Source organism: Endozoicomonas sp. GU-1, assembly GCF_027366395.1.
Classification (GTDB): Bacteria; Pseudomonadota; Gammaproteobacteria; order Pseudomonadales; family Endozoicomonadaceae; genus Endozoicomonas.
This window is the reverse complement of record NZ_CP114771.1, coordinates 5,303,878-5,361,548: the sequence shown is the minus strand read 5'-3', so window position 1 is coordinate 5,361,548 and position 57,671 is coordinate 5,303,878. Positions and strand designations below refer to the sequence as shown.

Annotated in this window: 44 protein-coding genes and 3 pseudogenes (2 of these 47 only partly in view); 16 read left to right on the top strand and 31 right to left on the bottom strand. The window is 50.0% G+C overall.

Annotation, left to right across the window (positions count from 1 at the left end; all coding sequences use genetic code 11):
• From frdA to O3276_RS22350, 14 genes and pseudogenes are all read right to left on the bottom strand, one after another.
• Window positions 1–83: the beginning of a fumarate reductase (quinol) flavoprotein subunit gene (gene frdA, locus O3276_RS22415; protein ID WP_269673290.1), read on the bottom strand. It extends 1,693 nt beyond the left edge of the window; only the first 83 of its 1,776 coding nucleotides appear in the window; it begins with the start codon at window positions 81–83; its stop codon lies beyond the left edge, outside the window.
• A gap of 302 nt (window positions 84–385) precedes the next feature.
• Window positions 386–1,582, bottom strand: a complete 1,197-nt coding sequence (locus tag O3276_RS22410) for an amino acid permease (RefSeq protein WP_269673289.1) — start codon at window positions 1,580–1,582, stop codon at window positions 386–388.
• Between the two features lie 181 nt (window positions 1,583–1,763).
• Window positions 1,764–2,423 carry an HrpE/YscL family type III secretion apparatus protein gene (locus O3276_RS22405; RefSeq protein WP_269673288.1) on the bottom strand — a complete coding sequence of 220 codons (660 nt, stop codon included), beginning with the start codon at window positions 2,421–2,423 and terminating at the stop codon, window positions 1,764–1,766.
• Window positions 2,402–3,094, bottom strand: coding sequence for a SctK family type III secretion system sorting platform protein (locus tag O3276_RS22400; protein ID WP_269673287.1), 693 nt, complete (start codon window positions 3,092–3,094; stop codon window positions 2,402–2,404). The genes O3276_RS22405 and O3276_RS22400 overlap by 22 nt, the downstream gene beginning before the upstream one ends.
• 97 nt (window positions 3,095–3,191) lie before the next feature.
• Window positions 3,192–3,983 carry a type III secretion system inner membrane ring lipoprotein SctJ gene (sctJ, locus tag O3276_RS22395; RefSeq protein ID WP_101745963.1) on the bottom strand — a complete coding sequence of 264 codons (792 nt, stop codon included), beginning with the start codon at window positions 3,981–3,983 and terminating at the stop codon, window positions 3,192–3,194.
• Between the two features lie 164 nt (window positions 3,984–4,147).
• Window positions 4,148–4,570, bottom strand: a complete 423-nt coding sequence (locus O3276_RS22390; RefSeq protein WP_101745964.1) for an EscF/YscF/HrpA family type III secretion system needle major subunit — start codon at window positions 4,568–4,570, stop codon at window positions 4,148–4,150.
• A gap of 85 nt (window positions 4,571–4,655) precedes the next feature.
• A complete protein-coding gene (locus tag O3276_RS22385; RefSeq protein ID WP_101745965.1) occupies window positions 4,656–5,024 on the bottom strand; it encodes a type III secretion system chaperone family protein in 369 nt (122 codons plus the stop codon).
• A gap of 9 nt (window positions 5,025–5,033) precedes the next feature.
• Window positions 5,034–7,613 carry a TyeA family type III secretion system gatekeeper subunit gene (locus tag O3276_RS22380; protein ID WP_269673286.1) on the bottom strand — a complete coding sequence of 860 codons (2,580 nt, stop codon included), beginning with the start codon at window positions 7,611–7,613 and terminating at the stop codon, window positions 5,034–5,036.
• Between the two features lie 101 nt (window positions 7,614–7,714).
• Window positions 7,715–9,247, bottom strand: coding sequence for a hypothetical protein (locus O3276_RS22375; RefSeq protein ID WP_269673285.1), 1,533 nt, complete (start codon window positions 9,245–9,247; stop codon window positions 7,715–7,717).
• 47 nt (window positions 9,248–9,294) lie between these two features.
• Entirely contained in the window at window positions 9,295–9,786 is a 492-nt protein-coding gene (sctE, locus tag O3276_RS22370; RefSeq protein WP_269676043.1) for a type III secretion system translocon subunit SseC family protein, read from the bottom strand.
• Window positions 9,741–10,178 (bottom strand): annotated as a pseudogene (gene sctE, locus O3276_RS22365) (type III secretion system translocon subunit SctE); the annotation flags it as partial. The gene sctE (O3276_RS22370) and the pseudogene sctE (O3276_RS22365), both read right to left, overlap by 46 nt.
• A gap of 781 nt (window positions 10,179–10,959) precedes the next feature.
• Window positions 10,960–11,433, bottom strand: coding sequence for a SycD/LcrH family type III secretion system chaperone (locus O3276_RS22360; RefSeq protein ID WP_269673284.1), 474 nt, complete (start codon window positions 11,431–11,433; stop codon window positions 10,960–10,962).
• Window positions 11,434–11,451: 18 nt separating this feature from the next.
• Window positions 11,452–12,294, bottom strand: coding sequence for a hypothetical protein (locus O3276_RS22355; protein WP_269673283.1), 843 nt, complete (start codon window positions 12,292–12,294; stop codon window positions 11,452–11,454).
• 197 nt (window positions 12,295–12,491) lie between these two features.
• A complete protein-coding gene (locus O3276_RS22350) occupies window positions 12,492–14,336 on the bottom strand; it encodes a hypothetical protein (RefSeq protein ID WP_269673282.1) in 1,845 nt (614 codons plus the stop codon).
• A 659-nt stretch (window positions 14,337–14,995) separates the two neighbouring features.
• Here O3276_RS22350 and ppa point away from each other — a divergent pair.
• The 7 genes from ppa (at window position 14,996) to O3276_RS22315 (ending at window position 22,368) form a co-directional block, all read left to right on the top strand.
• Window positions 14,996–15,523, top strand: a complete 528-nt coding sequence (ppa, locus tag O3276_RS22345; RefSeq protein WP_269673281.1) for an inorganic diphosphatase — start codon at window positions 14,996–14,998, stop codon at window positions 15,521–15,523.
• Window positions 15,524–15,664: 141 nt separating this feature from the next.
• Window positions 15,665–17,503: a protein-disulfide reductase DsbD gene (gene dsbD / locus O3276_RS22340; protein WP_269673280.1), complete on the top strand. Its 1,839-nt coding sequence runs from the start codon at window positions 15,665–15,667 to the stop codon at window positions 17,501–17,503.
• Between the two features lie 227 nt (window positions 17,504–17,730).
• Complete coding sequence (gene aroQ / locus O3276_RS22335) at window positions 17,731–18,183, top strand: type II 3-dehydroquinate dehydratase (protein ID WP_269673279.1); 453 nt, start codon at window positions 17,731–17,733, stop codon at window positions 18,181–18,183.
• A 219-nt stretch (window positions 18,184–18,402) separates the two neighbouring features.
• Entirely contained in the window at window positions 18,403–18,867 is a 465-nt protein-coding gene (gene accB, locus O3276_RS22330; RefSeq protein WP_269673278.1) for an acetyl-CoA carboxylase biotin carboxyl carrier protein, read from the top strand.
• 21 nt (window positions 18,868–18,888) lie between these two features.
• Complete coding sequence (gene accC, locus O3276_RS22325) at window positions 18,889–20,229, top strand: acetyl-CoA carboxylase biotin carboxylase subunit (RefSeq protein ID WP_269673277.1); 1,341 nt, start codon at window positions 18,889–18,891, stop codon at window positions 20,227–20,229.
• A gap of 188 nt (window positions 20,230–20,417) precedes the next feature.
• Window positions 20,418–21,305 (top strand): 50S ribosomal protein L11 methyltransferase, encoded by an 888-nt coding sequence (prmA, locus tag O3276_RS22320; RefSeq protein ID WP_269673276.1) that lies wholly within the window; start codon window positions 20,418–20,420, stop codon window positions 21,303–21,305.
• 151 nt (window positions 21,306–21,456) lie between these two features.
• Complete coding sequence (locus O3276_RS22315) at window positions 21,457–22,368, top strand: DUF3426 domain-containing protein (protein WP_269673275.1); 912 nt, start codon at window positions 21,457–21,459, stop codon at window positions 22,366–22,368.
• 236 nt (window positions 22,369–22,604) lie between these two features.
• Here the strand turns inward: O3276_RS22315 and O3276_RS22310 are convergent, their stop codons facing one another.
• Window positions 22,605–22,883: a hypothetical protein gene (locus O3276_RS22310; protein ID WP_269673274.1), complete on the bottom strand. Its 279-nt coding sequence runs from the start codon at window positions 22,881–22,883 to the stop codon at window positions 22,605–22,607.
• Window positions 22,884–23,165: 282 nt separating this feature from the next.
• Here O3276_RS22310 and O3276_RS22305 point away from each other — a divergent pair, with 282 nt between their 5' ends.
• From O3276_RS22305 to O3276_RS22280, 6 genes are all read left to right on the top strand, one after another.
• Complete coding sequence (locus O3276_RS22305; protein ID WP_332328296.1) at window positions 23,166–23,654, top strand: ATP-dependent zinc protease family protein; 489 nt, start codon at window positions 23,166–23,168, stop codon at window positions 23,652–23,654.
• A 405-nt stretch (window positions 23,655–24,059) separates the two neighbouring features.
• Window positions 24,060–25,130: a tRNA dihydrouridine synthase DusB gene (gene dusB, locus O3276_RS22300; RefSeq protein ID WP_269673273.1), complete on the top strand. Its 1,071-nt coding sequence runs from the start codon at window positions 24,060–24,062 to the stop codon at window positions 25,128–25,130.
• Window positions 25,127–25,441: a DNA-binding transcriptional regulator Fis gene (gene fis / locus O3276_RS22295; protein ID WP_209199972.1), complete on the top strand. Its 315-nt coding sequence runs from the start codon at window positions 25,127–25,129 to the stop codon at window positions 25,439–25,441. Before dusB ends, fis begins: the two co-directional genes overlap by 4 nt.
• A gap of 164 nt (window positions 25,442–25,605) precedes the next feature.
• On the top strand, window positions 25,606–27,189 hold the full coding sequence (gene purH, locus O3276_RS22290) for a bifunctional phosphoribosylaminoimidazolecarboxamide formyltransferase/IMP cyclohydrolase (protein ID WP_269673272.1): 1,584 nt from the start codon (window positions 25,606–25,608) through the stop codon (window positions 27,187–27,189).
• 128 nt (window positions 27,190–27,317) lie between these two features.
• On the top strand, window positions 27,318–28,598 hold the full coding sequence (gene purD, locus O3276_RS22285; RefSeq protein ID WP_269673271.1) for a phosphoribosylamine--glycine ligase: 1,281 nt from the start codon (window positions 27,318–27,320) through the stop codon (window positions 28,596–28,598).
• A gap of 249 nt (window positions 28,599–28,847) precedes the next feature.
• The gene (locus O3276_RS22280; RefSeq protein ID WP_269673270.1) at window positions 28,848–31,211 is read left to right on the top strand and encodes a response regulator; all 2,364 of its coding nucleotides are present in this window, start codon (window positions 28,848–28,850) and stop codon (window positions 31,209–31,211) included.
• Here O3276_RS22280 and hemE read toward each other — a convergent pair.
• From hemE to O3276_RS22230, 10 genes and pseudogenes are all read right to left on the bottom strand, one after another.
• A pseudogene (hemE, locus tag O3276_RS22275) lies at window positions 31,196–32,265 on the bottom strand (uroporphyrinogen decarboxylase). The gene O3276_RS22280 and the pseudogene hemE sit on opposite strands and share 16 nt — an antisense overlap.
• Window positions 32,266–32,378: 113 nt before the next feature.
• On the bottom strand, window positions 32,379–33,839 hold the full coding sequence (locus O3276_RS22270; protein ID WP_269673269.1) for a glutamate synthase small subunit GltD family protein: 1,461 nt from the start codon (window positions 33,837–33,839) through the stop codon (window positions 32,379–32,381).
• Window positions 33,840–33,908: 69 nt separating this feature from the next.
• Entirely contained in the window at window positions 33,909–38,366 is a 4,458-nt protein-coding gene (gltB, locus tag O3276_RS22265; RefSeq protein ID WP_269673268.1) for a glutamate synthase large subunit, read from the bottom strand.
• A gap of 511 nt (window positions 38,367–38,877) precedes the next feature.
• Window positions 38,878–39,959 (bottom strand): annotated as a pseudogene (aroB, locus tag O3276_RS22260) (3-dehydroquinate synthase).
• Between the two features lie 14 nt (window positions 39,960–39,973).
• Window positions 39,974–40,495, bottom strand: a complete 522-nt coding sequence (gene aroK / locus O3276_RS22255; RefSeq protein WP_101745020.1) for a shikimate kinase AroK — start codon at window positions 40,493–40,495, stop codon at window positions 39,974–39,976.
• A 290-nt stretch (window positions 40,496–40,785) separates the two neighbouring features.
• Window positions 40,786–42,828, bottom strand: a complete 2,043-nt coding sequence (locus O3276_RS22250; RefSeq protein ID WP_269673267.1) for a type IV pilus secretin PilQ — start codon at window positions 42,826–42,828, stop codon at window positions 40,786–40,788.
• A 254-nt stretch (window positions 42,829–43,082) separates the two neighbouring features.
• Window positions 43,083–43,619 (bottom strand): pilus assembly protein PilP, encoded by a 537-nt coding sequence (locus O3276_RS22245; protein WP_269673266.1) that lies wholly within the window; start codon window positions 43,617–43,619, stop codon window positions 43,083–43,085.
• The gene (locus O3276_RS22240) at window positions 43,616–44,227 is read right to left on the bottom strand and encodes a type IV pilus inner membrane component PilO (RefSeq protein ID WP_269673265.1); all 612 of its coding nucleotides are present in this window, start codon (window positions 44,225–44,227) and stop codon (window positions 43,616–43,618) included. Before O3276_RS22240 ends, O3276_RS22245 begins: the two co-directional genes overlap by 4 nt.
• The gene (locus O3276_RS22235; protein WP_269673264.1) at window positions 44,224–44,787 is read right to left on the bottom strand and encodes a PilN domain-containing protein; all 564 of its coding nucleotides are present in this window, start codon (window positions 44,785–44,787) and stop codon (window positions 44,224–44,226) included. The genes O3276_RS22240 and O3276_RS22235 overlap by 4 nt, the downstream gene beginning before the upstream one ends.
• The gene (locus O3276_RS22230; RefSeq protein ID WP_101745016.1) at window positions 44,787–45,851 is read right to left on the bottom strand and encodes a pilus assembly protein PilM; all 1,065 of its coding nucleotides are present in this window, start codon (window positions 45,849–45,851) and stop codon (window positions 44,787–44,789) included. The genes O3276_RS22235 and O3276_RS22230 overlap by 1 nt, the downstream gene beginning before the upstream one ends.
• Window positions 45,852–46,149: 298 nt before the next feature.
• Between O3276_RS22230 and O3276_RS22225 the strand changes: the two genes are divergently transcribed.
• Window positions 46,150–48,621, top strand: coding sequence for a penicillin-binding protein 1A (locus O3276_RS22225; protein WP_269673263.1), 2,472 nt, complete (start codon window positions 46,150–46,152; stop codon window positions 48,619–48,621).
• 6 nt (window positions 48,622–48,627) lie between these two features.
• On the opposite strand, the gene O3276_RS22220 is transcribed toward O3276_RS22225, so the two are convergent.
• Both O3276_RS22220 and rpmE read right to left on the bottom strand, forming a co-directional pair.
• Window positions 48,628–49,884 (bottom strand): malic enzyme-like NAD(P)-binding protein, encoded by a 1,257-nt coding sequence (locus O3276_RS22220; RefSeq protein WP_269673262.1) that lies wholly within the window; start codon window positions 49,882–49,884, stop codon window positions 48,628–48,630.
• 162 nt (window positions 49,885–50,046) lie between these two features.
• Entirely contained in the window at window positions 50,047–50,262 is a 216-nt protein-coding gene (rpmE, locus tag O3276_RS22215; protein ID WP_101745013.1) for a 50S ribosomal protein L31, read from the bottom strand.
• A 443-nt stretch (window positions 50,263–50,705) separates the two neighbouring features.
• Between rpmE and O3276_RS22210 the strand changes: the two genes are divergently transcribed.
• Together O3276_RS22210 and O3276_RS22205 are read left to right on the top strand one after the other, a co-directional pair.
• Entirely contained in the window at window positions 50,706–52,115 is a 1,410-nt protein-coding gene (locus tag O3276_RS22210; protein WP_269673261.1) for an ankyrin repeat and SOCS box protein, read from the top strand.
• Window positions 52,116–52,234: 119 nt separating this feature from the next.
• A complete protein-coding gene (locus O3276_RS22205) occupies window positions 52,235–54,532 on the top strand; it encodes a primosomal protein N' (protein WP_269673260.1) in 2,298 nt (765 codons plus the stop codon).
• Here O3276_RS22205 and O3276_RS22200 read toward each other — a convergent pair.
• From O3276_RS22200 to O3276_RS22185, 4 genes are all read right to left on the bottom strand, one after another.
• Complete coding sequence (locus O3276_RS22200; protein WP_269673259.1) at window positions 54,529–55,206, bottom strand: DUF2059 domain-containing protein; 678 nt, start codon at window positions 55,204–55,206, stop codon at window positions 54,529–54,531. The two genes, O3276_RS22205 and O3276_RS22200, sit on opposite strands and share 4 nt — an antisense overlap.
• Window positions 55,207–55,424: 218 nt before the next feature.
• Window positions 55,425–56,135: a 16S rRNA (uracil(1498)-N(3))-methyltransferase gene (locus O3276_RS22195; RefSeq protein WP_269673258.1), complete on the bottom strand. Its 711-nt coding sequence runs from the start codon at window positions 56,133–56,135 to the stop codon at window positions 55,425–55,427.
• Window positions 56,136–56,217: 82 nt separating this feature from the next.
• A complete protein-coding gene (locus O3276_RS22190) occupies window positions 56,218–56,511 on the bottom strand; it encodes a hypothetical protein (protein WP_269673257.1) in 294 nt (97 codons plus the stop codon).
• 237 nt (window positions 56,512–56,748) lie between these two features.
• Window positions 56,749–57,671: the 3' portion of an ankyrin repeat domain-containing protein gene (locus tag O3276_RS22185; RefSeq protein WP_269673256.1), read on the bottom strand. The gene runs 358 nt beyond the window's last position; 923 of the gene's 1,281 nt are visible here — the last part of the coding sequence; its start codon lies beyond the right edge, outside the window; its stop codon occupies window positions 56,749–56,751.

The window sequence follows — 57,671 nt, the reverse complement described above, 5'->3', positions numbered from 1 at the left end:
TTTTTTTCGGCAACGGCAATCGCAGCCCGAAGACCGGCACCTCCGGCACCGACAATGGCTACATCAGCCTTTATGACCTGCATACGCAAACCTCTACCGCCGTTCACCACCATCTCCGGGAAGAGTCCCAAACAGAGACAGCCAGCGAACTGGCCAAAATGAATAATGAGAGAAGGGTTAAAAATCTAGAACTGAAGTTTATATAAACCTGAAATTAAAGCCATTGATATAAAACAAAAATAAATCAATATTTCGGAAAACCCGTAATTTCAAGATAAACCAATAGGATCAAACCACTATAAACAACCGCTTAAATTTTAAGGCATGCAGATTTATTGTTTAATTAACAAAGGTTCACTTTTAATTATCAACTTACGCAAAAAACCTATAGCCTCGAAATAAATTGAGACACAATGATGACACAGCCAAATACAAAACAGATTGACATCAAAACCGTTCCCCCGGGCGCCCGAAACGGGTTTTCATAGGCCGGTTGCTTTCTTAGTACATAGACCATTGCCGTAGGCAGAAGGATAGCCAGAATGGCCAGAGCAACCGCCGCATAACCCAGTGCGGCGACAAAACCATCCGGAAACATAATGGCAATAATAACCGGTGGGATAAAGGTCACCAGGGCGGTCTGCAGCCGATGGATGCGGGTATCGGCCCTTTGTAATAAGTTGGCAAGATAATCAAACAGCCCAAGGGCAACGCCCAACACGGATGTCAATAACGCTAGATCAGAAAACAGGTACAGAATAGTGTGTACATTTTTATCACTGCTTAATGCTGAAATTAAATGAGCCGTTGCCCCGGTTGACTGACTGATTTGCAGTAATAAGCCTTCGGGCAATACCCCCATCACCGCCACCAGCCACAAGATATAAACCACCAGCGGGATCAGGGTCGCTATCAGAAAAATAAGGGGAATATGCTGCAGCTGCTTCTTTTGATAAATGATAATGCTGGGAATGCCACCATGATAACCGAACGAAGTAAATATCACCGGCAGTGCCGCCAGAACCGATAGATACTCTACCCTCGCCCTATGTATCATGCTCTCATAACGCACTGAAGGTGCCAGTGACATCAGGGCAAGCATAAAAGTAACGATCATCAGGGTGAAAAAGATACGGTTAACAAGATCCACTGCCCGGGTGCTGTAATAAACAAAGGCTCCGGCAATCAGGGCAAAGAATATCACGCACAGTTGAGCGGAAGCTCCGGGAACCACTGCTTGAGCGTACTGCGCCAGTAACGATCCGCCCCCGGCAAAGTAGGCGGACATCAATGCGTAAAAAAGCCCGAGAGGGGCAATGGCAGAGAGCATCTTTCCCATCCGCCCTAATGTTCTGCTTGCCATGGTATACAAATTACAGCCAGGCTTGATGGCGACATTGGCCTCAAAGGCATAAAGGGCAGAGATAACCGCAAAGAATGCCGTCACCGCAAAAATAATCATAACCGGCATCAACCCGGTACTGGCCGATACCAGCGGCAAAGCAAGCATGCCCGCACCGATGGCCGTTCCTGACAAAATTAACGCACTGCCAATTACGGTGGAACGACTGGATTCAGACATAAGCAAGTACCTTTACTGAATATAAATTTCAGTGGTAAAGATAGGGGAATTTAATGGAGATACCTGCCTGATTATGTCTTGCTGGACAAGGTAAGCCTCAAACGGCGGTAAATACTGCTTATCTCAGTGGCTTCTGCCAACAACAGCTGCCAGAGTACTCTGACAATCTGCAGAGCACTCGCTATTCAGCCTTGTCAGCAATGTCGGCCTCACGACTGCGCGCAGCTAATGATTGGAGACTGTCAAACCGCTTCTGTAATGCCCGTAACTGGACATCAACACTGGCATCAACAACGCCGATTTCACTCTCCATAATACAATCACCGGATGAGAGTCGGGGATCAGCTACAAGATCAATAAAACCAACGCCTTTATACTCCGCCAGAATGGTATTCAGGCGCGCCTGAACAGCACTGTACTGAGCGGATGGCACACGGATGGTGACATGTTTCTCATTTCTGACATGTTGCAGGGCATTTTTAACCAGGCTTATGGCCAGTTCTTCCTGGTCGAATTCACCGATGATTTTTTTCACCCCGGAAAGCAGGATATTCGCAAGGGTATTTTCAATATCTGAAAGATAATTGATCGTCCTGCTGACCACTTTCAACATGTGATCTGTCTGTTCAGCCTTACTTTCCGCCAAACCTTCCTGATACCCACGTTTTTTTTCCTGCTCAAAGGCCTGGCGGGCTTCCTCAGTAATACCGGCAGCCTGCTCCCGGGCTGCCTTAATAATTTCCTGGGCTTCAAGATAAACAACATAGTCGTCTGCCTTGAGCACTTTGCAGGTTGGATCCAGCTCCAGCTGGACATTGTTTAGGATAACAGGTGCCGCCACTGTCGATTCACCTCTTTATGAGTTTTTACCAGTAACTTCACACACTGGGCTTTGTCCAGTCCCCCGGCACCTGGTGAACTCAAGGTCTTTTTCCAGCTGCTGGGCATTTTTAATATCAACCGTTGCCGAAAGGCTCCGGGCAAATCAGAAAACGCTGTGGCAATAACCTGTCGGCCATTGAGTTCCAGAAATGCTTTAAATCGATCCAGGTGTTTCCAGTCAATGAGTACACCGGGACCATTTTTTTCTGAAGCACGGCTGATAAACTGCGCTTTTTTCACGGTAAAACGGTAGGCCTCTTCGCCCAGGCATTTCTCCAGCGCCTTGCGCTCATCACGACGAATCACTGACCGGACAGTGGCTTCGTTGAGAATCAGCCCGATGTACAAAGCCAACTGTTCAATTTCTTCGGCACTGGCAAATACTATCCTTTTATCCGGGCGATCAAAGTCATAATCAAACTGCTTGGCGATGCCAAACTTGCTCAGCAGGTAGTTTGACAGACTAAATTGTGCAGGCTCACTGGTCTGAAGCGATTTCAGTAACTTGAAATGTTTATCCGATTTAAGCCAGCTTGCATGCACATAACGAACAGGAAAGAAGTTAAACTCAACCACATGATTGAACAGGCTTGTGCCATTATGTTCCTGAAAAACATTGTTACTGTTCATTGGTCATTTCACTCCAACCCCATACACTCCAATGAGTCTCCATTGAGCGGTGCATGCACTGTCCCACAAATAATTGTGGTCTTGAGCAAATCATCCGCTATTTGCGATCACCCTTTTTTTTCTTCGACTTTTTCTTCTGTTCCATCATCCAGAAGAAATAGCCACCGGCTCCCAGGGCCAATAACAGCAAGAGAATCAAAGCATAGACAACAATGCGAATAACCCCCGCAGAACCGGGAGTAACATCGACAAACAGCACCGTCTCTGTTGATGGGCTGTCAAAGTTGCCAGAGTTCAGGCGGGTTGCCGGGAACAGGGAAACAGCGATCTTCTCCAGGGAAAGCCCCTCAATACTGTTTGCCACCAGAGTTTTTACTTTCGGCACCAGACCCGCCAGTTCCAGCTCAGGGGTATACTTGATAAACACTGAAGCTGATGAGGGGTAGTTGACATCCGTCAGGCTATCCTGCTCCTGGGGCAATACCACATGAACACGAGCAGTCACGACACCATCAATCATCGACAGTGTTGACGAAAGCTCCTGTGACATGGAATAGGTATAACGGGCCCGCTCTTCTGTCGGGGAAGAAATCAAACCATCTTTAGGAAAAATATCACCGATCGATGAGTATTTTTCTTTCGGAAAACCAAGACTGCTCAAAATCTTGATAGATCTTGCAACATTACCGCTTTCCACCATGATGGTGACAATTTTGTCTTTATCCACCAGCTTCTCAGTGGGAATGTCATTATCAAGAAGGATGGCAAGCATTTCATTACCTTCTTTTTCATCAAGCCCGGAATAAAGCTCGACTTTACACCCCAGCAATAAAACACCGATGAGACACAGTAATGTAACCTTAAAGCTCTGGACAAACCCCTGTTTCATGACGAGCCAACCTTATGCACGTTAAAATATAATTACTCATACATTTAACGGCCAGTTGCGAAGAAAAATTATGATTTACCGAGTATAGTTTTAAAAGAGAGGGGCAATGATGATAGCTGAAGAAAAATCACCTTATTTTCCTTCAGCTTACAGATAAGAAAAAATTACTGATTACGTAACAGCGTATCGAATGTCTGAGTACTTTTACTGACAATCTTCCCAATATAGTCTTCAGTAATCATCAGATTGGTCATAGCCATTTGAGTTTTGAACATATCCTTCATCCCCATCGCCTCACCGGGTGCCAGGTGCTGCTTGACCAGGTCAGCCCTGCCTTCCACATGATTCCTGAGACCCTGCATTCCCTGAAGCACCTTGTCTCCCAGCGTCAGGGCCGGGGCATCCGGATTAGCTGCCACGTCAATAGGTTTAACGTTCGCCGCCTGAGAGGCTCCATCTGGCGAAACCAGCTGGGCGAAACGGCCTGCCGCCCCATCTTCTGGTTGATTCGGATTGGCAAAGCCTTCCTGGGTTTTTTCCAGCGCTTTATCCGCCAGATTACCTGTCTTGATAATATTGTCCGCCATGATAGTAACCTCTATTCATTATTGATTGGTTGAGGTACTTAAAATCCTCTTATCTGTTTAAAAACAGCTTTTTAATATTTTTATCTTACAATTTTAGCTCATCTGCCTTGTTCATCAAAAACTGCATAGCGCGCTCCACACTAGGGCGGTTGAAATCAGAATCATCCACAAACAAACAGATAACCAGTTGATTTTCTTGAAGGCCTACCTGTAAAGGATAAGGAAAGCTCTTTTTGTAATGGCACTCTGCCAGTGCACTTTCTAACACGGGCAGACTATTAAAGGGGTCTATCTCCCGGGCCAGATACATCAAAACGCCCTCTTCCTTTTGTTCCATATAAAAGGATCCGGCACCCTCAATTTCAAAGCATGCTACGCCGGTATCACCGAAATCGAACCCCTTGATGCCCATGGCCTCAGCAAATTCAGAGACTACGCTATTACGCCAATCCATTCGTCCTCCTTAACTTTTCACTTCACCCGCTGGTGGTTCATATCCTCCCGGATTCATCCGCGGAGCCCCCTGAAGATCAACCAGTGACTGGATGTACGTCTCGATCTTTGTTTCATTACCACCCAGTAGAGGTATTTCAATTTGCGATTCTTTTGCCTGCTCCATATAACCAAGTAACTGTTCTAACTGAGCCTTGTCCCCAGCCATTGACTGGATATCTTTAAGGACATCACCGATATCACCATATGATTCCCCTTCTACTTGCCCTTGAACCTTAGCGGCAATAAACGCTGCGGTTCCCCTGGCAGGAGTTGACGGAACTGAAGCATTGTCAGTCTCAAATGTTGCTTCAACCGTCATTCCATCATCTACCTCCTGATTTCCCGTTGCATCCAGGGTTGCCTCGACCTGCATACCCTCCGCGGCATCCTGACCGTCAGACTCATCCCAGCTTGACTCAACAGACAGGCTTTTCTCCTCAGCCCTGATGCTGAACGTGTGGGAGTATTCCATCCGGTCAAAGATATCAGTACCCAGCGGACGTGTTTTCGGCTCACTAATTGGGTCAAACGGATGCTTAAAGAACGACTTCAAACGAGCACTGAAGGGACCTTCTTTGAGGTGAGGAGACACACTGTCTCTAAAGGATTTAGATGGCCTTTTCTTTATTTTCGAATCTATTTCAGCAATGGTTGATTTAAGGCTGGCAAGATTGTTTTCTAACTGCTCAAGATCTAAATCCGGACCACGATCCTCTTTCAATACTTCCATTGCCGTACGAACCAGATCATTCACACTTTGACCAGGATGAGTTTTCACCCACTCTCCCAGCGCTTTGGTATCTGGCGGAATAAGCTGCAGTTCTTTGCCCTCCCCTTCGGGGGTAATAGCCACTTTAAGATCTTTGGCAAAGGCTTTACCCCGTTGGCTGGCGACATCTTTCAGCGCATCAATAATATCAACACCATTCTCTTCTGCATGCTGCAATGCAGTTAATGAGCAGTCAAAAACAAAGTTGGTATCCTTGCGTTGATGCAAACCCCGGGCCTTATCCAGTAACTCATCCTGTTTCTGTATGAGCTCTTGATCGGAAAGCCCATCAAAGCTGCCCTTTGCCGTCACCTCGGATGCCCCATTGGCACCTCCTTTGGCAGTCACCTCAGGAGAGGTGGCTGTTGCCGGGTCAACGGTGGCTTTAGTTGCTGTCGTTGACGTTTCACCCTGTGCCGCAGGCTCAGGCTGCATCGTTCCAGCTCCAAGAGTGGGAACACCAGTGGATGCCATAAACGGATTATCTGGTTCCTGAGCCCCTTTGAATTCACGACCCAAATCATCAATAATACTGTTTGAACCAAGAAAACCTTTTAACGCATCTTCCGAGACTTCAGTTTCTCCACCCTTGCCATAATTTTCATCCGTCTTCACAGAACCTTCTTCTTCCAAAACCAGATTATCCTGTACTTCCAGGATTGCTTGACTCAGGCTTTCTTTAATTTGTTCATTGGCAAAAATTTCTTCCGGAATCTCACGAATCAAGGTCGCAGTCTTATTCATGAAGGCCGTTCTGACTTCAACGGGCTGCTCACTCAGCCCCATTTTCTTAATTAAACTGGTAAAGTCACTTCCTGAAACAAACTGTTGATCCAACAAATCCAGAACATTGGTCATATATTTCTGACCATCAAATTGCCCAATACTAACCGGTGGCCTTCTCATCTCCCCTTGTGTTTCCATACAGCAATCATGGATACCCACCAGCCTTTTCAAGGTCGTCATATCATTAATCACTGAGCGCAGGTGGGTGTCTTCTGTTTTGGAGGTCATGGAATTCAACTCGCCACTCAAAACCCTGAGTCTTCTATCGACTGAGTTCTCAAAACCAGTCGCCACCTGGTTATTGTCCGGATCTGCATCCACCCCACCCTGGTTATTAGTCAGGTCTTTAAATGCTGCGCCGAGGGATTTATGATCCTTGACATGACCATATAGCTGCGAACGAACTTCATCCGGGGTTTTACCGGGATGGTAGTCCTCGGCCAGTTTACCAGCAGCGTTTGAGATCTCTCTGCCAATCTCAATATATTGAGGATGCTCATTTTCAAGCGCTTCAATGGCTTTAAAAATTTCATCTTTAGGCAGGGCGTCAGGATCGGCTTTAAAATCAACAGCGATCTCATAAAGCGCAAGATACTGGTGGTAAGGGTCCTTGAACTCCTCTTTTGCCCCTTTAAGATAGTCTTCTTGTCGATAATCCTCTTTTGATTCTTTAGGAAATCGTCTTTTGAAATCCTGTGTTTCAGGAACTTCTTCAACATTCTTGATTTTTTCAATTAATTCAAGCTGCCGCGCACTTGCCGATTTACCCTTATCTGCTTTAAAGTCTTTTGGATTCTTGAACTTAGCCAACAAACTGGTGAGTTCTTCCGCAGCATCGGCAGTGGAAAGCATCGATGATTTATTGGAGGCTTCTACCCCCTGCCCGGTTGACAGTTTCCCAGCCTTGCCAGCTGCGCTCTCGCCAGCCGCACCGGGAGCCTGCATCTGCTGCACCGCTGCTGAGGCTTGTATTCCTCCAAGTGGATTACCCATGCTTTCCCTCTGTGCAAGAAAAAGCCAACCCGCAGGGTTGGCTACATCTTATAAACCACGTCCTTTGATTGTGTCGTCAAGATCAAGCGATTGACCTGTAATCAGGCTCTTGTTGTCGATTTGAGTGTTTCAAACCATGAGCGGATGATCTCATCCATCTTGCTGATCACCGTTTTCACCATATCCTGATGGAGGTTCATAAACTCGCTATCAGACTGTGCAGCAGAATCATGCATTCTCTGGCTTGCCTCGTGTAATTTTCCCTGGGCCTGATGCATGCCTGCCTGGTAGTCTGTACCAGCCTTGATCATATCACCGCTTGCAGCGGTCATCTGGGAAAGACCATTACCAATCGCTACCTGCCGTTGCATATTCCCCTGGTCCAGTCCGCCAGCTTTGGCTGACATACCGACCTGGATACCACCGGAAATGATCTTGGTACCAGCACTGACCCAGCCACCAATGGCAGTCATCAGGGCTGCATTCTTCATTTCTTCTGCCTGGTTCAGAATCTCAGTTTTTGCCGCCTGCTGCTCAATGGAACGAGACTCCCTTGAGGCAGCACGCTGGTTGGCACTCATCTTGAACAGAAGCTCCATCACGGCAAAGATATCCACCATCTGCTCAAGCATTTTCATATCCGCAAAGGATTCGCCAGCAGCAAGCAGGTTCATTCCCTTGCTGCTGTTCATTAGAAATTGTGAAAGTCCCTGGGGAGCATTACGCATCAGGGCAGACTGGTTCTTTAATGACGTTGGATTGCTGGCTTGCAGAATAACCTGTATTTCCTCCTGGCCAAAGCCCATTTTGGCCAGCAGCTGCTTTTGCTCTGCACTGCCAAGCTGACCAAGTTTGCCGTTCAATAGTGCTGCCAGCCCTTTGGCCGTATCGGCACCAAACCCCAGCGCCTGCAGAACGGCCTTGGTATCAGAGCCTGCTGAGCGCATCATATCCAGACGACTACCGTCAGTATCCGGCGGCGCAAGAGAGATCATCGTTTTGATCTGGCTGTCTGAAAAACCCAGAGATCTCAGGATGGCCGTTTTCTGGTCCAGACCTTTTGCTCCTCCATGCTGATCGGCAAGAAACGTCTGGATATCTTTAGAGGTTGACAGCTTTTCCAGGTTATCCAGCTGAGTCTTCTGAAAGCCGCCCATACCGGCCAGCACCTGCCGCTTTCCTTCAGAGGTTTCCACACCTTTGCCGGAAAGCATCTGCATGTGCGAGGCTGCATCATCAAGAAGCGCCGCCTGTGATTTCAGCTTTGCGGTTTCACCTTTGGTCACCGTGCCATTCTGGATATTAGTGAACAGCTGTTTGGTTGACTCCATGGCCTCGTCGGTTGACTTGGACAAAGTAGCCAGGGTTTTACTGGCATTGGTCATTTGATTCGGTGACAGATCATCGGGCGAGGCCAGGGAGGGCTTGGCCTGTTGACCTGCCTTGTTAAGCTCGTTCAAAACCTCAGATTTAGCGTGTTTGGTTGAGGCGAGACGCACGCTCTCTTGCTGAAAGTCAATATCGCCTTTTTTGATTGCCGCTTTCTTTGCGTCAGCTGCTGCTGGTTTTTCAAGGAGCATCTGCATATTTGCATTGTGTGCCGCCCGGTCTGCACTAGAAATTCCCTCGGCCATGAGTTACCTCCATGTATCATTGTTAAGGGTAAAGCAACTTTTATTTATTATCCTTTGAGAGAGCTATTGAGCTTGGTCATCGTATCGTGGTTGTCTTTCATCATGCTGGTCATGACTTGCCATACCTGCTGCATATCCTCGATAACCTTTTGTATATCCTCAGTTATGTTATCGATGGCATGCTGATTGGCCAGCATCCAGGCATACAGCTCTTTCGCCTCGGCTCTTAACATATCTGCGTCATAATTCAGGTTGGTAATGTGGACATTGACCGAACCATCAGCAATCATGGCAGCCCCACCAGTAAGTCTGGCAGCCTGGGTACAGCGAGTGGTGATCGCTGCCATCTTGGCTGTCTTGGCTGTCGCTGTTGCCGCCGTCGTTGTTGCCGAGGCTGTGACTGTCGCGGCACTGGATGCACCACCCGCCGCCGCAGCGGTACCCTGGGAAGTCGCACTCGCTGCTGTAGCCGCAGCACTGGCCCCCCCCCCCCGGCAAACGCGCCACCAAGACTCATTACCAGAATCAAGGCCGACCAGAACACCATCGCGCCAATCATGGCCTGGTCTTCATTCGCACCAAATGCCTCGAAGATCGCGGCAACTCCCTTGTTCATCCAGTCACCGGTTTCGGAAGAAACAGTCATCATCACGGTCAGAGCCAGACATGCGGCCATGAGCCCCATGGCTAATGGCGAACCAACACCCGTAGCAAACATAACAACCATAACAACAGCCATGAGAGCTACGGCTATATAACCGAATATTTTAGCGATCGCCCCCGACTCTTTGGCTTCTTCCGCTTTTTCAATAGATTCAGCAATCTTTGCCAACCGTTTTTCTGAAACCTGCTGTCGCTGTTGCTCATTAATTTTGATATTTTCCTGGTTGAATACCAGACGGCTGTCCTGCAACTTGGTCTGAATTTGCATCAGCATTTGAGTAGCAGTATCCACATCAAGCGTTTTATTTGGATTCAGGAATGTTGAAGTAAAGGCCTTCAGTTCAGCTTGCAATTCTTTTTGAAGGTCTGTGGGTCCCCCTTTCAGGTTGGCAACTTTGTTGAAAGTATCGGCAAAAAGATCACCCAGCTGTCCAAGCGAGTCATCACCGGCAAGTTTGCCACCCACCTGGGCAGAGAACGAATGCATGGTCCTCAGGGAGTTATCCGGATCTTTCGGGTCAGCCAATTTCAGCATTCCATCAACCAGCTCATTACTGTAACCCATGGACAACAGATGGTCCTTGTTGCTCTGCATAGAACTGATATGACCCGCCAGTGGATTCGGCCGCCCGCCTGGCCCTTCGGCAAAGGCTTTCAGATCACCAGTAACCAGAGCCAAATAATCCTTGCCACCTTGTTCAATCACTGCCTCAGAAGCCAGACCAAGCTTTACCGCTTCAGGGTTCGTTTTACTCAGCTTCTGGATTTCGGAAAAAACAGAGATCTCCTTGAGGACTTTTTCAGAAGGAGAATCTGAGCCTTTCGCAGGAACATCCAGACTGTGCTTCGGCTTAAGGGGAGGAGAAATATTCTCCTGAACCTGATTCGTCGATACCGTGTTTTGCTCCGGATAACCACGACTGACTGTTTCTTTTTGCTCAACCTGGTCGGTCTGTTGTTGCCGGAGTGATGGGTCTATACCCGCCTGTTGTGGTATCTGCCCCGCCGAATACCCCTGTTGGATACCATCCATTCTGCTTACTCCCTGGCTATTTTAGATTTTCCAGCATATTTTTGGCACGTTCCAGATCCTTGGCATATTCCGAGCTATCACCGGCCCAATCAATGCAAGTCTCATAAGAAGTCTGAGCCTTTTCCCTGTCGCCTTTCGCTAAATGACAATCGCCGATATACATCATTGGTCGGGGATCATCAGAATCCAGAAGAGTAGCAAATGAGAAGATCTCGATGGCGCTGTCGTATTGTTTCTGCATTTGTTGACAGGCACCTAATCCAAGAAAGTATTTACGATTGAAATGGTCGTAAAAACACAAGAATTGAAAAACTTTCGTTGCTTCTTCGTACTTTCCACCCTGATAAAGATTGTAGGCAACTGAGTATATTGCTTCCATGGCATCATCACTCAAGTTTTTCAAATCTTTGAAGGTTCCCCCCTCACCGAAGAAATTCATGAGCTTGTCTTCAAGTTCTGCACCTTCATAATTCAGATCTTCACTATTCACGTGTGACTCCTCCATGAGTTAACGCATATTTTGAATAATAGTACTTATGGACTGGAAGTACTTGTTGATAAAATTAGAGAGCATTTCAAACGTCTGGTTGTATTTATTGATAGTCTGTTGAAGCTTGGTGGTTTGCAGTTGTGATTGACTGGTCAGCGATTCAATTTTTGATTTCAAATGCTCAATATTGGCATCCCACTCGGCAGAATTATGACTATCATCATTACCGCTTCGGTCAGTCTGAGCGCCCATCTGTTTCCAGAAATCCACCATATCCTTTGTCATCATGGAAGTGCCTGACGTGCCAGCCGCTGCCTTTTTCTCCTTGGCTTTGGCCAAATACATATTGGCCTCTTCCAGCAAATCATTTTTCTGATTGATGGACTCTATCTGGTCTTCCAGTTGTGTCTGGAGAATATCTGCCCGGGCTGTCAGCACGCCCATAATCAAGGCATCCAGGCTGGGCTTGGTGAAATCCACTGGTTCGCCCATCAGATACGCGTTGATTTGTGACGCTCCGGGACCTATGTAGTTATCACCATTCCAGTTCGCCGGATTACTGACCTCCTGAACCATGGCGACAGGTGCCTGTAAATAGACCAGTTTCTGTGACGCTTCATCAAGCTGTCCCGTATATCTAAGCGAGTTCAGTGTCTGCTTATTAACCGAGTAAAAGTGGGTGGGGGTTAGCGAGTTGCCCTGATCATCCGGGTCAGCCATTGATAACAATGCTTCAATCTGGGCATCGGTATAGCCGGCAGCCCGGAGTGAATTAATCCTGCCATCATTCAAGGTAACGGTTTTGGGGTTTTCTCCAGATTCGCTACTGGAAGAATCCACACCGCCAATGGAGGTACTCATTAGTGACTCCCTGTCATTTTGAATATCCGTTAAGTCGCTTCTTTAACTTTAGGTTATGAAACAACGTTTTTGCCAATTACACATTGGTCGATTTCTTTTTATAAAAAGAAATTCAAAAAATCATTTATTTATAAAATCACGACAATGACTTTTAGCTCGGTTTTTTTTCACCACTTTTATTTATGCCGTTTATCCGTTTATTCTGGTAACTCATCATCCAAACCACCTTTTGGAGCGGACATCGGAGTTTGTACAGATAAAGGGGCTGGCTCAGCAACAGGCCTGACTTTACCCCCATTCCCCATTCTATCTTTTCTATAAGCCTTTGCCGCCCGGACAAACTCAACCAACAGATCAAAAAACTCGATCCCCTGCATAGCCTTATCACCAAAACTCTCCAGTCGTCTGCGCGTATCACCGATGCTCAGTGGTTCAGCATTTGGGTCAGGACACAGCCTATCGTCAGGGAATTGCTTGTAAACTTTATTCGTCAATATTTCAATAAACGCATCTGTAGGCTCTATTAAATCCATCAGCTGATTCGTTTGCTTTTCAACCTCAGATATTCTGGCATTCTGAAAAGTATCAGAACCATGGTTATCTCTATGGTCCGTAACATGGCGAAACTGGTCATAAAGGCCTACCGCAGCGTCCGTTACCTTTTTTAAGGTCATTTCATCAATCTCTCTGACCGGTTTCTGAGAGTTCCTACTCCATTGTTCTGGAGCATGAGCCCCATTTGAAAATTGGACGAAGTTTTTAATGATCAGTTGCTGGAATTTATAAAGATTGTCAGCGAGTTCATCGTCACTCGCTCCCTCCTCCGTTTGCGTTGCCGCATTGGAGGCCCTGCCTCCTGTGACGGTTGGCTCACTTCTACCATTACTGGCAGAGGAGGGTCGCCGTGATTCTGTTATCGTCGGCCTGTCATCCCTGCCACCGGGACCTGGGTGTGGGCTTGAGCCAGATTCAGTTCTGGTGGTTGATGTCTCTGAGTGAGTCTGTGTTCTGTCTTCCGGAGAATTCTGTGAACTCTGTTGATTCTGTGGATTTTGTGGACTCTGTGGATTTTGTGGATTCTGGTTCTGACCACTATTACCCTGTGATGCATTCTGCGGTTTACTAATATTAAACGCTGTTACCCCCAAAGCCACGCCCAGAAAAGCCAGGGCACAAATTGCAAAAAACATCGCTGCATAAGGTTGTCCTACCATGAGAGTGATAAGAAAAATGGCGCTACAAATCACAAATCCAGCCCATAGCGGGTTATTTTTGACCACATTCAACAATTTGTTAATTGCACCCAATACTCGCTGAAATAGCTTTTTACTGGTTTTATCCCCCCCTCCTTCAATAGTGACTGAACCACCACTCCTAACGGCTGGATCATCATCAAGACCACCGCCTTCAATCGAAACACTTGCAACGTCCGATTCATCATCCATCGATGACGTTTTACTATGGGCCGCAGGCGGGTTAATACGAGACGGAAGCTTACTTTCAGAATGCTCAGGATCTCTGTTTTCTCTGACAATCTGTCCCACTGCGGTGCCAAAGTCAGGCCCAAACAACCTGCTGGTATCATGCCTGGGCGACATTTCATGTGTCCTGACATTACCAGGCTCTGCGGCAAGCTCAGTGGTTACCGACATAATTTCATCTTCGTCAACCGGTGATAAGATTGTTTCATGGTGTTCAGGTTCTAATGGATCACCATACAAACCCTTTTCAACACGGGAATCATGAGTCGATGGAAATGAACGAGACTCTTCATTGTTGGGCAGTGTATTATCAGCAGATGCTCTTTCAGGCAAATCAGGTGCCGATAATCTCGCTTCAGTAGAATCAAGGTTTGGCCCCGGACCATCTTCAGCCTTATCAGGAACTGGATTTAAAGATGGCAATGAGTCCTGTTGAGGTTTAACCGTTCTCTCCCCCGGAGGGTGAACTACAGAATCATGCGCTTTTTCACCTCGAACAGAAGGATCTCCTTTGCCCACTTTGGAGGCCGTCACTTTACGAGAGCCATAAGGAGTAACCATAGTCCCCTCTTTTCCTGACTCAGGCTCTGAGGATGAACCATTAAGTGGTGATGACGGATGACGGCCCGTAGGAGGAGAAATTGTGCTGCCCATGCAAATTCCTTTTCAAAAATATCCAATCTATAAAGAAAAAGTCTAGCTGATGAATGAAAAGCAAAATTAATAAACAAAGAGAATTAAAAAAATTTCTTAATTAAAAATATAAATTAAAGTAATAACTCTGAAAGCAGGTATTTCATGAAATGCATCAAGATACCGAAAAAATCGACCGGGTTGGCAAGTCAATTATGCAGAATCCACCGGGCGTTCATAAAATTCGAGAACTGCAGACATCAAATCTTTGGGACTGAGTATGCCCACCAGATTTCCATCTGCAACAACTTTGGGGTCTTGCAATCGTCAAAAGTGATCGATCTCACAATCATCTCTCTTGGCTTATGAAGCCAGCTCACGCCAGCGACTGACAACGAAATATTTTTATTTCTAATCAAACAGCTAGCTGAGCATAAGCAGCCGAAAACAGGCAATACCAGCAGGCCAGCCCCGGGTGTACTCACGGGTTCCCGGGCGGAATACCCCTTACAAGTGGAAAAGAGCGTAACAAACTCTATATAATACGCGGCAATTTCAAACTGACCTCACACAGAGATTGACTGTCAATGAGCTACTCATCTGTTCCTGCTGGTAAAAGTCTGCCAGAAGACATCTACGTCATTATCGAAATCCCTGCCAATGCTTCGCCAATCAAGTACGAAGTTGACAAGGATATGGATGCCATCCTGGTTGACCGCTTTATGGCAACCCCAATGTTCTACCCAGCCAACTACGGTTACATCAACCAGACCCTGGCTGACGATGGCGACCCTCTTGACGTTCTGGTAGTAACACCTTACCCGGTTATCCCGGGCTCAGTTATTCGCTGCCGTACTGTCGGCATGCTGAACATGTCTGACGAAAGTGGCCGTGACGAGAAGCTGATTGCCGTTCCTCACGACAAACTCTCCACGCTCTACAAAAACGTTAAAGAATACACAGATCTGCCAGCCCTGCTGCTCCAGCAGATTGAACACTTCTTTGAAAACTATAAAGATCTTGAGCCTGGCAAGTGGGTCAAGATTGATGGCTGGGAAGGTTCCGAAGCGGCCCTGGAAGTCATCAAGAAGTCTGCCGCCAACTATAAAGGCTGATATTCCTTATGGCTCAGGTTTCGACCTGAGCTTTTTCACTTATTTCTGCTGTTTTCTTCTCTCTGCAAGCCCGCTCCTACTTGCATCTCTGGTATATCACTGCACAATACATAGTATTCACCATTATAAACAGCAGCTTATATGCCAAAATGCCAACTCCGCCTGATCTGGCCCCTTTTTCTGGGTCTGTTAATCTCAATATCTGCCCAGGCCAACCTGAGCCAGTTATTCGGGGCAGAACCCAGCGAAAACCAGGGTTTTCTTCCGGTCGAAGAAGCCTTTCAATTCACCGGGCGAATTGAGCGAGGTTCGGCGATCATTAATGTTGCTGTAAAACCAGAGCACTACCTTTATAAGCACCGTTTCACCTTCACGCCGATAACCGATATCTCAACACTGGGTGCAGCTGACTATCCTGCCGGTGAAGCGATTTTTGACCCTTATTACAATAAAGAACTGGAAGTATTCAGTGAAAACCTGGTAATCAAAGTTCCTGCCAACCACTCAGGCAACCTGCCGGAACTGGAAATCGGCTTCCAGGGCTGTGCCATGGCCGGATTGTGTTATCCACCCCATAAAGTTGTTATTCCATTGGTGATTACCCAAGTCAGTGATTCGCCCGTTTCAGCCAGTGTTACCCTTACGGCCTCATCAGACTCCGGGAACGCCTTTCAGCAGCAGCTGGAACAGAACAGCCTGCCGATAGCGCTACTCCTTTTTGTCCTCGCGGGTATTGGCCTTAGCCTGACGCCCTGTGTCCTGCCCATGTTCCCGATACTGTCCAGCCTGATCCTGGGAACCAGGGCACAGAGCAAAACCCGTACCATAGCTTTGACGATGACCTATATACTCACCATGTCAGCCACCTTTGCCATTGCCGGTACATTAATGGGGCTGTTTGGTGCCAGCCTGAACCTTCAGGCAAAACTCCAATCCCCATGGCTGCTGATCCCTATGGCAATACTCTTTGTGCTGCTGGCCCTGAGTATGTTTGGCCTTTACGAGTTACAGCTGCCCGCCCGGGTTCGGGACAAACTCAGTGGCAGCCAGCAAAATTCAGGCAGCCTGTCGGGGGCTGCCGTGATGGGCTTGTTGTCTGCGCTGGTGGTTTCCCCTTGTGTCTCAGCCCCCCTGGCCGGTGCACTGATCTATATCAGCTCAACCGGTGATGCCCTGTTTGGTGGGCTGACTCTGTTTGCCCTGGGTCTGGGCATGGGTATTCCCTTATTTGTCCTGGCGTTAGGCGGAAGACACTGGTTGCCAAAGTCCGGGGCATGGATGAATGGTGTTCGCTCATTCTTTGGCGTATTACTTCTGGGCGTCGCCATTTGGATGCTGGAACGGGTTATCGCTCCATCAGTCACGCTCTTCCTGTGGGGTGCTTTGCTAATTGGCAGTGCCGTGTTCCTGGACGCTCTTCGCACCAACCCGAAAGAAGCGCACCAGAAGCTCCGACAGACCGTCGGCATACTCTGTCTGATCTATGGAACCTGCCTGATTATTGGTGCCGCCATGGGCAATAGTGACCCATTGAATCCGTTATTGGGTAAAAGCAGCCCTGCAATAGAAAGCGCCACTGAACAGACAGAGAGTGCCCGCTTCAAGACGGTAACGACGGTGAATGAACTGAATAACCTGCTGGCAGACGCAGCCCTGAACAACCAGCCCGCCCTGGTGGATCTCTATGCTGACTGGTGCATATCCTGCAAAATCATTGAGCGGACCGTGTTCCCAGACCCGCTGGTCACTGATCAGTTGGCCAGAATAGCCCTGATCAAGCTGGATATCACCGATAACACGCAGGAACACCAAAAGTTCCTCAACCAGCATCAACTGTTTGGACCACCCGCCCTGCTGTTTTTTAATGCCAGTGGGAGTGAGTTGCCTGCACTAAAATCCCAGGGTGAAATCACCGCCTTGCAGCTGCATCAAAAGCTGACGAAACTGCTGACAGCCTCCGGAACAACTACAGATGTCTGAACTTGTCTGAAACTGGCATGAAATGCTTCGTAACTGTCGTTAACCTCCTGTAACACGCACAAACTGGACGCACTCTTGACAATGGGGCAAAATGCCAGATCAATAACGATTGCGATGTATTTCAAAGGTTAACGGCGTAGCCAGGTTAACCAAAGCAGGCTGACTACTGAAGCTCTCCCATTGGTCAGGGTCGCAACGGTGACCATTGGGGTCTTAAGAGGATAAACATGGCTGACATTCTTGTGCTCAATGGTCCAAACCTGAATTTGCTTGGCACTCGAGAGCCCGGTGTTTACGGTGCAACCACGCTTGAACAGATCTGCCAGAACCTTGTCCAGCTGGCTACTGATGCAGGCCTTCAGCTGGAAAGCTTTCAAAGCAATGCGGAACATCTACTGATAGATCGTATTCATCAGGCAGGCAAAGATGGCGTCCGCTTTATTATCATCAACCCGGCCGCTTTCACTCACACCAGTGTGGCACTGCGGGACGCACTGCTTGGGGTTGCTATTCCATTTATTGAAGTACACCTTTCGAACATCCATTGCAGGGAGCCTTTCCGTCATCACTCTTATTTCAGTGACGTTGCTGAAGGGGTTATTGCCGGACTGGGACCTAAAGGCTACGAAATGGCACTGTCTGCCGCAGTTGACAGGCTTGCCAGACAGCCGGAGCCATAAGAACGCGAGCTTTTTTTCAGAACGCGACTCCAACACAGGACAACGTTCTGATTTATGTTAATCACAGTGCAACTGCCTTAACCCCTCTTAAACAGTGGCACTGTCAGGCAAAAACTGACCAACGGGGATCCTGCACTCGCCAAGTAGAGTGTTCGATTTTTCGCAAAATCAACCAGACTGGCCAGCCAGAGCTGCCAGTACACGCATTTGAGACTGACAATGGATATCAGAAAAGTAAAAAAGCTCATTGAGCTGCTGGAAGAATCAGGTATTGATGAGCTCGAAATCCATGAGGGTGAAGAGTCCGTTCGTATCAGCCGTTACTCGAAAAATGCACCTGTAGCCGCCGCCCCCATTGCCTATCCGGCTGCTGCACCAGCCCCGGCTCCGGCTGCTGCCCCCGCTGCCACTGAAGCAGCTGCACCTGCTATTGCTGAGCCTGTCGTTTCGGGCCATCAGGTCAAGTCTCCCATGGTTGGTACTTTCTACGGTGCTCCGTCACCGGATGCGCCTGACTTCGCCAAAGTCGGCCAGCAGGTTAAGGAAGGTGATGTACTCTGCATTGTTGAAGCCATGAAGATGATGAATCAGATCAAGGCGGACAAATCCGGCACTATTGATGCCGTTCTGGTAGAGAATGGTCAGCCTGTTGAGTTCGACCAGCCCCTGTTCACTATTGTCTGATAATCGCCTGAGAATCGCGTTATGCTCGATAAAGTCGTAATAGCCAACCGGGGCGAAATTGCTCTCAGAATATTAAGGGCCTGCAAAGAGCTGGGCATCAAGACCGTTGCGGTTCACTCCAAGGCCGATGCTGACCTTATGCATCTGCACCTGGCGGATGAGTCCGTCTGTATCGGTCCAAACAACCCGGCAGACAGCTATCTCAATATTCCTGCCATCATCAGTGCCGCCGAGGTGACTCACGCCACCGCGATTCACCCGGGTTACGGCTTCCTGTCAGAAAATGCAGATTTTGCTGAACAGGTAGAACGCAGTGGCTTTACCTTTATCGGGCCTTCTGCCGACGTTATCCGCCTGATGGGGGACAAAGTCTCAGCGATCAAAGCCATGCAGAAAGCCGGTGTTCCCACGGTTCCTGGCTCTAATGGCTCTCTCACTGACGATCACAGCCGCACCATGGCTATTGCCCGGGATATTGGTTATCCGGTGATCATCAAGGCTGCCGGCGGTGGCGGTGGCCGCGGTATGCGCGTGGTCTACAACGAAGAAGACCTGATCAGCTCCGTCGCCCTGACCAAATCAGAAGCCGGTGCGGCATTCAACAATGATACGGTTTACCTGGAGAAATTCCTGCAAAACCCACGTCATGTGGAGTTCCAGGTGCTGGCCGATGGCCAGGGTAACGCCATTCATCTGGGTGACCGCGACTGCTCTTTGCAACGTCGTCATCAGAAGGTTATTGAAGAAGCACCTGCGCCCGGCATTCCGGAAGAGAAGCGTCAGGAAGTGGCCAGTGCCTGTACCCGTGCCTGCATTGAGCTGGGCTACAAAGGCGCTGGAACCTTTGAATTCCTGTATGAAAACGGTGAGTTCTATTTCATTGAAATGAACACCCGGGTTCAGGTTGAGCACCCGGTGACCGAACTGATCAGCGGCATTGATATTGTCAAAGAGCAGCTGAGAATTGCCAGCGGCCTGCCTCTGAGCGTTGAACAGGACGATATCGAACTCAAAGGCCACGCCTTCGAATGTCGTATCAACGCCGAAGATCCAAAAACCTTTATGCCATCACCAGGCAAGGTTTTGCAGTTCCATGCACCGGGTGGTAACGGTGTTCGCGTGGATAGCCATCTGTACAACGGCTACAGCGTTCCCCCTTACTATGACTCCCTGATCGCCAAGATCATCAGTTATGGTCCGGATCGTGAAACGGCTCTTATCCGGATGAAGAACGCACTGGATGAAACCGTTATTGAAGGGATTAAAACCAATATTCCTCTTCATCAGACGTTGGTGACTGATCCTCACTTCAAAGAAGGCGGTGTCAGTATTCACTATCTGGAAAAGAAACTGGCTGAGTGATTTCCCGTTTTTTTGCTCTTTGGCAAGGCCCTCTCCCACAGGAGATGGCCTTTCTTTTTATTGGGCGATCAACCAGCAAATGTTTATGAAATACCGGTGCTCAGCTACAATAAGTCGCCTATGTTCCATGAATTTCTTTCCTGAAGAACAGGTCTGAATTCTTATTGCTTTTCATTCTGGGTAACACAATGTCTTGGATTCAAGTCAGACTGGACACAACTTCTGACCATGCTGAAATTCTGGAAGACCTGCTTCTGGAAGCCGGTGCCTGTGCGGTCACCCTGCAGGATGCAAAAGATCAACCGGTCTATGAACCAGAGCTGGGTACCACACCGCTGTGGACCAACACCGTTGTTGTTGGCTTGTTTGATGCCCAGACCCGCATCGATGATATCATACCCTTTCTCAAAGAACATGCCGGACTGAACCCTTTCCCTGATAACAAGGTCGAACTGGTGGAAGATAAAGACTGGGAAAGAGAGTGGATGACCCACTTCCACCCCATGCAGTTTGGTGATCGCCTGTGGGTTTGCCCCAGCTGGAAAGACGTTCCCGATCCTGAGGCAGTTAACCTGATGCTGGACCCGGGCCTGGCCTTTGGCACCGGGACGCACCCCACCACAGCACTCTGCCTGCGTTGGCTGGATCAGCAGAATAACCTGACTGGCAAAACAGTTATCGACTATGGTTGTGGTTCTGGCATCCTTGCTATTGCAGCACTCCTTCTGGGCGCACAATCCGCGGTCGGTGTTGACCTGGATCCGCAGGCACTGGAAGCCTCTATCGAGAATGCTAAACGGAATAACATTCCGGTGGATAAACTGGAAGTTTTTCTGCCCGATGACGAACCAGCAGATCAAGCTGATGTAGTACTGGCCAACATTCTTGCTGGCCCTTTGACTCAACTGGCTCCCAAACTGGCCAGTCTGACCAGGGAAGGCGGTTCCATTGCTCTATCCGGTGTTCTGGCTGAGCAGGCGGATGAAATAATTCAAACCTATGAACAGTGGTTTGCCATGGATACAGCAGTCACCTTTGATGGCTGGGCCATGCTTTCTGGTAAGCGACGTTCATAAGCTGGCATTGATGTGATGCAGGTATGACAGAACTTGTTACTCCCCGGGTTTCAATAAAACAAAATTACCTGCATTATCAATTAGACTGGATTCAGTACGGGGGCTCTGGTCTAATAAAAAATGCTGCTTCAAGATCAGGTAAACAGTCAACATGACGCCGTCAAGTGTCACTTGCCCCCACTGCCAGACCATATTCCGCATTACCCATGCCCAGCTTAAGGCTGCCAGGGGTTCGGTGCGTTGCGGTTCATGCCTTCAGGTTTTTAATGCGATAGACCAGCTACCGCTCCTGAAAGAACAAGAAAAGAAGGCATTAAACACCCCCACTGAAAGCGTTGAAACATCACCCTCTAACCACCGGGAAGAACCCCGGACACCCACTCAAACCCAAAAAAAGCTGCGGGAAACACTGGTCGTCCAACAGCAAAAACCGGTCAAAAAACCGGATTCAACACCACCGGAAACATCCAGAAGCAAAGACCTTGACCCTTCCATAAAAGCAAAGGTTGCCACTGCGCCCATCCAATATGATGGCTACCACCAGCAAAGCATCGAAACCCTGATTCACGAACTGGACCAGCGGGAAACCGAAGAAACCATTAACGAACAACAGCTCCGCAGGAAAAGAACCTACTGGGGGGTTGCGGCCTGTAGCCTGCTGGTGTTGCTGACACTGCAATTTGCCTGGTTCAACCGCAATACACTGTCACTGAACCCTGCCTTGCGACCGGCTTATACCATGACCTGCAATCTGCTTTCCTGCACACTTCCCCCCATGGTTAACCTCACTGCCATTAGAAGCGTTGATCTTGTGATACGCAGCCACCCTGATCAAGACAACGCCCTGCAGGTAGATGCTGTCATCATTAATGAAGCCAGGCACTCACAGCCGTTTCCAGACTTAAAGCTGACCTTTACCGATATCAACGGCCGCCTGGTGGCTAACCGCACCTTTACCCCATCGGAATACCTTGGCGGTGAGCTGGCCGGCTCGGATGAAATGCCTAAAGCACAACCTATCCGCCTGGGGCTGGAAATTATCGACCGGGTGAACAGGCAGTGAACTATCAGCTGACTTTCAGTGAAAACTGAATAACACACTGCATGCTAGAACAGGACACCAGGATGAAGAGAGTTTCATAGGGCATCACCAAAAAGGCACTGCGTTAACTTATTCGGATTACCCGTTGTCAGCAATGAACACAAACCACTGCTAACCCATTGGTTCAATGGCTATCAGCCCCATTGTCAATACCGCAAATCCTATGGTTACTGATATCAGCCATGCAGCCTTATAAATCAGTAAGTCGCTGACATCCTCAGCTTCTGTACAGCAGCCAACGCACCATCAAAGTCAATATCCACGCAGGAACCAGCAGCAATACCCCAGTCAAAAGCAGTACAACTGGCACAGGAACATGAAAATATGTAAACACAAATGCTCCTGACCACCGCATCCAAAACACTTAAGCTGAACGGCGCATTATCAGGCCCGGAAAAGGCATTTATCAACAGAATTTCCACGACCAGAATCACCATAATCAGGGGAATATCCCAACGTGGCACCCACTTTTTCATGAGAACCGCACCCTCAGATTACCCGCCAGAAGTAACAGAATCCCGGCAATCCACTGGTACACCTGCCAATAACCGGGATCACCCGCCGCAAAACTGTCAATAAATGCTAACAGCTCACATTAAACAGACTCAAACTACCGTCAACAGCTACAAATATAAAGAGAAGGATTTAGCAATGCAGTACCTTCATGGAGGAAGTAATGTTGTTTTCCACCCGTTATTCATGCCTTAACATTTGTGCCATTCTGGCACTGGTAATCATACCCAGTACACTGGTAACCGCTGCCCCCCCCAAAAAATCAACATGAGTGTCAAACCGGTGACCGTTACCTTTTTGGTCTGCAAGAAAGGGTTGATCAGATCGATGAATTTCCCTCTCAGATCAATGCATTGGTTGACTCCGGCTCGACCCTGTCCTCCATGGATGCCAGAGACATCAAGATCAGAAAAAACACCAATGGCACCCTGTGGGTTCACTTTACAGTCCCTACCACCAGAGACAAACGTAAACTGGTAAAAATGGCCAAGCCCCTTAAACGCTTCGCCCGGGTACAGACCCATCATGGCATCCCACAGAAACGCCCAGTAATTGAAGCAAAGATACGTCTTGGCCCAATAGAAACCCGAACCGACTTCAGCCTGACTTCCCGTTCAAGATTTAGAAACCCGATTCTGCTCGGTACCAACACCCTGAAGAACCTGGCAATCATTGACATATCAAGGGAATTTCTTCTGAAAAACAACTGCCTGCAGGTCAGCCGTTCTCCTTGAAGCCCGCTAACCTGTAAATTTCGGGAGGCGGATTTCTGCCAAGAACACCCAGCGCCTTCAGGGCAACAAAAATGACCTTGTGCCCTTTGTGCTTCAAAACAATACTTCCACGACTAAAAAACGCCCATTTTCATGCTGCCTGACAACAATTTGAACAAATTCAGTGCTTATCCCTGCATTGAACCGGTTTCTTGCTGACCTATATCAAAAAATGCACAACCCATTGGCTCTATTATTGATCTGCGCCAGAAGGTCTGAGGTGAAGTGAGTAATGGTTTTTTGCATTAGCAAATCCACCACTTTCAGCTGAACAAATATTGATCAATTTCACTTTATCGTGAAATATGTAGAGAGTATGATGACCCGTTGGTTTCATCATCATCCATCAGATCGAGGCTTTCTTTTTTGTCAGGTCAACTCTTGTCAGAACACACAGCGCCAGCACCGTTGAAGATTGGTCCTTACTCCATCGTTAACCCGGTGGTACTGGCACCCATGGCGGGCGTTACCGACAGTCCGTTTCGCAAGCTCTGCCTGAAAATGGGGGCAGGCATGGCGGTGTCGGAGATGGTGACCAGCAATCCGAAGCTCTGGAATACCCGTAAGTCCAGGCTGCGTATGGATCACAGCTGCGAGTCCGAACCGCGGTCTGTGCAAATTGCCGGAGGCGATCCGGAGCAGATGGCCGAGGCGGCCAGGCTGAACCAGGCGTTTGGTGCCCAGATCATAGACATCAACATGGGCTGCCCTGCCAAGAAGGTGTGCAATAAGGCGGCCGGTTCTGCCCTCCTGCGGGACATTGATCTGGTGGAGTCCATCCTGAAAGCGGTAACGGCGGCGGTGGATATTCCGGTGACCCTGAAGATTCGTACCGGCTGGGACCCGGACAACCGCAACGGTGTTGTGGTCGCCAAACTGGCCGAACAGTGTGGCATTGCCGCCCTGGCGGTTCATGGCCGCACCCGGGCCTGCATGTATAACGGTGAAGCGGAATACGAAACCATCGCCCGTATTGTTGAGGCGGTGACTATCCCGGTGATTGCCAATGGCGACATCACCTCACCGGAGAAAGCACGGCATGTGCTGGACGTTACCGGTGCCAGTGCATTAATGATTGGCCGTGCCGCCCAGGGCCGTCCCTGGATATTCCGGGAGATCAACCACTACCTGCAACACGGGGAACGGTTGTCAGCCCCGGATCAGAATGAGGTTCAGGCAATCCTTTTGGGGCATCTGGAAGCCCTCCATCAGTTTTACGGCGCTTTTTATCAGGAGCTCCAGGCTGTGCGGATTGCCAGAAAACATGTGGGCTGGTACATGCAGGACCAGCCATCCGGCCTGGAGTTTCGCCGGCATTTTAATAAGCTGGAATCTTCGGAAGAACAGCACACCTGCATACGGGAGTATTTTCAGCGTTTTTCAGAGTCGACTTTTGCGAAGAAGTCAGAAGGTAACGGAGAGGACATAGCGGCATGACGGCAACACAAGTAATCGTAGAAGAAGGTCGTCCAGTAAATGGCCATGGGGGAAGCCTTGCCACAGCGTCGAGAATACCAGAGTCCCAGACTCTGCGCGACAGCGTGGAAAAATCCATGAATAACTACTTTGCCCACCTGGACGGGCAGGACGTCACCGATGTCTATCAGATGGTGCTGTCTGAAGTAGAAGCGCCTCTGCTGGAAACGGTCATGGCTTACGTCAAGGGCAACCAGACCCGCGCGGCCACATTACTGGGCCTGAACCGGGGAACCCTGCGCAAGAAGCTGAAGCAGTACGGCCTGCTTTAATTGATTCACTACTCTTTTCAATCTAATCAGTAGTTTCTGGACCAAGGACACTACTGATTTCCCCTTTATTCCCTCTCCCCCTGCCAATAGCCACCATTTCCAGCTAAAATCTGCCAGAATTTTTATTCCAACTATCTATTCCAACAAGCGGTGAGTAAGAAACAATGGCAGTCACGACACGCCCGATTCGCCGGGCTCTGATTAGCGTTTCCGACAAAACAGGAATTGTTGAGTTCGCCCGGACACTGCAACAGCATTCGGTTGAAATTCTGTCCACAGGCGGAACTTATGCACTGCTGGCTGATAACGATATTCCTGCCATTGAGATCTCCGACTATACCGGCTTCCCGGAAATGATGGACGGCCGGGTAAAAACGCTCCACCCCAAAGTTCATGGTGGTATTCTGGGCCGCAGAGGTCAGGACGAATCTGTCATGGACCAGCATGGTATCCAGCCTATCGACCTGGTTGTGGTCAACCTCTACCCCTTCGAGCAAACCATTGCCCGCCCTGACTGCGATCTGGCCACCGCCATTGAGAACATCGATATTGGCGGCCCGACCATGGTTCGGGCCGCTGCCAAAAACTACCGCGATACCACCATTGTGGTGAACGCCAGTGATTACCAGTGCGTACTGGACAGCCTGGCTGACAATAATGGCCTGATTGACCTGGCCACCCGCTTTGATCTGGCCGTGAAGGCATTTGAGCATACAGCCGGCTACGATGGAGCTATTGCCAACTACCTGGGCACCGCCATTAACAGCGATGACGATGAGCCGGAAGCTTTTCCCCGCACCTTCAACAGCCAGTTTATTAAAGTGGAAGATCTGCGCTACGGTGAAAACCCGCACCAGAAAGCCGCCTTCTACACCGAAAAGAACCCACCTGAAGGCACGGTTTCCAGCGCCAGACAACTGCAAGGCAAAGCGCTTTCCTATAACAATATTGCCGATACCGATGCGGCCCTGGAATGCGTTAAAGCGTTTGATCTGCCAGCCTGTGTGATCGTCAAACACGCCAACCCCTGCGGTGTGGCAACCGGCACAGATATTCTTGAAGCCTACAACCGCGCTTACGAAACTGACCCAACCTCTGCCTTCGGTGGCATTATCGCCGTTAATCGCAAGCTGGATATGGCCACAGCCCGTACTATTATTGAGCGCCAGTTTGTGGAAGTCATTATCGCTCCCGAAGTGGACACTGAAGCAGCCGCCATTCTTCAGAATAAGCAGAACATACGGGTATTAAACGCTGGCCAACTGGCAGCTGAGCCAACTCCGTTCCCGGATTTCAAGCGTGTTAATGGCGGCCTGCTGGTTCAGGATTCCGATATCCGTATTGTTGATCCTTCTGAGCTGAAAGTGGTGACGGATCGCGCCCCGACCGAGCAGGAAATGGCCGACCTTCAGTTCGCCTGGAAGGTGGCGAAATTTGTGAAGTCCAATGCCATTGTCTATGCCAGACACTCACAGACCATCGGTATCGGCGCAGGCCAGATGAGCCGTGTCTACAGTGCCCGCATTGCCGGCATCAAGGCAGCGGATGAAGGGCTGGAAGTTCGCGGTTCCGTGATGGCATCCGATGCCTTCTTCCCATTCCGGGACGGTATTGACGCCGCAGCCAGCGCAGGTATTACTGCGGTCATCCAGCCCGGCGGCTCCATGCGAGACCAGGAAGTGATTGACGCCGCCAACCAGGCAGGCATAGCCATGGTGTTTACCGGTGTTCGGCATTTTCGCCATTGATGGTTCAAAACAAAAAAGGCTGAAGAACAGGTTCAGCCTCCACGAAAAAATTTTCCCAAGCAGAAATCACAAAAAGAAAACCTTTGTGCACTCCGTGGTCTCTGTGGTTCAAACAAAGGACACCCTTTATGAAAGTACTGATCATCGGCAATGGCGGGCGGGAGCACGCCCTGGCATGGAAAGCGGCTCAAGACGACAATGTTACACAGGTGTTTGTCGCCCCCGGTAATGCTGGCACCGCCTCTGAAAACAAAGTATCCAACATTGCTATCGATGTGCTGGATATCGCCAGACTGGTTGAATTTGCCCAGTCAGAAAACATTGACCTGACCATTGTCGGGCCGGAAGCACCACTGGTGGCGGGCGTAGTTGACCGGTTTGAACAAGCCGGTCTGGCGATATTTGGTCCGTCACAGGCAGCGGCCCAGCTGGAAGGCTCCAAGGCATTCACCAAAGATTTTCTTGCCCGCCATAATATCCCCACCGCCGCCTACCAGAACTTCACAGAAATTGAACCCGCCAAAGCCTACGTCAAACAACAGGGTACACCTATTGTGGTGAAAGCTGATGGACTTGCTGCCGGTAAAGGCGTGATTCTCGCCCAGACTGAGCAGGAAGCTTTTGCTGCCATTGACGACATGCTGGCTGGCAATGCTTTTGGTGAAGCCGGCCACCGTGTGGTGATTGAAGAGTTTCTGACCGGGGAAGAAGCCAGTTTTATCGTCATGGTGGATGGCAAAAACATTCTGCCACTGGCCACCAGCCAGGATCACAAGGCCCGTGATAATGGCGATACAGGCCCGAATACCGGCGGTATGGGTGCCTATTCCCCTGCGCCTGTGGTGACGCCCACAATTCATGACCGTGCCATGAAAGAAGTCATCGTCCCAACGGTACAGGGCATGGCCAGCGAAGGCATGCCATACCGGGGCTTCCTCTACGCCGGATTGATGATTGGTGCTGATGGCACACCCAAGGTACTGGAATACAACTGTCGTTTTGGTGACCCGGAAACCCAACCCATCCTGATGCGCCTGAAGTCCAGCCTGGTAGGACTGTGCCTGGCCGGTACCCGTGGTGAGCTGGATCAGGTTGACATTAAGTGGGACAGCCGCACTGCCCTTGGCGTGGTCATGGCAGCCGGTGGTTACCCGGAAGCCTACCGAAAGGGTGATGAAATCACGGGCATCGACAACATCAGCAATGCCAAAGTCTTCCAGGCCGGAACCCGTATTGAAGAGGGCAAAACCCTGACCAATGGCGGCCGGGTACTCTGTGTGACCGCCCTGGGCGAGACCGTGAAGGAAGCTCAACAGCAGGCCTATAACGCGGTCACAAGCATTGACTGGAAAGACGTCTACTATCGTACAGACATCGGTCATAGAGCCATTGCCCGGGAAGAGGTATAGTTACAGAGGCTAGGCAAAAGACTTTTAACCACAGAGAACACAAAGCCCACAAAGAAAGATAAAACTTCTTATCTTTTCTCTTCGTGAGCTTTGTTCCCTCTGCAGTTTAAAAAAACCTTTCACTTTGTCATACTTCAGGAGAATCCCCTGAATTTCCTGTTCTTGCGTAAACCGTCGACTGATTCACTGTCCAATCAGTCAGTTTTCAGTATAATTCTGCCATAAATACGAAAAACGGAATTTTCAACAGTGTTTTATCAAGCCTTTACACGGCAAAAATGGACATTCGCACTGTTATTTATTTTATCGTTTACTTTCTCCGCCCTGAATGCGTCTGCGAATGTCGACATTAATCAATCATCCTACTTACTCCAGCCCGGAACGAGTACAGAGTTCTATATTGACGACACTAGCCAACTATCCATCAATGCGCTGGTTGAGGGAGCGTTCAGATACCGCTTTTCCCCATGGCAGCCCAACTTACTCAGCGCTGAAGAACAGCAACAAAACCTCTGGTTACGCTTTCCTGTCACCAACCATACGTCAGAAATAGTCCATCCCGTCCTGTCTGTGGATTATCAGCAGCAGGAACTACCGACCCTTTATCTCACATACATCAGCGCTGCCACTGGCAAGACTGTTGTTAAACCACTGCCACTGGATCAGGTCAACACCACGAGCTTTACGCTGCTGCCAGCTCAGTCCGCAATGATATACCTTAAAGCACCGTTTCATCCGGAACTGAGCAATAGTCTGAAACTGGGTAGCTTTGATCAGTTGATCAAACAGCAGCGGTATAAACTCTGGCAAACCGGATTAATCAGCGGTCTGTTGATATCAATGATTCTTGCCAATGCCTGGCTTTTCCTGTCGATAAAACAGCCATCAAAAACGTCAAACGGCCTCTCACCTTCTAATCACCGTCGTATTTTTCATCTACTGCTGGCTTCAGGTGCTATCTTTGCACTCGTTTTTATGGCTTCCTGGCAGGGCTATCTGAGCACCTGGTTTTACATACCCATCACAGCAGAAGCCTGGCTCTACAAATTATCACTGCTGTTAATCAGCCTGACTTTCTGTCAGCTGGCCATAAATCTCTTTGGCTATCATAGGCCACGGCTGATCCGTTTCTTTAATATTTTCTCGTTTATTTACCTGGTATCAGCCCTCTGGTTGCCACTAAGCGACAGTAGTATGTTAAATACTCATCTGCTGGTACTGACGCTGATCGGTAATGCCTGCTTCTGCCTGTCTTTCTGGCTGGTAAAACCCCATCGCCTCTATATCTCACCCTGGTTGCTGGTCCCCCTGGTCATCAGTCAATGTATTTTCGCCCTGAACCAAACCGGTGCATTGGGGATATCTTCCAGAAACACGACCTGGCTACTGATTCAAACATTGGCTTTGACACTCGGCTTCCTGTCGCTGTCAGGGAGAGTCAACAGAAAAGTGATCAACAGGGAAAAATTTGCGGATAGCGTCCAACAACGGAATGAGCTGGACGAAGAGACCATGAAGTCGCTGGGCCATGAAATGCGTACACCACTGAATGGTGTGATGGGCATGTCAGAGCTGTTACTGAGCACACCATTGACCCCGAAGCAGGAAGACTACGTACAAACACTTCGCTACGCGGGTTATGAACTGGGCAACCTGGTCAATCTACTGGCCTCCAGCATTAAGGCTCAAAACCAGGAAATAACATCGGACACACGACTGATTGATATACACAACACAGTGGATGAGCTGATTCATCATTTCCAGTATCGTTCGGAACAGCAGAATATTGAAATCATTTGCTTTGTTGATGAAAGCATGCCTGCCGAATGTCATATCGATGGCTATCGGGTGTCATTGATTCTGGAAGCATTTCTATTCTATGGGCTGAATCAGGCTGAAACGGGAGAGGTTGCGCTTTCTATTCAGAAGGATGCTGCCGATAAGCTGCTGTTTGAGTTCAGTTTTAAAAACCCTGCCGGTAGCAGCCTTGCAGAAAAACATTTATCCGGTGAGCACTCTTTATCCGAGATAAAAGCAGAGACAGTCATGGGGCTGAATCTATACCTTGCAACTCGTCTTATACGACAGCTTGGAGGAAAGGTCAGTAAACGGGCCAATATCCTCTCATTTACTTTGCCCTGCTCCTGTGGAGAAGAGAATAAGCTCCCCAGACAAGATGAGACACCTCAGCAAAACCAGTATGAAAATATGCGGGTATTGATTGCTGATGACAATGCAACCTGTCGTAAAGTGCTCCGCCAGCAATGTCATCTATTGGGTATTTCGGTGATTGAAGCAGAAGATGGCCCTGAAGCCCTTGCCATGATTCGTAACGAAACTTACCTGAGCCGGGCATTTGATATCATTATTCTTGACCATCAGATGCCCGGACTGAAAGGTTTACAGGTCGCAGAACGAATCAATGACGACCCGGGGATTGCCCCCTTACCAGCCATTATTATGCTGACCGGGGTCAGTAACCCTCCCAGTAAGTACCAGTGCAGCAAACTGGGTATCAGCTCAATTCTCACCAAGCCAGTTACCCGGTTTACCGTACAAAGAGCCTTGATAAAGGCCCTTAACAGCAGGCAACAGCGTTATACGGAAGCGTGATATTGGGCAGACAGTTCATGTACGGCATTCACAAAGGCACCCGCCTTTTCCGGTTCAACATATTGGTGAATGCCGTGCCCCAGATTGAACACATGGCCATTGCCTGTGCCAAATTTTTCCAGAATGGTTGCCACTTCCCGACGAATACGCTCAGGTGATGCATAAAGCGCTGATGGGTCCATATTGCCCTGTAAGGCCACCCGGTTACCTACCCTCTGTCGTGCTTCACCCATATCGGTTGTCCAGTCCAGCCCCAGGGCATCGGCACCGGTATTGGCCATCGCTTCAAGCCACTGCCCACCATTTTTGGTAAAGAGAATAACCGGCACTTTTCTGCCTTCATTTTCCCGCTTCAGGCCTTTAACAATCCTGTCCATATAGTGCAGTGAGAAGTCACGATAGTTCTGTGGACTGAGCACACCACCCCAGGTATCAAAAATCTGAACCGCCTGGGCACCCGCTTCTATCTGGGCATTCAGATAGCTGGTCACTGACTCGGCAAGCACGCTCAACACTTGCTTCAGCAGTTCTGGCTGATCAAACATCATCGCTTTTATACGACGAAAGTCTTTGCTACTGCCACCTTCAATCATATAGGTTGCCAGTGTCCAGGGACTGCCGGAAAAACCAATCAGCGGCACCCGGCCATTGAGTTCACGCCGAATGGTTCTCACCGCATCCATCACATAACCCAGGTCTTTTTCCGGGTCTGGCACGGTCAGCGCTGCAACATCAGCGGCAGTACGAACCGGCTTTTTGAACTTCGGCCCTTCACCGGCTTCAAAATAAAGCCCAAGGCCCATGGCATCGGGAATCGTGAGAATATCGGAAAAGAGAATCGCCGCATCCAGCGGGAATCGCTCCAATGGCTGCAAAGTTACTTCACAGGCCAGCTCTGCGTTCTGGCACAGGGCCATGAAATCACCGGCACGGGCCCTGGTTTCCCGGTATTCCGGTAAATAACGACCGGCCTGGCGCATCATCCAGACGGGAGTTACATCAACTGGCTCCTGAGCAAAGCTCGAAGAAAGCGGTCATTTTTCAATGGAGTCATAAAAGTCCCGATACCAGCGTTGCCTGAACCATCAGTATTCCAGGCTGTAGAAAAACAGGGGCGCTTCCGGATTGGAAAAACGCCCCTACATTATCGTAAAAAAGAGTGATTAATCAGACATCCAGGTAATCAAGAATACCATCTGCTGCCTGACGACCTTCCCAAATGGCGGTGACCACCAGATCTGACCCACGAACCATATCACCACCGGCAAATACCTGGGGGTTACTGGTCTGGAACTTGTACCTGGCTTTTTCCGGGGCCACCACCCGGCCACCTTCATCAATCTGAATATCGTGCTGTTCAAACCAGTCAGCCGGGCTCGGGCGAAAACCGAAGGCCACCAGCACCACATCCGCTTCCAGTATCTGGTCACTGCCTTCTACTACCTGTGGACGGCGACGACCGTTGTCATCCGGCTCGCCCAGTTCAGTGGTTACCAGACGGATGCCCTCTACCTGGCCATCACCAACAATTTCTACCGGCTGGCGGTTAAACAGGAAGTTCACACCTTCCTGTCTGGCATTGGCCACTTCCCGGCGTGAGCCCGGCATATTCTCTTCATCACGACGATAGGCACAGGTAACCGACCTGGCTCCCTGACGAATCGCCGTGCGGTTACAGTCCATGGCGGTATCACCACCACCCAGTACCACCACCCGCTTGCCCTTCATATCAATAAAGTCTGCCGGATCCTGTTCAAAGCCGAGGTTACGGTTCACATTGGAGATCAGGTAAGGCAGCGCATCATGGACACCTTCAAGATCTTCACCCGGGAAGCCGCCTTTCATATAGGTGTAAGTTCCCATGCCCATGAATACCGCATCATACTCCTCAAGCAGCTTCTCCATGGTGATGTCTTTACCGATTTCCGTGTTCAGCTGAAACTCAATCCCCATTTCAGTAAACACTTCACGACGACGGCTCATAACGTGTTTTTCCAGCTTGAACTCTGGAATACCGAAGGTCAGCAAGCCACCGATTTCCGGGTTTTTATCAAACACCACCGGCGTTACACCATTGCGTACCAGCACATCGGCACAGCCCAGACCTGCTGGTCCAGCACCGATGATGGCCACTTTTTTATCGGTCCAGGACACCCTGGACATATCCGGACGCCAGCCGAGCGCCAGCGCCGTGTCGGTAATGTATTTCTCGGTGGACCCTATGGTTACCGCACCAAAGCCGTCATTCAGTGTACAGGCACCTTCACAGAGGCGATCCTGTGGACAAACCCGGCCGCACACTTCCGGCAGCGTATTGGTCTGGTGTGACAGGTCTGCCGCTTCAAAAAGACGACCTTCAGAGACCAGTTTCAACCAATCCGGAATGTAGTTGTGTACCGGACACTTCCATTCACAGTATGGGTTACCACAGGACAGGCAACGATGCGCCTGATTTTTTACCTGCCGTTCGTCAAACGGCTGGTAGATTTCCACAAATTCTGTTTTGCGCTGACGCAGGCTTTTCTTATCCGGGTCATGACGACCTACATCAACAAACTGAAAATTGTTATTCAGCCTTCTTTCTTTCTGGCTCAGGCTGCTGCCATTTTTTAATGGTATCTGTGACATTTCGCTGACCTCACAAAGCTGTTCGTAGGTTCAATACCTGATCTGTTGCCACCCCTGCGGACACCCTGATTACTCAGGGCTACCATGGGTACTGGCCAGCAAGGTATCGAGACTGGCAGCTTTTGGCTTCACCAGCCAGAAACGACCACTGTAGTCATAAAAGTCCTCAATCAGCTCCTGCCCCCAGGTACTGCCGGTCTCGGCAACGTAGTCTTCCAGGACACTCAGCAGGTGTGATTGATAAGGCTCCATGGCTTCATTATCAATGCGATGTATATCCACTAACTCATGGTTATAACGATCAACAAAACTTCTTTCCAGATCCAGCACGTAGGCAAAACCACCGGTCATGCCCGCACCGAAGTTATGACCCGCCCGGCCCAGTACAGTCACCAGACCACCGGTCATGTATTCACAACAGTGGTCGCCTGCGCCTTCCACCACAACATTGGCACCAGAGTTACGAACACCGAGGCGTTCACCGGCACGACCCGCTGCGTATAATGTTCCACCGGTGGCACCATAGAGACAGGTGTTACCAATGATAGAGGTTTCATGGGTGACAAAACTGCTGCCAATCGGCGGATAGATCACCAGCTTACCGCCGGTCATGCCCTTACCCACATAGTCGTTGGCATCCCCTTCCAGGCGCATCTCCAGACCACCGGCGTTCCAGACACCAAAGCTCTGCCCCGCGGAACCGGTCAGGTTCAGCTTCAGGGGGTTATCCGCCATGCCCTGGTTACCGTAACGTTTGGCAATCTCACCGGATAGACGGGCACCGATGGAACGATCACAGTTGCCCACCGTAAAACTGAACTCACCACCTTCTCCGTTTTCGATGACATCCATCGTCTGGCGGACCATCTTTTCCGCCAACTCACCTTTGTCGTAGGGTGGGTTACGATCTACCTGACAGGTCACGGGCTTATCCGCAGGCACATCAGCACTGCCAAGAATCGGGGACAGGTCCAGGTTCTGCTGCTTTTCCGTCAGGCCCGGCAAAATCTCCAGCAACTCAGTGCGGCCGACCACCTCTTCAAGGGTTCTGGCACCCAGCAAGGCCAGCCACTCACGCACTTCTTCAGCAACAAAGGTGAAGAAGTTCATAACCATTTCAACATCACCCTTGAAGTGCTCTTCCCGGAGTGACTTATCCTGAGTCGCCACACCGGTAGCGCAGTTATTCAGATGACAGATACGCAGGTATTTACAACCCATGGCAATCATCGGTGTAGTACCAAAACCAAAACTTTCCGCACCGAGAATGGCCGCCTTGACCACATCCAGACCGGTCTTGAGACCACCATCCGTCTGCAGGCGAACCTTACCACGCAGATCATTGCCACGCAGCGTTTGATGGGCTTCACTCAGGCCCAGCTCCCACGGTGAACCGGCATAACGAATAGACGTCAGAGGACTTGCAGCAGTACCACCGTCATAGCCGGAGATGGTGATCAGATCCGCATAGGCCTTGGCAACGCCTGCTGCAATAGTACCGACGCCGGGTTCAGATACCAGCTTGACGGAAACCAGCGCCTCGGGGTTCACCTGTTTAAGGTCATAAATCAGCTGAGCCAGATCCTCGATGGAATAGATATCATGGTGCGGTGGCGGTGAAATCAGGGTAACACCCGGCACAGAGTAGCGCAGACGGGCAATCAGCTCATTTACCTTGCCACCGGGCAACTGACCACCTTCGCCGGGCTTGGCCCCCTGGGCAACCTTGATCTGCAGGACTTCGGCATTCACCAGGTAGTGAGGGGTTACGCCAAAACGACCCGAGGCAATCTGTTTGATTTTGGACATACGATTGGTGCCGAAGCGTGCTTCATCTTCACCACCTTCACCGGAGTTGGAACGACCACCAAGACGGTTCATCGCTTCCGCCAGAGCTTCATGGGCCTCTGGAGACAGAGCACCAAGACTCATGGCCGCAGAATCAAACCGGCGCACGATATCGCCAACAGATTCTACCTCGTCCACCGCCAGTACCTTATCATTGCGTTTGAGCCCCAACAGGTCACGCAGAGTAGCTACTGGACGCTGGTTGACCAGTTCGGCGTATTTCCGGTACTCCTGATAGTTGCCGGTTTTAACGGCAACCTGTAACTGTTGCACCACATCCGGGTTGAAAGCATGGTACTCACTGTCGTGTACATACTTCAACAGGCCGCCCTGCTGAATTGGCTTACGGGCTTTCCAGGCCGTTTCAGCCAGCAGACCCAGTTCATAATGGAAGTCTTCGAAGCGGGCACCCTGAATACGGCTTTGAACACCACAGAAGCACAGATCGACAATCTCTCTGGCAAGACCCACAGCTTCAAACAGCTGCGCTCCCCGATAGGAGGCAATGGTCGAGATTCCCATTTTGGAAAGGATCTTCATCAGCCCTTTGCCAATGCCTTTACGGTAAGCCTTGTACGCTTCCCGGGGATCGGTCATTACCTCACCGGAGCGAATCTGGTCATTGATGATTTCATAGGCAAGATAAGGGTAAACGGCAGTGGCACCAAACCCGATCAGCACCGCAAACTGGTGGGAGTCACGGGCAGAGGCGGTTTCAACAATAATATTGGACTCAGAACGCAGGCCTTTGCCAATCAACCGGTGATGCACGGCACCCGTCGCCATGGCTGCTGATACTGGCAGCAGTCCCTGGTCGATATGGCGGTCAGAAAGGCAGATTAACACCTTGCCGGATTGCACCGCTTGTTCCGCCTGATCACAGATATTCAATACCGCCTGCTCAAGACCAATAGACGGGTCGTAAGTCAGGTTGATGGTGGCTGTCTCAAAGGACTTATGCTGATGACGAACACTCATCAGGTCCAGGAATTTCGCAGTGGATAGTACGGGTGACTTGAGAATGACCCGGGCAGCGTGCTCCGGTGTTTCTTCAAACAGGTTCAGCTCACGACCCAGGCAGGTTTCCAGCGACATGACAATCGCTTCACGCAGTGGATCAATGGGCGGGTTGGTTACCTGGGCAAACTGCTGGCGGAAGTAGTCATAAACCGTTCGGGTTCTGCCAGAGAGCACGGCCATTGGGGTATCGTCGCCCATAGAACCCACCGCTTCCTGGCCAGACTCCACCAATGGACGGATCACCTGATCACGTTCCTCAAAGGTGACCATAAACATCTTCTGATAGACGTTTAGCTGCTCAGGAGACAGGTGGTCAACCTTGTAATCATCTTCACTAAAGTGGGAACGGATACGATAGGCGTTCTGCTTCAGCCACTTTTTATAGGGCTGGCGGACTTTCAGTTTGTCATCGATATCATGAGCCTGGTGCAGTTCGCCAGTCTCGGTATCAATCGCCAGAACTTCTCCCGGCCCAACCCGGCCTTTGGCAACCACATCTTCAGGCTTATAGCCATGGACGCCAACTTCTGAAGCCACGGTCAAATAACCGTTTCTGGTAATAACCCAACGTGACGGGCGCAGGCCATTTCGGTCCAGGGCACAGACGGCGTTGCGGCCATCGGTAATAACCAGGCCGGCAGGGCCGTCCCAGGGCTCCATATGCATGGAACTGTATTCATAGAACGCCCTGAGGTCCGGATCCATGGTGTCGACATTTTGCCATGCGGGCGGAACCAGCATGCGAATGGCACGGTAAAGATCCACACCACCCGCAACCAGCACCTCCATCATATTATCCAGGCTGGATGAGTCAGAGCCGGTGCGATTCACCAGGGGAGAAATATCATCAAGCGTTGGCAGCAACGGTGACTGGAACTTCTGACGACGGGCCTCTGCCCAGTTGCGGTTACCGGTGATGGTATTGATTTCACCGTTGTGAGCCAGCATGCGGAATGGCTGGGCCAGCTGCCAGCGCGGCATGGTGTTGGTAGAAAACCGCTGATGGAATACACAGATAGCGGTTTCAAAGCGGGTATCACCAAGGTCCGGATAAAATGTCGGCAGGTCCACCGGCATCATCAAACCTTTGTAGGTGATGACCCTGGGCGACAGTGAGCAGATATAGTAATCCTGGTCTTCTGCCATCGCCATATTGGTGTAACGGCGAGCCATGTAGAGTCTGGCATTAAACTCTTTCTCGTCCAGCTCACCTTCGGGGGTAACAAAAATCTGTTCAATGCCTGGTAACAGATCTTTGGCGATGGGGCCAAGGCAGTCAACATTAACAGGAACCTGGCGCCAGCCTACCACGTTGAGCCGCTGCTTCTGTAACTCTTTCTCAAGCGTTTTTTTGCCTTTTTTCGCCCGGGCCTTGTCCGTGTTGAGAAAGACCATCCCTACGGCATATTGGCCGGGCAGCTCGCAGCCAAACTTTTCTTTCGCAACCGTTCGGAAAAAAGTATCCGGTGTTTGAATCAACAAACCACAACCGTCGCCTGTTTTACCGTCGGCAGCAATACCGCCACGGTGAGTCATACAGGTCAGTGCTTCAATCGCCGTTTTCAGAAGGTGGTGACTTTTCTTACCTTCCATCTGGGCAATCAGCCCGAAACCACAGTTATCCCGAAACTCCCCGGGATTATACAGACCTGCTTTCATAGGCACTTTCTCTACCAACCTCATCAACCCATTATTTTTCTGGCTCGCCTCGCCTTAACCAAAAGTCATCCCGACTTTCCCGGAGCCCGCTTCCACCTTGAAGTTGACTCCTATCCGGAAGGCTTCATGTTCCACTTTCTGAATCAGGTGAATACACATCGTTTAAACATTTTTGGCGTACCACCGGCACACTACCCTGTAGAGCCATAACTATTTTGTAACCGGTTTTGTAACCCGTGTGCTTTCTGCCTCTGGTAACAGGACTTCCCGCCATAATTATGCAGATTAGGTGCATAAAACCAAATCTGGCTTATGGCCACTTGGCAGGCAAAACGGCTCGCCATTTTACACGGCTGTCACTGCAATCACAAATGACCCGCATCAATGCAAGTAGAAACCGTAATAATAGATTGATATATCGAAGCTTTTTACAGCAAATTCACACAATCAGGAATAGTTATAACTAAGATAATGAGAGCTGGAGAGTACGCTCCAGCCATTGAGAAAGTATTCAGGAACAGAACTGCTCAAGGCAGTCCATTAAATGTTGATGGCTAAAACCATCCGTCACCACAGCATGACCAATAGAGTCCAAAAGCACCAGCCGCAACTGGCCATCCAGCACTTTTTTATCCACTGCCATTAGCTCAAGAAAGCGATTCGGGTTGATACCAGAAGGAGGCATCACCGGCAGGCTGGCACGATCAAGCAAATATACAAGCCCATCGACGTCTTCTCTGGATATATGGCCTTCCCGGCAGGAAAGATCAGCCGCCATCACCATACCAGCTGCCACCGCTTCACCGTGCAGCCAGGAGCCATAACCGGTATGCGTTTCTATTGCGTGACCAAAGGTGTGCCCAAGATTGAGAATGGCACGAATACCGGACTCAGTCTCATCCGCCTCGACCACTCTGGCTTTGTCCTGGCAGGATTGATGGATTGCATAGGAAAGCGCCTCCGGATCACGATCCAGCAAACGCCCAATGTTTTCCTGCAACCACTGATAAAATGGTTTATCGCAAATCAAACCATATTTGATCACTTCTGCCAGTCCTGCTGATAGCTCACGGTCAGGTAATGTGTTCAGTGTCAGCGTATCGATAATGACGGCATTGGGCTGATAGAATGCACCGATCATGTTTTTACCCAGAGCATGGTTGACCCCGGTCTTCCCCCCCCCACTGAAGAGTCAACCTGGGAAAGCAGTGTCGTTGGTACCTGAATAAAATCCACACCCCGCTGATAGCAGGCCGCAGCAAAACCGGTCATATCTCCAATAACACCGCCACCCAACGCCAGTAATGTTGTTTTGCGGGTATGCCGTTCCTGCAACAGCTGATCGAAAATAAGGTTGAGTGTTTCGAGGTTTTTATACTGCTCACCATCCGGCAAGGTAATGACCGTCAAATCATAATTTGCCAGGGTGCGCTTAATGAGATCCAGGTAGAAAGGGGCGATCGTCTCGTTGGTGACAATGGCAACACGCCGACCTTTAATGTAAGACTGGAAATAGTCAGCGTTTGACAAAAGATCGGAGCCGATAAAAATGGGATAGCTTCTATCTCCCAGATCGACTTTAAGTTCCAGCATGGTAGATGACTCCCTCACTGTTTTCCCAAACCAACCGTTTGAATGATTTTTTTTATAACTTGCCGGGGTGACATGGTGGCCGTGTCCAGAACAAGGTCTGCGATCGACCGATACAGTGGGTCACGCTCTTCCAGCAACCTGGTCAGAACCTCTGCACGGTCTGCCCGCTGCAACAATGGTCGTCGCTTGTCTTTTTCCGTTCTCTGCAATTGAATTGCTACCGGGGTACTCAAATAAACCACAAACCCATTGGTGCTCAACTGTCGTCTGTTTTCCAATCGGCCAACAGCTCCCCCACCGGTTGCCATGACGACGCCTTTCTGAGTGCAAATATCTTCGATGACCTGGGTTTCCCTGTCCCGAAACCCCAGCTCGCCTTCAACATCGAAAATCCAGGGAATATCCGCGCCACTGCGTTCTTCAATCACATGATCCGAGTCAAGAAAGGGTCGAGCCAGCTCTTTTGCCAGCATCCTGCCAATGGTACTTTTGCCTGCCCCCATGGGACCAATAAGATAGATATTTGTTAATGGCATGCTCTTTGCCAGCCTGACTTCCTGCCTGTGTGCAGCGAGCGTAGCGCATCGTAAGCAGTGATGACAACAAAAAACGGGAGCCAGGAGCCTGTCCGAGAATAGCGCCCGTAGCGAGGATGGCAGAAAATTGAGGATAAAAATTTCGTTTTGTGAGGTGAATAGCGGGGCTATTTGCCGAACAAAACGGAATTTTTAGACCAATTTGCTGCCACCGCAGTAGGGCAGTCTATTCTCGGACAGGCTCCCAAGGCTCCCGTCAGAGATTTTAAAACCTGCTATATGCCAGCAGTTTAACGCAATGAAACACCTTCAGTAATAATTCTGGGCGTTATAAAGACCAGAAGTTCTTCTTTATCATCACTCTCTGTTTTATTGCGGAACAAACCACCGACCAGGGGAATATCACCCAGGACTGGTACTTTGATAACACCTTGTTTTTTACTCTGCTTAAAGACACCACCAAGAACGACTGTTTCACCATCTTCAACCAGAACCTGGGTAGTAATCTCATTGGTAGAAATAATTGGAACGTTATTGGATGCCTGATCAGTGGTATCGTCATTATTGATCTTGATATCCATAATAACTCGACCATCCGGGGTAATCTGAGGTGTCACTTCCAGCCCCAGCACCGCATCCTTGAACGCAACAGAAGTGGCCCCACTGGAGGTTTTCTCTTCGTACGGAATTTCTTTACCTGATTTGATTATCGCCGTTTTCTTATCGGCGGTAATAACTTTTGGCTGTGAAATGACTTCACCGCCGCCATCACTCAACAGCGCAGACAGCTCAAGGTTCAAAATCGTGCCACCATTGGTGGAGAAGCCGATAGCAATAGCACTTGAAGCCCCTCCAGTGACACTCAGGTCAGTAAATACATCATCATCCTGCCCACCACCAATCGAGAGATCCCTGTTATCGCCCTTGAGCACATCATTTTTTGACCCACTCCACCTAACACCCAGTTCTTCCTGGAAGTTGGAGCTGAGTGTCACGATACGAGCCTCAATCATCACCTGCCGAATTGGAATATCCAGCTGATCGATCAAAGCTCTTAATTCATCCAGCTTGGCCTGCGTATCCTTGATCAACAGACTATTGGTTCTTGCCACCACCTGAACCGAGCCCCTCTCTGTCAGCAGGCTGGCACCTTCTGCGCCTTTCAGTACCGTGGCAATTTCTTCAGCGTCGGCGTAATTAATCTGAACCAGATCGGTATATACCGGGGCTAACTCACGAATCTGTTTTTCGTTCTCCAGCTGCTCACGTTCACGTGCAGCAATTTCCGCTGCCGGTGCCACGGTAAGAACATTGCCTTCCAAACGCTTATCGAGCCCTTTAGCCTTAAGCACAATATCAAGCGCCTGATCCCAGGGAACATTTTGCAGTCGCAGGGTTACATTCCCCCCAACCGTATCCGATGCCACCAGATTCAGATCGGTAAAATCAGCGATCAACTGAAGCACCGCCCGGACTTCAATATCCTGAAAGTTTAACGACAGCTTATCTCCTTTATAGGAGAGCCCTGCTTTTCGTCTACTGCGATCTTTAGGGTCTGGAGCCTTGACACTGACAGTCAGCAAGTTGTCTGTCTGATAGGCCAGATACTCAAACTCTCCCTTGGGCTCTATGGTAATAATGCTGTTACCATCCTCAACAGCGGCATCAATAAACTTGATCGGTGTAGCAAAGTCGATAACATCCAGGCGATTTCTCAGGCTCTGTGGCAATACATTGCCCTGAAACTCCAGACGGATACGCCCACCCTGCTCATTCATATCCATCGGAATCCTGGCATCGGACAGGGCGATGATAACCTCGCCCTCACCATCATCACCTCGCTGGAAATCAATATCGGTAATACCTCTTCGCATTTCTGCAGCTTGATAGGATGACTGATTCCGCTGAGGTAACTCCCTTTGCACCGCCGTGGTGCTGTTATTCTCGCCAAGGTAAATGCTCAGCGTCCTGCCATCAGCCTGGGTGCTGAAGCGGGTAGGCTGCTGAAGATTAATAACCAGGCGGGTTCTGTCTCCAGCCTCAAGCACAGTCACACTTTTGGCATTATTAAAACCAATCTCGTTGTACTTGGGGAGTTCACTGCGGGTAAAAGGCAGGTCTATGGAAATCCGGGGAGGCTTCTCAATGCTGTAGCCATGAGCAACCGGTGCCGCGCCATCAAAGCTCAAACGTATCTCAACCATCTCACCCGGCAATGCCGCTGTATCGATGTTTTTCAGGGTGACACCCCACGCGGAAATAGGCAACATGGCCAGCAACGTATACAGAAGCCCTCGGACAGCCCTGGCCTGCAACAGGGGACTAATATTCATCTAACTTACCTATTTCAGAATTAGAATTGTTTTTTTCATCGGCATCACTGTTAAATAATCCAGCCCATTCCGCCACTATGGCTAAAAACCATACCCGCTCATGCTGAAGCATCCCCCAGATAAAAAAAGCCGTCCATCCCTGAATACAGTCGACTAACTCAACACAGCCAGCCGCGCACTGTCAACCGCTCAGGGTGTGACAGCAGCATCCTTGCTGGAAATATGATGATTAATTCACAATAAAGGAAATAAAATCACTGATTATTAAAATTAACGCGGAGAACTCTTGGTCGCTCAATCCAGTAACCTGGACCAGCAGGAACAATCTCGGTCACACGCAACTCCTGGTCATCGAGGTAAGTAATACGACCATGGTTACGCCCCAGGTAATCACCCACACGAACCCGGTGAACACCGTCAGAGCCACGCACCAGCCCCCAGAATCCTTCGTCGTTACTGATAGAGCCTACCAAACGAAACGAGTCCAGTTCAAACTGTTCCAGGTACTGCTTAACACGGTGTGGGTCTGGCTTGATGTTGCTATTGAGCTGTTCCTTGGTCAGTTCAATTTTCACCGGCTGCTTAAAAGGACTGCGCAAGGCAGATGCCTGATAAGTAAACGCCTCATAAGGCCTGAACTTGGGCAATGGCTCAATATTACCCGTAGGACGGGCCCTCATCTCAGCCATATAGTCATCAATATCCTGGTACCCATGACGGCCACCATCCAGACATCCGGAAAGAATCAGCGCAGCACCGGCAACAAAGACAAGTTGAAGCAGCTTCATCATAGCCCCCCCTGATCATTGTAGCGGTAAGTTTTTGCAAGGATGTTCATGGTTAACTGACCATTCTTGCCCGGGCGAATCTCAAAATCATGCAGGGTAACTATTCGCGAAAGACTGGCGACACCACTGACGAAGTTACCCAGATCATGGTATGTGCCCGTCACGCCAATGCTGATTGGCAGCTCTATATAAAAGTGGCTGACATTTTCATCCTGAAGTTTTATTTCTTCGATCTGAAGACCTGCTCCACGCCCGGTAAAGGTAATGTCTTCAAGCAGCCCGGGCACCTCTGTATCACTGGGCAGCTGTTTCACCAGTGCACCAAACGAGTTTTCCATTTCCGCCATCTGTTCGCGGTAGGCCTGCAGGTTTGCCGACTGAAACGCCCTGATTCGATACTGCTCCCGTAAATCCTGCTCTTTACTGGCAGCAGCATCATACCGCTTCTGCAAACCGGTCAGGTGAAACTGATAACCAAGCCCCAGCACTAATGCCAGAGTCAGAATACAGACAAAGACCCTGGCTCCCAGAGGCCATGAACCAATGTTATCGAAATCAATGTCATTCAGGTCAAGCTCATTCAGCTTTTGTATTGAATCTGCAAGGCTCATAGTCCCCCCTTGGCCTGAGTGGGATTGATCTGCTTAACCGTTAGATCAAACTCATTCCAGCGCTGGCTGTTAGCCGCTACTTTCCTGACCGCTGTCAGATTTGGCTCAGCAAACCATTCAGAGTTATCGAAGTTTCTCATCAAGGCAGAGATACGATTATTGGACTCGGCAACCCCGACCAGCGACAGACGATCTCCCTCCAGGGTTATCTGCTTGAAATAAACCCCTTCAGGAACCACATGTGCGACCTGGTCAAATATGCGAACAATCACAGGGCGGTTGCCCTGCAGGTTTTGAATGACCTGCATCCTCTCCAGCAGTTGTTCTTTTTTGGTTCTCAGGTCCTTGATTTCACTGATCCGCTGATTAAGCTGCGTAATTTCATTTTGCAGATATTGGTTACGGCTCTGCTGCTGACTAATGTTATTGCTGATATAAAGATCACCGATAAAGACCAGGCCAATACCAGCCAGCACCGTTATCGCCCAGAGGGCAATGAAACGCTGTTTGCGCTCTTTCCTGAGTTCTTCACGCCAGGGTAAAAGGTTAATTCTTGCCATCAGTCGAAACTCCTCATGGCAAGGCCACAGGCGATCATCAGCGCCGGGGCCTCAGTGGCCAGTTGGTCCTTATCCACTTTCCCGGCCATGGACATTCCGGCAAAAGGATTTGCCAGCCTGGTCGGGACCCCCAGTTTGTCCTGAATCATTTCCGCCATACCCGGGATTGATGCAGATCCTCCTACCAGGGCAATGGCATCCACATCATTGAACTGGCTGGATGAATAAAAGAATTGCAATGAACGTGATACCTGCTGAACCACCGTTTCCCGGAAGGGCTCCAGAACTTCAGGTTCATAATCATCAGGCAGCCCCCCTTTACACTTGGCTTTCTCGGCTTCTTCAGGGGTGAGCCCGTAACGGCGCTGAATCTCATCAGTCAACTGCCGTCCACCGAATAACTGCTCACGGGTGTATACGGTTTTACCCCGGCTGATCACATTCAGTGTGGTTTTCGTGGCACCAATATCGACGATAGCCAGCACCGGATCCTGATCTGGCAGGTCAAGCTGGCCATCAATCAATTCGCACGCTCGCTCCATGGCAAAGGCTTCGACATCAACAACCCTGGCCGTTAATCCACCAAGTCGAAGTGCCTCTTCGCGCATTTCAACATTGTCACGACGGCAGGCTGCCAGCAAAACTTCAACCCGCTCGGGATTTTTTTCGTTCAGACCCTGAACTTCAAAGTCGATGGCCACTTCATCCATGGCGTAGGGAATATACTGATCTGCCTCAACAGAAATCTGGGTTTCCATCTCATCTTCACTGAGGGAAGCATCCATATCGATGGTTTTGGTGATAACGGCAGCGCCTGACACCGCAACGGCGGCGTTTTTCAGGCCAGTTCTGGATTGGGAGAGAGCTCTTGCAACGGCTTCACCAATGACATCAACTTCATGAATATTATTTTCAACCACGGCTCCTGGCGGAAGGGGCTCAACACAGAAAGCTTCGACCCGGTAAACACTGCCTTTCAGCCCTAACTCAATGACTTTGACAGATGTCGAGCTTATATCCACCCCTAACACGGCATTTGATTTTTTCTTCAGCAGCCCTAACACTGGTGCAATCCTTGATTATTAGTTATAAGATCAACGGCCTTAATTTAATAACAGTCTGTATACTTTCGCAATTACAGTCGCCATTCAGCCAACTCTAAACACTGGATTTTTAAGGAAGACCCTCGGCAACCCAAGACGGTGTCGCGTACAGGAAAACCACATTTTCAGCTGATGGCCATTTCACCATATAATACTCAGTCACGAACGGCTGTCAGGACGACTCTTGTTATGACAAGACAGTTCAAAGATGTCACAACTTCAGCCGGTGGCCTTCGCTTAATCAGGATGCCCTAACAGCATGAAACGGTCGGTTAAACTTCTTAAATTCCTGCTCTGGTCACTAGTAACAGTAGCCAGTGGAATTCTGCTTGTCAGTGCCAGTGCCTATTTATACCTCAGTCCTTCGCTACCTTCTGTGGAGTCATTGCGGGACGCCAAATTACAGACACCTCTGCGAGTTTACTCTCAAGATAATCTGCTCATTGCCGAGTTCGGCGAAAAACGCCGGTCACCCATTCAGTTTGAAGACGCCCCCATACACCTGATCAAAGCCTTTATGGCTGCCGAAGACGACCGTTTTTATTACCATCCCGGCGTTGACATCATGGGCCTGATGAGGGCCGCTGTGCAACTGGTCAGCACCGGCAGCATTCAGTCCGGTGGCAGCACCATAACAATGCAGGTGGCCAAGAACTTCTTCCTGAGCCACGAGCGGGTATTCTCGCGAAAATTCAATGAAATCCTACTCGCTTTGCAAATAGAACAGCAACTGTCCAAGGATGAAATCTTTGAACTCTATCTCAATAAAATTTACCTGGGAAACCGCTCTTATGGTGTCGAGGCCGCCGCACAGGTTTACTATGGCAAAGCCATCGATGAGTTGAATCTGGCCCAGATTGCCATGATTGCCGGTCTGCCAAAAGCACCTTCCCGCTATAACCCGATCAATGACCCCAAACGGGCCCTGATCCGACGGGACTGGATCCTGGGAAGAATGAAAGATCTTGGCTACGTCACCCATGAAGAATATAGCAACGCCGTCAGCCAGCCGGTTACTGCCCGCTATCATGGTGCAAAAATCGAACTTGAAGCGCCTTATATCGCCGAGATGGTTCGACAGCAAATGGTTGAGCAATACGGTCTGGATGCCTACACCGAAGGTTTTAAAGTCTACACCACCACCAGCAGCGAGCTGCAGAATGCGGCCAACCTTTCGGTAGCCCAGGGGTTAATGGCCTACAACGAACGCCATGGTTACCAGGGCCCGGTCACCAACCTGTTTGATAATATTCCGGAAGAGGGCTGGCAGCAGCGCATCAATAAAACTCCATCGCCCGGCATTCTATTACCCGCCATGGTCACCCGGGTTGGCGAGGAAAACGTTGAAATTGGTCTGAAAGACGGCAACAGCGGTAAAATCAGTTGGGAAAATCTGAGCTGGGCAAAGCCTTTTCTGACCGTAAACAGCGTTGGTCGTACACCTGAAACACCGGCGGATGTTGTGAGAATCGGAGACCAGATCTGGGTCAGGCTTACAGAAGATGGCAATTATCGTCTGGCCCAGGAACCACAGGCACAGGCAGCCCTGATTTCCATGCACCCGGAAAATGGTGCAATTCTGGCCTTGGTGGGAGGGTACAACTTCTATGACAGCATGTATAACCGCGCCACTCAGGCCATTCGTCAGGCAGGCTCATCATTCAAACCCTTTGTTTATGCAGCAGCCATTGCTAACGGCATGACTGCGGCAACCATCGTCAATGATGCACCAATTGTCTTTGATGATGCCAATCTTGAAGATAGCTGGCGGCCCAATAATGACAATATGAAGTTCAACGGCCCCATGCGTCTGCGTGAAGGTCTCTATCGCTCCAGAAACCTGGTCTCTATCCGTGTTCTGCGTCAGATGGGTATCAGCAAAACCGTTAACTATCTTAAGCAGCTGGGTTTCAAGGAAGAGTCTTTAAGCCGTGATCTGTCACTTTCCCTGGGCAATGTTTCCATGACACCGCTGGAACTGGCTTCTGGCTATGCAGTTCTGGCCAATGGCGGTTTCCGCATTGAGCCCTGGTTTATCCAGCGAATTGAAACCGCTGATGAACTTATTTTTGCCGCCAACGCAGCAATAGCCTGCAATGAAAGCTGTATCGCCAGCCTGAATCAAGACACCATGAAGAGTGCAGAAGAGCCCCCCTTTTTCAGCGATCCAGAGCTTGAAGAAATGCTGATTCAGGAAGACACTTTGCTCACTGAACCCGACGATCAGCCGGTAATCGCCCAATCCGTTATGTCACCCCGAGTGAACTACATCATGAACGACATCCTGAATGATGTCATCTGGAAAGGCACCGGCAGACGCGCCCGGGAATTAAAACGGCAGGATATCGCCGGTAAGACCGGAACCACCAATGACAGTAAAGATGCCTGGTTTGTTGGCTTTAACCCGGATGTCCTGACTGCCGTATGGGTGGGTATGGACGACTTTTCAACCCTCGGGCGCTGGGAATACGGAGCCAATGCAGCTCTGCCCATCTGGATTGACTATATGCACACCGCCCTGGAGGGCAAACCGGAACATAAACCGGCACAGCCGGAGGGCATGATCACCCTGAAAATTTCGCCAGAAACCGGACAGCTTGCCCTGCCCGGAGATCCCAACGCTATTTTTGAAATTTTTCTCCAGGAAAATGCCCCGCAACAATACAGTGATGAAGGGCTGCCATCTCTTGGCGAGATAGACCATGAGTTTTCACCGGAAGATCTGTTTTGATATTGATCAAATATCCGCAACAGAGTTCAGAGGGTAATGGCCAGGGTATTCCGCCCTGGCAACGCCAGAGTCAACTGCGGCCTGAGCCACAGCGGCAGAAACCCTGCCGAGCAGTCGGGAATCCATAGGTTTGGGAATGATATAGTCCGGACCAAAACTCAGCTTGACGCCATCGTATGCCTTCATTACCACTTCCGGGACAGGCTCTTTTGCCAGCTCCCGGATGGCATTAACAGCCGCAATTTTCATCGCTTCGTTAATGCGTGAAGCGCGAACATCCAATGCCCCCCGGAAGATAAACGGAAAACCAAGGACATTATTGACCTGATTCGGATAATCTGAGCGCCCGGTAGCCATAATGACATCAGGACGAACCTCCTTAGCCAGCTCAGGACGAATCTCCGGGTCAGGATTGGCACAGGCAAAAACAATCGGGTTGTCAGCCATTTTCGCCAGCTGTTCCGGAGACAACAGGTTAGCACCGGAAACGCCAAGAAATGCATCTGCCCCATCAATGGCGTCATCCAGTGTGCGGCAAGGCGTTTCTACAGCAAACATCGCCTTGTACTGGTTCAGATCATTCCGTTCTGAATGAATGACGCCCTTACTGTCCAGCATGAGAATATTTTCTGGCTTGAAGCCGCAGCTGATCAGCAGTTTCACACAGGCAATGGCCGCCGAACCGGCCCCCAGGCAGACCAGCTTTGCCTCTTCAATATCCTTTCCGGCAATCTCAAGGGCATTAAGCATGGCCGCTGCCGTTACAATCGCGGTACCGTGCTGGTCATCATGGAAAACCGGAATATCACAATCTTCAATCAGACGACGTTCAATTTCAAAACACTCAGGTGCTTTGATATCTTCCAGATTAATACCGCCAAAGGTACAGGCAATTCGCTTCACCGTATCAATAAACGCCTGCGGACTCTCAGATTCCACTTCAATATCGATCGAATCAACCCCGGCAAAACGTTTAAACAGCAGAGCCTTGCCTTCCATAACCGGCTTACTGGCCAGTGCACCCAGATTACCCAGACCAAGAATCGCTGAACCATTACTGATTACCGCAACCAGATTACCTTTGCCGGTATAACGGTAGACATCCTCTGGATTTTCGGCAATCGCCCGCACCGGCTCCGCGACACCCGGGCTATAGGCCAGTGAAAGATCCAGCGCGGTCTCTGCCGGCTTGGTAATTTCAATCGAAATTTTTCCAGGTTTTGGAAGAGCGTGATAATCAAGTGCAGCTTGCTTCTTTTCCATGAGTTTTTTACTGATATGGGGGAGGAGGTTATATGAAGGCCCAGAATATATGATGGAAATGGGGGGAACAAGGTCAATTGGTAAAATATCAGGCCATACAAAAAAGGCGACTGCAAAACAGTCGCCTTTTTAAACCTTTCGGTCGGTAAGCTGTCAGCTCGATTACTTGCGAGCGCCCAGCTTGCCAAAACGCTTGTTGAAGCGCTCGATACGGCCGCCGGTATCCATCACCTTCTGAGTGCCGGTGTAGAATGGGTGGCACTTGGAGCAGACTTCGATGCTCAGAGGCTTGCACAGCGTAGAGCGAGTTTTGATTTTGTTACCGCAGCTGCAGGTAACTTCGATTTCTTCGTAGTTAGGATGGATATCCTGCTTCATTTGAGCTTCCTCGAACTGGTGTATGCCGCCACCTGACTCTCAATGGAGCCCTGGTGTTATCAGGCTCGGGAGACAGGCACCGCAAACGGAACCCACCCCAGCATAATGAGCTGAGAGGGTAAAGAGCGGTGGATACTACCAGAGATTATGGCGGAGGGAAACAGTCTTATGTTCGTCCCATATACGTAGTTTTCAAGCCATTATCCGATCATCAGCACAACCTGCAATGACAAAAAAAACAGTACACAACAATTAACAAATTACCGTTTCAATTCTTTTACCTTCCACTCTGTTTCAGAAGAGAAACTATTGGATAAAAACAGACATCCAGAAAAAGTCTGACGAAAACCGGCGACAGAGCCCTTGAGGCAGTAGACTGGATATCCATCGTCAATATTAATGAAACCACAAATAACAGTGCCCCACTGTGTCCGGTGAATACCATGAACATAGAATGCATGTATTTTTATGATATTGACCTGGTGTGGGCCGCCAGCAGGCAGGGCTATATCGGAATACACAATGTGCTGCAAGCCAACGAAACTGATTCACCTCCTCCATATGATCTGGCATGGGCAGCCGTGAATGGGCAAACAGAGGCCGTCAACGAACTGCTGGCCAATGGCGCGGTTCCCAGTCTGTCTACCTATGCCTTATCGCTGGCAGCCGGCCAGGGGTATGCCGACATCGTCGATATTCTGATGGCCCACGGTGCCACTGTGCATCAGTCACCGGATGCATTGGTGTGGGCCGCCCAGAATGGTCATATTATGATTTTCAACACACTGCTGGCCAACGGTGCTACTCCGCACCAGTCACCAGACGCCCTTGTAAAGGCCGCCAAAAACGGGCACACCGACATCGTTGACATCCTGCTGGCCCACGGAGCCGTACCCAGCCACACTCCATTTGCCCTGTCACTGGCGGCCCGGAATGGGCATGCCGGGATCGTCGAAACTCTGCTGGCCAACGGAGCCACCCCCCAACAATCACCAGAAGCACTGATGTGGGCTATCCAAAAGGGTCACAGCACGATTGTCAACACCTTGCTGAGCCATGGAGCCGACCTTAACCAGTGCCCGAAGGCCTTAGAGTGGGCCGCCGAGAGTGGCCAAGTTGAGACGGTCAAGACATTGTTGAACAAAGGAGCCCTCCCGGAGGATTGTCCAGAAGTATTGGTGCATGCCTCAAGAAAGGGACAGCTTGAGATCGTTAACGCTCTGTTAGCCAAAGGTGCCAATCTCCATCGGCCGCCAGCAGCCCTGGATTATGCCGTAACTAATGGGTATGCCGAGATCACCAGCGCATTGCTGACCACCGGAGCCACACCTCAACAGTTATCCAAGGCCCTGGTCTGTGCCGCTACAAGAGGACATGCAGGGGTCGTCCACACTTTGCTGGCCTACGGTGCCATCCCACACCACTCTCCAGATGCCCTCGTGATTGCCGCCCGTGAAGGTCACATTCAGGTTGTCAGCATGCTGTTGGCCAACGGTGCGACTCCCCATCAGTCTCCTGAAGCCCTGGTCCAAGCCTCCTCGAATGGCCATGTCAGTATCGTTAAAACTTTACTGTCACACGGAGCCAACCTCCACCAGTCACCAGCAGCCCTGGCCTGGGCATTCAGGAAAGGACAAACCGAAATCACTTACCTTCTGCAAAACCACATACCCGAGTTACAATGCCAACAACCAACGCCTCTGCAACTATGCATACGAACGTGCATCCGCAACCGATTGATCGAAAATCTGAACATCCGCGGGCAACCGGTGCGGCCAGCAATTGAAGCACTGCCACTGCCCGATCAATTGAAGAAGTTTATCTATAACCCACTGCTTCCAACACCTTCCTGAAACACTGAGACAGAAGAGATCAAGGTGGATAACCTCAAACCAGCCGCCCCGGTTTCTGTTCATGCCAGCTTTCAGTTCCTGTATCATCTCCCCCATAGAAATACCACGATGGAACCTGAATGAGCAGCAAACCGGCGGACAATTCTGACGCAGCAAATGATCAAGCAACCACCGAACAGTCCGTCTCCGCCAGGCTTATCGCAGGAAAATTTATCAGAGTCGCCATCCCTTCGCCTCTAAGGCAATTGTTCGACTACTTACCACCAGACACGCATTCTGCCACGGCCATTCGCCCTGGCAGCCGAGTTATCGTGCCTTTTGGCCCACGGCAAATGGTGGGGATTGTGCTCTCCATCGAATCCGCCACTGACATTCCTGCCAATAAGCTGAAACAAGTCATCTCTGTGCTGGATGAAGGGGCTCTTGTACCAGAGGATATTATCCAGCTATGCCAGTGGGCAGCCCGTTATTACCATCACAGCATCGGAGAAACCCTGCATCAGGCTCTGCCGAAAAACCTGCGCCTGGGAAAACCGGCATCCACCGGCAGCATTCCTTTCTGGTACCCCCTGGTTGAACCGGACAGTGAGTTACAAAACCAGCTGAAGCGCTCAAAAAAGCAGCTGGCCGCCCTGACCCTGATTGGTGAAAATCCTGACGGCATCAGCGCCACGGAGCTCCATGAATACGGTTTCAGCAAGAGCACTCTAAAAGAGCTGGTCAAAAAAGGATTAATCCATTCCCGGGATGTTGAGCCTTCCCCACGCCTGTTTACCGAAACCACCAACCCACTGAAGTCTGCTCACCTTCAGCTGAACGAAGAGCAGGCCTTTGCCTGTGAAGCCATTACCGATGGCCTGGGATCCTATCGCACTTATCTTCTGGAAGGCATCACCGGCAGCGGCAAAACCGAAGTGTACCTGCAGGCTATTTCAGCAGCATTGGCCAACGGTAAGCAGACATTAGTGCTGATTCCGGAAATCGGCCTCACGCCTCAGACGGTCAGGCGCTTTCGTGATCGTTTCAAGGTACCGGTTGCCTGCCTGCATTCGGGGCTCAGCGATGGTGAACGATTACAAGGCTGGCTCGAAGCGGCCAGGGGCACGGCTGGCATATTGATTGCCACCCGTTCAGGCATTTTCACCCCAATGCCACACCTTGGGCTTATTATTGTTGATGAGGAACATGACGGCTCTTATAAGCAGCAGGAAAGCCTGCGATATAACGCCAGGGATCTTGCCATATTCCGCGGCAGCCAATGCCACTGCCCGGTCGTCCTTGGATCGGCAACCCCTTCTCTGGAAACGCTACACAATGCGCATCAGGGAAAATACACCCAGCTTCACCTGAAGCAGAGAGCAGGGAATGCGCGTCCACCCGCCATGGAGCTGCTGGATATGCGCCACCAGGTTCTGAAAGACGGCTTATCCACAGAAATGCTGCAAAGAATGGCTGCTCATCTTGGACGAGGCAATCAGGTGATGGTTTTCCTGAACCGTCGTGGCTATGCGCCATCCATGATCTGTCAGGACTGCGGCACCATTATCGACTGCCCGCACTGCGATGCGCACATGACCATTCACCGTTACCCTCCCCATATGCACTGCCATCATTGCGATCTGCAACAGGCCATCCCATGGCAGTGCCCATCGTGCCGGAGCCGAAAGCTTCAACCTGTAGGCCAGGGTACGGAGCGGACAGAGCAGACCCTCAGCCAACACTTCTCCGGTTATCCCGTGCTGAGAATCGACCGGGACACCACTCGCAGAAAACAGGCGTTGAGCGATATGCTGGAGGAAGTGCAGTCCGGCAGACCCTGCATACTGCTGGGCACACAGATGCTGGCGAAAGGTCACCACTTCCCGAATGTGACCCTGGTTGCCATCGTCAATGCCGATGCCGGGCTATTCAGCTCTGACTTCAGAGGACCGGAAAGAACCGGCCAATTGATTATGCAGGTGGCGGGGCGATCAGGACGGGGGAATAAGCCCGGACAGGTTATTATTCAAACCTATAATCCCGAACACCCTGCGCTCCAGCTTCTGTCCATGAACGACTACAGCCGTTTTGCCAGCAGTCTGTTTATGGAAAGAAAAAGCCTGAATCTTCCCCCACAGGGATATTTAACCCTGGTTCGGTCAGAGTCGGTTAACCAGGGGGAAAGTGAAACCCTGCTCTCAGCGTTGAGGCACTATGCTGAGCGGGCAGCCGAAGGCAGCAATGTTCGGTTACTGGGTCCGATTCCAGCCCCCATGGAAAAGCGTCAGGGACGCTACCGCTGGCACCTTCTTATCCAGGGAAAAAGCAGAAATCATTTACACGCGGTGGTGAGTAGCGTTGTCAGCTACCTGGAAAGCCACCGGCTTCCCAGACAACTGAAGTGGACGGTAGATATTGACCCTCAGGAGATGAGCTAGAGCATCCGCGATATGGCCTGAATTTGTCCCCGCTGGAAGTTCTGCATGGCACTTTTTCGGGCAAAGTCGAGATATCTCCGGATTTCACTGTCCTGCAGGGATTTATAAGTGTAGAGAAAGATATCTCGCATTCTTTCCGGCATATCTTTCCGGATATAGGGCTTCTCCTGAGCTTTCAACACCTGGGCAGGTCTCATTGGCTGCTCGGCACCTGCGGGCATGACCTCCCGAAGCATTCGCTGGGCTCCCACTGAAGCACTGGCAGCCAGCTCGGTACTCAGCTCAACAGCATCAAGTGCTTCCATCAACTCTTCTATTAAAATTATCCGGTTATTTCTGGGCAGCTCCGCCGACAGTTTTTCCCGAATATACATCTCCATTTTTGCCTGATTGGCAGGATCACTGGCTTCAGCCTCAAGGCGGAGAATTTTCTTACCCAGGGGCGATCCGAACCAGTCAATTAACCGGTCCAATTCACCCACCGACAACGCTTCATCCAGGGTTACTTTCATGGAAGCCCGAAAAAAGTCGGGACTGTAACGAATTTTGACCACCTGATTGACCGTATCTACAACTGGCTCAGGAATCGGATATTTCTGCTGCTGAAGAGTCATACTGTCGTGTATCCAGTCAAGCTGACGTTCCAGTCCTGTCTGGTCATAAAGTTTATCCAACAGCTGATGCTTTGCAGGTGATGCCAATGCATTGGCAGTAAAAAGCAGGGGAGCGAACAAACCTACAACTACTAATCTCTTTCCGTCCATAGTCAGAGCCGTGTTGATACCGTTTATTGTGAAACAGTCAGTTAATTTGTACCAACTCACTGTAGAGGGTGAGCGACAGTGACAGTGTTATCACTAAACCACTCACCCTTACCATACTCTGTTGAGTATCAGTCGTAAAGTTTACTGACGATGGCCGTTACCGCCGTCTCGACCCGTAAAATACGTGGTCCAAGGTGGATCCTTTGCAACCCGGCCTGTTCCAGTTTATCCACTTCATAGTCAATAAAGCCCCCTTCCGGACCAATAGCCAGCACAGCAGGCCCGGAAATCTGATGCGGGCAGCTCTTCCCCCCTAGCGGATGAGCCACCAGCCCCAACTTTCCTTCCACCAGGGTCGGCAAACGATCTTCCACAAAAGGTTTGAAACGCTTTTCCAGAATCACTTCTGGCATGATCGTATCCCGGGCCTGTTCAAGACCCAATATCAGCTGCTCACGCACTTTCTCGGGGCTTAACCAGGGGGACTGCCAGAAACTTTTTTCAACCCGATAACTGTTCATCAGGATAATCTTTTTAACACCCAGCGCCGTCAGATGCTGGAGTGAACGTTTGAGCATTTTGGGCCGGGGTAAAGCCAGCAGAACCGTCAACGGCAAGGCCGGAGGGGGAGGCATATTCAGCTCCACTTCAAGACGCATTATTTCTGAAGACAGATGAGTAATTTTCCCCGTGCCCATCTTGCCATTCACCAGGCCAACACGCAGCACATCGCCTGCACTGGCCTGATGAACGTCCAGCACATGCCTTAACTGTCGCTGGTCCAGCTCTGCATGCCATTCATCAATAAAGTGTTGTTGCTCAAGGAGGAGGAGATTCATCTAAACAGCCATACGCTGATAAGCCAGTTAATCAGCAGGGAACTGAAACTGACACATTCATATAAAAGGAAAATCAGAGTGCTTAAAAAGCGACGCCTTTCCGATAATCATCCACAAGCCGGTCAATCTCATCAAGTACCCGATCAATGGCTGCCGACGGTAGCCTGATCTTACCAGATACCAGCTCATCCCTTAACTCATCCACAGACAAATAATTACTCGAAAGCGATGCTTTAAGTGGGTGAAAAACCGGATCAGAGAGTAGCCAGAGCAGGCCGTTCTGGACCACCTCAATGGGAACATCAAATGGTGAATGCTGGTAAATGTGGTCAGAATTCAACGCTTCCTGACCACCTGAGAAGTGGGGATATGGCATACTTCCTCCCTGAAACAACCGTATCATAGGATAGCATAGCAACCGTCTGGGCGACCCCGTCTGGGCAAGCAGATAGTGAGGATGGTAAAAATTGAGGAAAAAATCCTGTTTTTGAGAGGAATCAGTGATTCTAATAGCCGGGCAAACCTCACCTTCAGATCAATTGGCTACCTCGCAGGACTGAATGGATGCTGGAGCCGCGAAGATCATGCCATTCGCGGACAGCTTTCCGTGGACTTACTCAAAAAAATTCTCGTCATTCTGCATATCTAACTTCCCCATAGGCATGAGAGGTAGCAGAAGCACAGCTTCATTAGTACGATCAGTAATCTGGTCACGCGGACAACCCAAATCTCTTTGATTCTGGACCAGAGTATCTCGAATAGACCCCTTGCAGATATCTCTCAGGCTAGAGGCCTGAGTATCTGGCATCGACCGGAGTAAGCTGATCATCTCTTCCGATTGGGCTACAGTTATTGCTGATTTCCTACCAGTGTTCACATTGCATCTGCTAGCGACGGCTACGGCGATTTTACTCTTCTGGTCAGGCAATACTGAATTGTGCTTGCTCACCACATACTCCAGCAGTTTATCCATACTGTTTTTGCCTGCATATTCAAGCCAGGTAAATTCTTTTTTATCTCTCTGATTGCCATTTACGCCATGCTCCAGCAACAAACAGGCTATCATGCCGCCGAAGACGTTATTGTTCTTTTTAGACATACACAGCCGATGCAATGGTGTCTGGCCAGACTTATTGAGTGCCATGACATCCGCTCCCAGCGTCAATAAGGTCTCTGCCGCACCCAGTCCATTATTACCGGCGGCAATGTGCAATGGCGTATTGCCATGTCGATCACGGCTATTAATGATATCAGTGGAACGATCAGTACCGTCAATGCCAGCACCCCCCTGCTCCGCCATACGCTTGATCAATCCGGGGAAGTTGTACCTGGCGGCATGATGAACAGGCTGGCAGCCATTGCGATCCGCTGTATGCTGATTGGCTCCCGCCCCAAGCAAGGCCTCCAAGCCCAGAAGTCTTGCTTTGTGCTCTTCAGGCTCACTGGCAAAACGACAAACGAATTTGGCTTTCTCAACCCTGGCTCCACAAAGCAATGCCAGTGGCGTAAAACCATTTCCATCAACAACATTGATAT

Coding starts and splice junctions, on each gene's coding strand:
- O3276_RS22410 (WP_269673289.1), bottom strand. CDS start 1,582: ATGTCTGAATCCAGTCGTTCCACCGTAATTGGCAGTGCGTTAATTTTG.
- O3276_RS22400 (WP_269673287.1), bottom strand. CDS start 3,094: ATGAACAGTAACAATGTTTTTCAGGAACATAATGGCACAAGCCTGTTC.
- sctJ (WP_101745963.1), bottom strand. CDS start 3,983: ATGAAACAGGGGTTTGTCCAGAGCTTTAAGGTTACATTACTGTGTCTC.
- O3276_RS22390 (WP_101745964.1), bottom strand. CDS start 4,570: ATGGCGGACAATATTATCAAGACAGGTAATCTGGCGGATAAAGCGCTG.
- O3276_RS22385 (WP_101745965.1), bottom strand. CDS start 5,024: ATGGATTGGCGTAATAGCGTAGTCTCTGAATTTGCTGAGGCCATGGGC.
- O3276_RS22380 (WP_269673286.1), bottom strand. CDS start 7,613: ATGGGTAATCCACTTGGAGGAATACAAGCCTCAGCAGCGGTGCAGCAG.
- O3276_RS22375 (WP_269673285.1), bottom strand. CDS start 9,247: ATGGCCGAGGGAATTTCTAGTGCAGACCGGGCGGCACACAATGCAAAT.
- O3276_RS22355 (WP_269673283.1), bottom strand. CDS start 12,294: ATGAGTACCTCCATTGGCGGTGTGGATTCTTCCAGTAGCGAATCTGGA.
- O3276_RS22350 (WP_269673282.1), bottom strand. CDS start 14,336: ATGGTTACTCCTTATGGCTCTCGTAAAGTGACGGCCTCCAAAGTGGGC.
- ppa (WP_269673281.1), top strand. CDS start 14,996: ATGAGCTACTCATCTGTTCCTGCTGGTAAAAGTCTGCCAGAAGACATC.
- dsbD (WP_269673280.1), top strand. CDS start 15,665: ATGCCAAAATGCCAACTCCGCCTGATCTGGCCCCTTTTTCTGGGTCTG.
- aroQ (WP_269673279.1), top strand. CDS start 17,731: ATGGCTGACATTCTTGTGCTCAATGGTCCAAACCTGAATTTGCTTGGC.
- accB (WP_269673278.1), top strand. CDS start 18,403: ATGGATATCAGAAAAGTAAAAAAGCTCATTGAGCTGCTGGAAGAATCA.
- accC (WP_269673277.1), top strand. CDS start 18,889: ATGCTCGATAAAGTCGTAATAGCCAACCGGGGCGAAATTGCTCTCAGA.
- prmA (WP_269673276.1), top strand. CDS start 20,418: ATGTCTTGGATTCAAGTCAGACTGGACACAACTTCTGACCATGCTGAA.
- O3276_RS22315 (WP_269673275.1), top strand. CDS start 21,457: ATGACGCCGTCAAGTGTCACTTGCCCCCACTGCCAGACCATATTCCGC.
- O3276_RS22310 (WP_269673274.1), bottom strand. CDS start 22,883: ATGAAAAAGTGGGTGCCACGTTGGGATATTCCCCTGATTATGGTGATT.
- fis (WP_209199972.1), top strand. CDS start 25,127: ATGACGGCAACACAAGTAATCGTAGAAGAAGGTCGTCCAGTAAATGGC.
- purH (WP_269673272.1), top strand. CDS start 25,606: ATGGCAGTCACGACACGCCCGATTCGCCGGGCTCTGATTAGCGTTTCC.
- purD (WP_269673271.1), top strand. CDS start 27,318: ATGAAAGTACTGATCATCGGCAATGGCGGGCGGGAGCACGCCCTGGCA.
- O3276_RS22270 (WP_269673269.1), bottom strand. CDS start 33,839: ATGTCACAGATACCATTAAAAAATGGCAGCAGCCTGAGCCAGAAAGAA.
- gltB (WP_269673268.1), bottom strand. CDS start 38,366: ATGAAAGCAGGTCTGTATAATCCCGGGGAGTTTCGGGATAACTGTGGT.
- aroK (WP_101745020.1), bottom strand. CDS start 40,495: ATGCCATTAACAAATATCTATCTTATTGGTCCCATGGGGGCAGGCAAA.
- O3276_RS22250 (WP_269673267.1), bottom strand. CDS start 42,828: ATGAATATTAGTCCCCTGTTGCAGGCCAGGGCTGTCCGAGGGCTTCTG.
- O3276_RS22245 (WP_269673266.1), bottom strand. CDS start 43,619: ATGATGAAGCTGCTTCAACTTGTCTTTGTTGCCGGTGCTGCGCTGATT.
- O3276_RS22240 (WP_269673265.1), bottom strand. CDS start 44,227: ATGAGCCTTGCAGATTCAATACAAAAGCTGAATGAGCTTGACCTGAAT.
- O3276_RS22235 (WP_269673264.1), bottom strand. CDS start 44,787: ATGGCAAGAATTAACCTTTTACCCTGGCGTGAAGAACTCAGGAAAGAG.
- O3276_RS22225 (WP_269673263.1), top strand. CDS start 46,150: ATGAAACGGTCGGTTAAACTTCTTAAATTCCTGCTCTGGTCACTAGTA.
- O3276_RS22220 (WP_269673262.1), bottom strand. CDS start 49,884: ATGGAAAAGAAGCAAGCTGCACTTGATTATCACGCTCTTCCAAAACCT.
- rpmE (WP_101745013.1), bottom strand. CDS start 50,262: ATGAAGCAGGATATCCATCCTAACTACGAAGAAATCGAAGTTACCTGC.
- O3276_RS22210 (WP_269673261.1), top strand. CDS start 50,706: ATGAACATAGAATGCATGTATTTTTATGATATTGACCTGGTGTGGGCC.
- O3276_RS22205 (WP_269673260.1), top strand. CDS start 52,235: ATGAGCAGCAAACCGGCGGACAATTCTGACGCAGCAAATGATCAAGCA.
- O3276_RS22195 (WP_269673258.1), bottom strand. CDS start 56,135: ATGAATCTCCTCCTCCTTGAGCAACAACACTTTATTGATGAATGGCAT.
- O3276_RS22190 (WP_269673257.1), bottom strand. CDS start 56,511: ATGCCATATCCCCACTTCTCAGGTGGTCAGGAAGCGTTGAATTCTGAC.